This is a genomic window from Streptomyces sp. NPDC028991, from assembly GCF_055564775.1.
The window spans coordinates 56,932-114,477 of sequence record NZ_JBVHVP010000018.1 but is presented as its reverse complement, the minus strand read 5'-3'; the positions used below and the strand labels follow the sequence as shown (position 1 = coordinate 114,477).

Genomic DNA, 57,546 nt, shown 5'->3' with positions numbered 1-57,546 from the left:
GCGTCGTCTCGCCCTTCTTGACGTCGATGCCGTACGGGCGTGACTGGCCCATCGCGACGATCTTGCCGGTGCCGGGTTCCACGATGGTGGCCGCGGTCGCCACCTCGTCGCTCGTGTAGACGTGGTCCTTGATCGACTGCTGCGCCGACTTCTGGGCCTGCGGGTCGAGCGTCGTACGGATCGTCAGGCCGCCCTGGTTCCAGACCTTGGCCCGTTCCTCCTTGGTCTTGCCGAAGACCGGGTCGCTGAGGAACACCTCGCGTACGTAGTCACAGAAGAAGCCCGCGCCCTTGACGGCCGTGATGCAGCCGTTCTTGGGCCGGCTGACCTCCAGCCCGAGCGGCGCCTTCTTCGCCTTGTCGGCCTCCGCCTGGGAGATGTCACCGACCTGCGCCATGCGCGTCAGGACCACATTGCGGCGCTTGGTGGCCTCCGCCTCGTCGTTGACCGGGTCGTACCGGCTGGGTGACTGGACGATGCCGGCCAGGAGGGCGGACTCCTGGAGGTTGAGGTCCTTGGCGCTCTTGGAGAAGTAGCGCTGGGAGGCGGCCTCGACGCCGTAGGCCTGCTGGCCGAAGAAGGTGATGTTCAGGTAGTTCTCGAGGATCTTCTTCTTGCCCAGCTCCTCCTCGACCTGGATGGCGAGCTTCAGCTCGCGGATCTTGCGGCCGATGGTCTGCTGGGTGGCCTGGGCGACCTTCGTCGGGTCGTCGCCGGCCTCCTCCACGAAGACGTTCTTGACGTACTGCTGCGTGAGGGTGGACGCGCCCTCGGAGACCTCTCCGCTGCGGGCGTTCTTGTTGAGCGCGCGCAGTACGCCCTTCAGGTCGACCGCGCCGTGCTCGTAGAAGCGCGAGTCCTCGATCGCGACGATCGCCTTCTGCATGTACGGCGAGATGTTCTTGAGGTCCACCACCGTGCGGTCGCGCGAGTAGACCGTGGCGATGGTGCCGCCCTCGGCGTCGAGGATGGCGGTGCGCTGGCTCAGCGGGGGAGTCTTCAGGTTGGCCGGGAGAGCGTCGAAGCTCTCCACCGACCCCTTTGCGGCCAGCCCCAGCGCGCCCACGGCGGGCAACGCGATGCCGGCCAGCACTGCTCCCGCGAGCACACTGACACCGAGGAACTTGGCGGCCTGCTGCGTTGGCGACAGACCACCGCCCGAGCGCTTGTTTGGCATGGAGGCAGCCTACGTTCTCATTTGCCGGACACGCGTATATGCCTTGGCCTAAGCTGCACTCAACTGTCACAGCAGTGAGGCCACGTATCAATACGTCCAGCGACCCCGAATCGTTCCGGATCCGCTCGTCTTTTTTCTGAGGGGCCTCGCTGGGGGGCGCGTTGGTGTGTACGGGCGCGTGCCACGGCGTGTGGGATGCGTGTCCGAATCCGCCTCGTGTGTCAATTGGTGTCCGTTGTGGCGCAACAGAGATGACCTGAATGCCGGGATCGTCACGCATGTCGCCAGCTCACTCCCCCGGGTGATCTGCCGCTTACCCATAGTCCGTTCGGGCCATTCAAGATTGGGCCCGAAGGGGGTGTTGCGCTGTGCCCACCTTCCGTAACGTCCTCAACTGGCGGCGGTGAATATGCCGCTGCCGCCGTGGGGGAGCCTCGATTCGGGAGAGGACGGCGCCGGTATGGGCTGGGTAACCGACTGGAGTGCGCAGGCCGCCTGCCGCACTACCGATCCGGACGAACTGTTCGTTCAGGGAGCAGCGCAGAACAGGGCCAAGGCGGTGTGCACCGGATGTCCGGTGCGGACCGAGTGCCTGGCCGACGCGCTCGACAATCGCGTCGAGTTCGGCGTATGGGGAGGCATGACGGAGCGGGAACGCCGCGCACTGCTGCGCCGGCGACCCACCGTGACCTCCTGGCGCCGACTGCTGGAGACTGCGCGGACGGAATACGAACGAGGGGTCGGCATCGTGCCCCTCGATGACGAGGAGATCTACGAAAACTACGCGGCCGTGGGCTGAGCCCGGTCGGGGAGCGTTTCCCGGACACGGAGCCCTCGGGCGTGGACGTCCGCGGACGTGGAGCCCTCGGGCGCGGAGCCCACGGGCGTGGACCTCCCCGGCGCGAAACCCACGGACGCGGAGCCCGTGGCCACGAATGCCCAAGGCCACGGAAGATCAAGGCCACGGACCTCCGAGGTCACGGACGCCTCGGCGGGTCAGGCGCCCGTCTCGGGCAGCTCGGGCCGGTCCGTCGCGAGACGGTCGCCGATGTCCCGCAGTCCCGCGAGGTCGTGCACGTCACCGGGCAGGGCGGCCACTTCGGTGACCGCCACCTCGGGATGACGCGCGGTGAAGCGGTCACGCGTGCGCTGCTCGCGGGCGAGCAGATGCATCCGGTCGGCGTGCAGCCGCAGCAGGCCCGCGGTGAGCTGATCGACGGATCGCTCCGGTGTGTCGTCCGGTGCGCCGCCCGGTGTGTCGTCCGGTGAGCCGCCCGGTGCGCCGTCCGGTGATGGCCTAGCCCCGGGAGAGGGTTCGGAAGGGCGATCGGGCGAGGACTCGGGAGAGAGCCCGTCGGTGTCTGAACTGCCGTGCGTTTCGGGGGAGTTACGAACTCCAGCTTTCCCGTCGTCCTGATCGACAATGCGGGGATCCTCAAGATTTTCCGCGGCGGCGAGCGCCCGCTCGGCCGACAGCCGGTCGGCGCCGCTGCCGTGGACCCGGTTGAGTACCAGACCGGCGAGCGGCATGTCCTCGGCCGCCAGCCGCTCCACGAAGTACGCGGCCTCACGCAGTGCGTCCCGCTCCGGCGCCGCGACCACCAGGAACGCGGTCCCTGGCGCCTGGAGCAGCTTGTACGTCGCGTCCGCGCGCGTACGGAACCCGCCGAACATCGAGTCCATCGCGGCCACGAAGGTCTGCACGTCCTTCAGGAACTGTCCGCCCAGCACCTTCCCCAGGACGCCCGTCATCATCGACATGCCGACGTTCAGGAACTTCATGCCGGCCCGGCCGCCCACCTTGGCCGGGGCCAGCAGGACGCGGATCAGCTTGCCGTCCAGGAAGGAACCGAGGCGCTTGGGCGCGTCCAGGAAGTCCAGCGCCGAGCGGGACGGCGGCGTGTCGACGACGATGAGGTCCCACTCGTCCCGCGCCCGCAGCTGCCCCAGCTTTTCCATCGCCATGTACTCCTGCGTGCCCGCGAAGCCCGCCGAGAGTGACTGGTAGAAGGGGTTGCCCAGGATGGTCGCCGCCCGCTCGGGATCCGCGTGCGCCTCGACGATCTCGTCGAAGGTGCGCTTCATGTCGAGCATCATGGCGTGCAGTTCACCGCCCGCCGAGTCGTCGACACCCTTCACCCGGCGCGGGGTGTTGTCGAGCGAGTCGATGCCCATGGACTGGGCGAGCCGCCGGGCCGGGTCGATGGTGAGGACGACCACCTTGCGGCCGCGCTCTGCCGCGCGCAGGCCCAGCGCCGCCGCGGTGGTCGTCTTGCCGACCCCGCCCGAGCCGCAGCACACCACGATGCGTGTCTTCGGGTCCTCCAGCAGCGGGTCGACGGCGAGCACCCGTGCGGGGGCCAGCCGCCGTGCGCCCTCCTGGTGCCGGGCGGCCGGGTCCGGACTCATGCGATCCCCTGCTTCCGCAGCTCGGTGGCGAGTTCGTACAGGCCCGCCAGGTCCATTCCCTCGGCGAGCAACGGCAGTTCGTGCAGCGGCAGGCCCAGGTCGGTCAGGACCGCCCGCTGCTCATGCTCCAGCGCGTACCGCTCGGCGTACTCGCCGGCCTGTGCCAGCAGCGGGTCCACCAGCCGCTCGGCGTGCCCGCCACGCCGGGCCCCACCGAGCCCGGCGTCCGACAGGGACCTGGCGAGTGCCGTACGCGGTGTGCTCCGTACGAGTTCCAGGTCGGCGGCGTCCAGTACCTCGGGCCGGACCATGTTGACCACGACCCGTCCCACCGGGAGCCGAGCCGCGCGCAGCTCGGCGATGCCGTCCGCGGTCTCCTGGACCGGCATCTCCTCCAGGAGGGTCACCAGGTGCACGGCGGTCTCCCGGGACTTCAGCACCCGCATCACGGCCTGCGCCTGATTGTGTATCGGGCCGACCTTCGCGAGACCGGCCACCTCGTCGTTGACATTGAGGAAGCGCGTGATGCGGCCGGTCGGCGGGGCGTCCATGACGACGTAGTCGTACGCGAACCGCCCGCTCTTGTCCTTGCGCCGCACCGCCTCGCACGCCTTGCCGGTGAGCAGGACGTCCCTGACACCCGGCGCGATGGTGGTCGCGAAGTCGATCGCCCCGAGCTTCTTCAGCGCCCGTCCGGCGCTGCCCAGTTTGTAGAACATCTGGAGGTAGTCCAGAAGCGCCAGTTCGGGGTCGATGGCCAGGGCGTACACCTCCCCGCCCCCGGGAGCGACGGCGATCTTCCGCTCCTCATAAGGCAGCGCCTCCGTTTCGAAGAGCTGCGCGATGCCCTGGCGACCCTCGACCTCGACGAGAAGCGCGCGCTTCCCCTCGGTGGCCAGGGCCAGCGCGAGGGCCGCGGCCACCGTGGTCTTGCCGGTTCCGCCCTTGCCGCTGACGACCTGGAGCCTGCTCACGTATTCGAGCGTAACCAGTCCGCGCGCCGAGTACGCCGGAGGCTGTGGACAACGTGTGGAGAACGCCTCCGCGGGCGGCCGTCCGAGGGGGCCGGGGCAACGGCTAGAGTCGGCCACATGACCAAGTGGGAATACGCAACCGTGCCGCTGCTCGTCCACGCCACGAAGCAGATTCTGGACACCTGGGGCGAGGACGGCTGGGAGCTCGTCCAGGTCGTGCCCGGGCCGAACAACCCCGAACAGCTCGTGGCCTACCTGAAGCGGGAGAAGCAGGCATGAGCGCCGTCGAGTCGAAACTGGCCGAGCTCGGCCTGACCCTCCCCGAGGTCGTCCCGCCGCTGGCCGCGTACCAGCCGGCCGTGCAGTCCGGCCCGTACGTCTACACCTCCGGCCAGCTGCCCATGGTGGAGGGCAAGCTCCCGGTCACCGGCAAGGTGGGCGCCGAGGTCACGCCTGAGGAGGCCAAGGAACTCGCGCGCACCTGCGCGCTGAACGCCCTGGCCGCGGTGAAGTCCGTCGCCGGTGACCTCGACCGCATCGCGCGCGTGGTGAAGGTCGTCGGCTTCGTCGCGTCCGCGTCCGACTTCACCGGCCAGCCGGCCGTGATCAACGGCGCCAGCGAACTCCTCGGCGAGGTCCTGGGCGACAAGGGCGTCCACGCCCGCAGTGCGGTCGGCGTCGCGGTACTGCCGCTGGACGCGCCGGTGGAGGTCGAGGTCCAGGTGGAGCTCGCTCAGGCATAGGCAGGCCTGGGGAGACGTGGGGAGACGTGGGGGGCGCAGGCAGGCGCGGACAGACCTGGGCAGGCGTGGACGGCCTGGGCAGGCGCAGGCAGGCGCGGACAGACCTGGGCAGGCGTGGACGGCCTGGGCAGGCGCAGGCAGGCGTAGCACGGCTCCGAGTCCCGAGCGAGCGGGTGCGGTGCGAGGACGCGCGTTGCCGGGCCGGCAAAAAAGCTCGCCCTCGTCGCTCCACGCCCGCAGGATCGGACTCGGTGCCTCGCACGGGCGGGGCGGGGCCGGTGGTGGCCACCGTCTCCGGGTCCGTGCGGGCACCGGACCGACCGTGTACGCCAGGAGGAACCATGCCGCAGCAGTCCGTGACCGGCCAGCAGTCCGCGTCCGACCAGCAGTTCGCGTCCGATCGGCGGTCCGCGTCCGACCAGCGGTCCGTGACCGATCGGGAGTCCGCGTCCGATCGGCGGTCCGTGACCGATCGGCGGTCCGTGCACCGTCTGGTGCCCTCGCCGGCCGGCCGGATCCATCTGGTCGAGCAGGGCAGCGGGCCGCTTGTCCTGCTCGTCCACGGCTTCCCCGAGTCCTGGTACTCCTGGCGCCGCCAGCTCCCCGCGCTGGCCGACGCGGGCTTCCGCGCCGTCGCGATCGACGTACGCGGATACGGGCGCTCCTCGCGGCCCGACGCGGTGGAGGCGTACGGGATGCTCGACCTGGTGGCGGACAACGTCGCCGTGGTGGAGGCCCTGGGTGAGCGCTCCGCCGTGATCGTCGGCCACGACTGGGGCGCGAACATCGCCGCGCACTCCGCGCTGCTGCGGCCCGACGTGTTCCGTGCGGTGGGCCTGCTGAGCGTGCCGTACACCCCGCCCGGCGGTCCGAAGCCCAGCGATGTCTTCGCCGGCATGAGTGACCCCGCCGGGCCGTTCGCCGGGCAGGAGTTCTACGTCTCCTACTTCCAGGAGCCCGGCCGGGCCGAGGCGGAGATCGAGCCGGACGTCCGCGGCTGGCTCGCAGGCCTCTACGCCGCCCTGTCCGCCGACACCATGCCCGCCTCGGATGCTCCCGACCCGCACTTCGTCGCCCCCGGCGGCAGGCTGCGCGACCGGTTCCCGGCCGCCGGCCGGCGGCCCTCCTGGCTCACCGAGGAGGAGCTGGACGTCTACGCCGGGGAGTTCGAGCGCACCGGTCTGACCGGCGCCCTCAACCGCTACCGCAACATGGACCGTGACTGGGCCGACCTGGCCGCCCACCGGGGCGCCCCCGTCACCCAGCCCTCCCTGTTCCTCGGCGGCGGCCGGGACGCCTCCACCACCTGGCTGTCCGACGCGATCGAGGCGTACCCGACCACCCTGCCCGGTCTGACCGCCTCGCACGTCCTCGACGACTGCGGCCACTGGCTCCAGCAGGAGCGCCCCGAGGAGACGAACCGGCTGCTCACCGAGTGGCTGACCGCCTTGCCCTCCTGACGGCCGTCCGGCCCCGAGAGCCACTCGAACATCCGCCCGTCACCGGATAGCCTCCGGCCATGGCGAACGATCAGACGAGTGGTCGGGCGAACGGTCGGACGAGTGGTCGGTCGAGTGATCAGACGAGTGGCCGGTCGAACGGTCAGTGGTATCCACCGGAGTGGCCGGACCGCATCCGCGCGCTGGCGGCCGGCACCCTCACGCCCGTCGCCCCCAAGCGCGCCGCCACCGTCATGCTCCTGAGGGACACCGGTACCGGCCCCGCCGTCCACATGCTGCGTCGCCGCACCTCCATGGCGTTCGCCGGGGGCGCGTACGCCTATCCGGGCGGCGGGGTCGACCCGCGCGACGACGACCGCGACATCGGCTGGGCGGGTCCCACGCGCGCGTGGTGGGCGGATCGGCTCGGCGTCGACGAGGCGGGTGCCCAGGCGATCGTATGTGCGGCCGTACGGGAGACGTACGAGGAGGCGGGCGTCCTGCTCGCCGGCCCGACCGGCGACTCCGTGGTCGGCGACACGACGGGCGCGGACTGGGAGGCGGACCGCGCCGCCCTGGTCGACCGCGAGCTGTCCTTCGCGGAGCTCCTGGACCGCCGGGGCCTGGTCCTGCGTTCCGACCTGCTGGGCGCCTGGGCGCGCTGGATCACCCCGGAGTTCGAGTCCCGGCGCTACGACACGTGGTTCTTCGTGGCCGCCCTCCCCGAGGGGCAGCGCACCCGCAACGCCTCCACGGAGGCCGACCGCACGGTGTGGATCACTCCTGCCGAGGCCGCGGCCGGGTACGACAGGGGCGAGCTGCTGATGATGCCGCCGACCATCGCGACCCTGCGCGGTCTCGCGGAGTGCGCCACGGCGGCCGAGGCGCTCGCGTCGGCGCCGGGCCGCGACATGACACCCGTGCTGGCGCGGGCACGGCTCGTCGGCGGCGAGATCGTGCTCTCCTGGCCGGGGCACGACGAGTTCACCAAGCACGTCCCGAGCACGGCGACGGACCCGCCTCCCGGTCCGACGCCGGCGACACCTTCCGACCCGACCGGGGGAGCCCCCGCATGACGGACGCGACAGCACTGCCCGGACAGCCGCGGGGCGGCGTCCTCTCGGGTCCGGCCACCGCGCGCGCGGTGAACGTCCTGGCGCCCAACGCCTCCGCGATGACGCTGGACGGCACGAACACCTGGATCCTCGCCGAACCCGACTCCGACCTGGCCGTCGTCGTCGACCCGGGGCCCTTGGACGACACCCACCTGCGGCATGTCGTCGACACCGCCGAGCGGGCGGGCAAGCGTGTCGCGCTGACGCTTCTGACGCACGGACACCCGGACCACGCGGAGGGCGCCGCGCGCTTCGCCGAGCTGACGCGGACGAACGTACGGGCGCTGGATCCGGCGCTGCGGCTCGGCGACGAGGGGCTGGCCGCCGGCGACGTGATCCGGGTCGGCGGACTGGAGCTGAGGGTCGTACCGACCCCCGGGCACACGGCCGACTCCCTGTGCTTCCACCTGCCGGCCGACCGGGCGGTCCTGACGGGCGACACCATCCTGGGCCGCGGTACGACGGTGGTGGCGCATCCCGAGGGCCGACTCGGCGACTACCTGGACTCGCTGCGCAGGCTCAGGTCGCTCACGGCCGACGACGGGGTGCACACGGTGCTTCCGGGCCACGGCCCCGTCCTGGAGGACGCGCAGGGCGCCGTGGAGTACTACCTCGCGCACCGTGCCCACCGCCTCGCCCAGGTCGAGACGGCCGTGGAGGACGGCTACCGGACTCCGGGCGAGGTCGTCGCCCACGTGTACGCGGACGTCGACCGCTCGCTGTGGCCGGCGGCGGAACTGTCGGTGCGGGCGCAGCTGGAGTACCTGGACGAGCACGGGATCATTCAGCTGCCCGACTGAGGGGCTGCGCGCAGGCCGGCCCGAAGGCTGCCGGAAGGCTGCCCTGCCGAGGTCTGTCAGCGGGAGCGCTTGGCCAGCCGCTCCACGTCCAGCAGGATCACCGCGCGGGCCTCCAGGCGGAGCCAGCCGCGCTGGGCGAAGTCCGCCAGCGCCTTGTTGACCGTCTCGCGGGACGCGCCGACCAGCTGGGCCAGCTCCTCCTGCGTGAGGTCGTGCACGACGTGGATGCCCTCCTCGGACTGCACGCCGAAGCGGCGGGACAGGTCCAGCAGGGCGCGGGCGACACGGCCGGGGACGTCCGAGAAGACGAGGTCCGACATGGCGTCGTTGGTCTTGCGCAGGCGGCGTGCGACGGCGCGCAGCAGTGCGGTGGCGACCTCGGGGCGGACGTTCAGCCAGGGCTGGAGGTCGCCGTGGCCGAGGGCGAGCAGCTTGACCTCGGTCAGCGCGGTGCCGGTCGCCGTGCGGGGGCCCGGGTCGAAGAGCGACAGCTCACCGATCAGCTCGCTGGGGCCGACGACGGCCAGCATGTTCTCGCGCCCGTCAGGGGAGGTGCGGTGGAGCTTTACCTTGCCCTCGGTGACCACATACAGGCGGTCTCCGGGGTCCCCCTCGTGGAACAGCGTGTCGCCGCGGGCGAGGGTCACCTCACTCATGGAGGCGCGGAGTTCCGCGGATTGCTCGTCGTCGAGCGCCGCGAAGAGCGGGTTGCGCCGCAGAACGTCGTCCACGAGTTCTCTCCTTGTCGACCGGCTCAGAGGATCTTGTTCCCCCGGTGTACCAGGGGTCCGTGGTGCCCATTTTGCCGGACAGTCCAAACAGTGTGATCTGTCACAAGGATGCCGCACTGGTGTCCTGGGGTACGCGGCAGGGGTCCAATTGGGCGCCGATCTTCGGGGCCCGGGGCGGATGTCGGTGCCGGGCCGTAGGCTGGCCGGGTGTCCAAATCGCCGGTGAGAGCACAGGCCGAGGGGGCTGCGCGGGTGGGTGTACGTCGCGATTCCGCTGTGGGCGAACAGGGCCCCGATGGCGGTAGGAAAACGGCGAAAGCGACAAAGAAGGCGACCCCTGCCAAGAGGGTGACTGCGGAGGAGCGCGCCGTGAAGAGGAACGCCGAGACGGACCCGGCGTCCGCCGAGGTCCCGAAGAAGGCCGTGTCCGGGAAGGGCACCGCATCCCCGGCGAAGTCCGGGCCCGGCAAGAAGGCGAAGTCCGCTCCCGTCAGGAAGCAGGCGCCCGCCAGGAAGCCCGTCGTCGCCCCGAAGAAGGCCGCAGCCGCCGTCAAGGGCGTCGCCCCGGCGAAGACCGTCGCCCCGAGTGCGCCGCGCGGCGAGTCGCGCACCGCGCTGGTCCGCCGCGCCCGCCGCATCGACCGCGAACTCGCGGAGGTCTACCCCTACGCACACCCGGAGCTGGACTTCGAGAACCCGTTCCAGCTGGTCGTGGCCACGGTGCTGTCCGCCCAGACCACCGACCTGCGCGTCAACCAGACGACGCCCGGCCTCTTCGCCAAGTACCCCACCCCGGAGGACCTGGCCGCCGCCAATCCCGAAGAGGTCGAGGAGATCCTGCGCCCGACCGGTTTCTTCCGGGCCAAGACCAAGTCGGTCATAGGGTTGTCCAAGGCCCTGGTGGAGAACTTCGGCGGCGAGGTCCCCGGGCGTCTCGAAGACCTCGTGAAGCTGCCCGGTGTCGGCCGCAAGACCGCCTTCGTCGTGCTCGGCAACGCGTTCGGCCGGCCCGGCATCACCGTGGACACACACTTCCAGCGCCTGGTGCGCCGCTGGCAGTGGACCGCCGAGACCGACCCGGACAAGATCGAGGCCGCCGTCGGCGCGCTCTTCCCCAAGGGCGACTGGACGGACCTCTCCCATCACGTGATCTGGCACGGCCGCCGGATCTGCCACGCCCGCAAGCCCGCCTGCGGCGCCTGCCCCATCGCTCCGCTCTGCCCGGCGTACGGCGAGGGCGAGACGGATCCGGAGAAGGCGAAGAAGCTGCTCAAGTACGAGAAGGGCGGCTTCCCCGGCCAGCGTCTGAACCCTCCGCGGGCCTACCTGGACGCGGGCGGGAAACCGGCACCGCCGCTGGGGGCGGCCGGGTGACGGAACGATCTCGGTGGCGTCGGGCGTTGGAATCGGCAGAACGGGGGTGGCTATGACTCGGGCGGGCGGCACACAGGGGCACATCCGGGGCGGGATCCTCAGCAAGGAGGGCCTGCCGGGCTGGCTGGATCCGGTGGTGCGGGCTGCCGAGACGGTGCGCCCCGACCAGCTGAGCCGCTTTCTGCCGCCGGAGGACGGAGCCGGGCGCCAGTCCGCCGTCCTGGTCCTCTTCGGTGAGGGCGCGGCCGGTGGGGGCCCCGAGCTGCTGCTCATGGAGCGGGCCGGCTCCCTGCGCTCGCACGCCGGCCAGCCGGCCTTCCCGGGCGGCGCCCTCGACCCGGACGACGGCGATCCGCAGGGCGACGGGCCGTTGCGGGCCGCCCTGCGCGAGGCCGAGGAGGAGACCGGCCTCGATCCGGCCGGTGTGCAGCCCTTCGGTGTCCTGCCCAAGCTCTACATCCCGGTCAGCGGCTTCGTCGTCTCACCGGTCCTGGCCTGGTGGCGCGAGCCCACCCCGGTGGGCGTCGTCGATCCGAACGAGACGGCGCGGGTCTTCACCGTCCCCGTGGCGGATCTCACGAACCCCGCCAACAGGGTGACCGCCGTCCACCCCGGCGGTCACCGAGGTCCGGCATTCCTGGTCGAATCGGCGCTCGTGTGGGGCTTCACCGCCGGCATCATCGACCGGTTGCTGCACTTCGCGGGCTGGGAGCGGCCCTGGGACAGGGAGAAGCAGGTCCCGCTGGACTGGCGGTCATGACAGGGTGACCGGTGTGAGCGTAGGACGACAAGGCGGGGCTTGAATCAGTGAACGTGCTGGACATCCTGTTGCTGCTGGCCGCCGTCTGGTTCGCGATCGTCGGCTACCGCCAGGGCTTCGTCGTCGGCATCCTGTCGGTGACCGGTTTCCTCGGTGGCGGTCTCGTCGCCGTCTATCTGCTGCCGGTGCTCTGGGACGCCCTGACGGACAACGCGGAGGTGAGCACGACCGCCGCCGTCGTCGCGATCGTCATCGTCATCGTCTGCGCCTCCGTCGGCCAGGCGCTGACCACCCACCTCGGCAACAAGCTCCGCCGGTACATCACCTGGTCCCCGGCCCGCGCCCTGGACGCCACCGGCGGCGCCCTGGTCAACGTCGTGGCGATGCTCCTGGTCGCCTGGCTGATCGGCTCCGCGCTGGCCGGCACCACGCTGCCGACGCTCGGCAAGGAGGTCCGCAGCTCCACCGTGCTGCAGGGCGTCTCCCGGGCGCTGCCCGCACGCGCGGACACCTGGTTCGCGGACTTCTCCTCCGTCCTCGCTCAGAACGGCTTCCCGCAGGTCTTCAGCCCGTTCTCCAACGAGCAGATCCCCGAGGTCCAGCCACCCGACCCGGCGCTGGCCAACAGCCCGGTGGCAGCCCGTGCCAAGCGCTCCATCGTCAAGGTCATGGGCACCGCCCCCGACTGCGGCAAGGTCCTGGAGGGTACCGGCTTCGTCTTCGACGACCGCCGCGTGATGACCAACGCCCACGTCGTGGGCGGCGTCGACGAGCCCACGGTGCAGATAGGCGGCGAGGGCAGGAAGTACGACGCGACGGTCGTCCTCTACGACTGGCGGCGCGACGTCGCCGTACTGGACGTGCCCGAGCTGGACGCACCCGCCCTGCGGTTCGCGGACGAGGACGCCGCCCGCACCGACGACGCGATCGTCGCGGGCTTCCCGGAGAACGGGGCGTACGACGTCCGCGCCGCGCGCGTGCGCGGGCGCATCACGGCCAACGGCCCGGACATCTATCACCGCGACACCGTCCGCCGCGACGTCTACTCGCTGTTCGCGACCGTCCGTCAGGGCAACTCCGGTGGCCCGCTGCTGACGCCCGAGGGCGAGGTCTACGGCGTGGTCTTCGCCAAGTCGCTGGACGACGCCGAGACCGGGTACGCGCTCACCGTGGACGAGATCCGCGAGGACATCACCCGGGGCCGCACCGCGAACCAGCAGGTGGACAGCGACAGCTGCGCCCTCTAGGAGCCTTGCGGCGGTCGGGTCGTGCGGCTGCCGCGTGTGCCGCGCACGGCACACGGGCGTCGCGAGGGTGTTGTCAGTTCACGCCGCGTGGATGGCGCAGGCGCACGGAGACCCAGCGGGCCCGGCGGCGCAGAATGCGCGGAATGCCCACCCGTGGGTCCGCACCCGCCAGTTGCGGGGTGCCCCCTCGCCGGTGGGTGCTGCTCACGCCGCTCGTGGAGCGGCCGTCGCGTGCTACGTCACTGTAGTCGTGCGTCCAGCCCATACCCGGACGTGTGCCCCCGCCCCAAGGTCGATAACCGTTCTCAGCGCCCCCAATTGGCCTATGCGTCGGGCAAGTGGCCGTTCATAGGACAAGCGTTCCGATTCGGGTACCGGGTGCGTTCGTTCGGTCACCGATCGGGCTCGGGGTCCTTCAGCCAATTGATCAGTTCGGTGGAGAAGGCGACCGGATCCTCTTCGTGTGGGAAGTGCCCGAGACCGTCGAACAGCCGCCAGCGGTAGGGCGCTTCGACGTACTGCCCGGACCCGGCCGCGCTCCGCGTCCGCATCACGGGGTCCAGCGAACCGTGCAGATGCAGGGTCGGCACGCGCACCGGCCGCTTCATACGGCGGTAGAACTGGATGCCGTCCGGACGGGCCAGGGAGCGCACCATCCAGCGGTACGGCTCGACGGAGCAGTGCGCCGTGGAGGGGATGCACATGGCGCGGCGGTACGCGTCCACCGCCTCGTCCTCCAGCGGGCGCGGCCCCGACCAGTCGTGGATCAGCCGGCCGACCAGCGCGCCGTCGTCCGCGGTCAGTTGGCGCTCCGGGATCCAGGGGCGCTGGAAGCCCCAGATGTAGGATCCCGCCCGGGTCTGGCGGACGTCCCCGAGCATGGCCGAGCGCCAGCGCCTCGGGTGCGGCATCGACGAGACCGCGAGCCGCCGTACGAGTTTGGGCCGCATCGCGGCGGCCGTCCAGGCCAGGTAGCCGCCCAGGTCGTGGCCGACCAGCGCGGCGTCCGGCTCGCCGAGCGAGCGGACCACGCCGGTGATGTCGAGGGCGAGGCCGGCGGGATCGTAGCCGCGCGGGGTGCGGTCGCTGCCGCCGACGCCGCGCAGGTCCATCGCGACGGCGCGGAAACCGGCGTCCGCGAGCGCCACCAGTTGGTGCCGCCAGGTCCACCAGAACTGGGGGAAGCCGTGCAGCAGGAGCACCAGCGGCCCGTCACCCAGTTCGGCGATGTGGAAGCGGGCGCCGTTGGCGGCGACGTCCCGGTGGGTCACCTCGTGCCCGCCCGGGACGCCGAGCCGTACGACCGAGGTGGGTAGTGGCGACGATGGGGGTTGCCCCGGGGGGGACTGCCCCGAGGGAGATCGCCCCGAAGGGAGGGAGGAGCCCGTCATGAGGACGAGCGTGCCACAGCCTCGATGGCTTCGGGGGACCGGTCCGCGGGCAGTTCCGGGCGCGGGTGCGGCTTGGCGTTCTGCAGGACGCCCGCCGACTGCTTCACGGACGCGGCGACCTTCTGCGGCCCGCGGCCCTTCTTGGCCTTCTTCGCGAAGACGATGCCGATGAGGGCGAGGAGGGCGGCGACGAGGACGTTCGCCGCGAAGGACAGCAGGAAGCAGACCGCCAGGTTCCAGCCGCTCCAGGTCCGGATGCCGTACGCCAGCGCGAAGCTCAGCATCGGCAGCGAGAAGACGAGAACGGCCCCGGCCAGCGAGAAGGCGCCGCCGCTCGTCGCCCCCCGTTTGACGTCCTGCCTCAGCTGCGCCTTGGCCAGCGCGATCTCGTCGTGTACGAGCGCCGACAATTCGGTGGTCGCCGAGGCGAACAGCTGACCGATGCTGCGTTCGGTGCCGACCGGGCTGCCGTCGGGTGCGCTCATCGCGGTCTCCCTCTTCTCCTGGCTCGTCTGCGTACGGTTCCGTGGCTGTCGTGTGCTGCCCGACCACTGCTGCCCGACGGCGTACGGTTCCGTCTTTTGTACCGTCTCGTCAGATCATGCCGGACGGTCGCCCTCATCGCCTGCCCCGCCCGGCACTTCGGCAAGCCGCGCCGACTCCATCTCCTCGGCGATCCGGCGGTGCTCGGCGGCCTTCTTCTCGTAGACGGCGGCCACACGCCGGTGGTAGGCGGGGTCGTCCTCCTCGTAGATGTCCGGGACGCCGCTGAGGTCGTCGTCGCGCTCCTCGTCCGCGATCATCTTGCGGTACTTGGCGTTCCGTACCTTCAGCAGGACGGTGGCCAGGAGCGCCGCCATGAGGGAGCCGATCAGGACCGCGGCCTTGACCTGGCCCGTCATCGTCGCGTCCCCCTCGAAGGCCAGCTCACCGATGAGCAGCGACACGGTGAATCCGATACCGGCCAGGGTCGCCACCGCGAACACGTCGGCCCATTCGAGGTCGTCGCTGAGCGAGGCCCGGGTGAAGCGCGCAGTCAGCCAGGTGCCGCCGAAGATGCCGAGCGTCTTGCCGATCACGAGCCCGAGCACGACGCCGAGGGTCTCCGGCTTGGTGAACACGTCGGCGAGCGCGCCGCCCGAAAGCGTGACACCCGCGCTGAACAGCGCGAACAGCGGCACGGCCAGGCCCGCCGACAGCGGACGCACGAGGTGCTCGATGTGCTGGCCCGGGGAGTGCTGCTCGCCTTCGCGGGTGTGGCAGCGCAGCATCAGGCCCATCGCGACGCCGGCGATCGTGGCGTGGACGCCGCTGTTGTACATCAGCCCCCAGATCACGAGGCCGAGCGGGACGTACACGTACCAGCCGCGCACCCCCTTGCGGAGCAGCAGCCAGAAGACGGCGAGGCCGACGACCGCGCCGCCGAGCGCGGCGAAGTTGAGCGACTCGGTGAAGAAGACGGCGATGATCAGGATCGCGAACAGGTCGTCCACGACGGCGAGCGTCAGCAGGAAGGCGCGCAGGGCGCTCGGCAGGGACGTGCCGATGACGGCGAGTACGGCGAGTGCGAAGGCGATGTCGGTGGCGGTGGGCACCGCCCAGCCGACCAGGGAGCCGCCGCCTGCGGAGCTGGTGATCGTGTAGACGACCGCGGGCACGGCCATGCCGCACAGCGCCGCCACCACCGGGAGCGCGGCGGCCTTCGGGTCCTTCAGGTCACCGGCGACGAGTTCGCGCTTGAGCTCGATGCCGGCGACGAAGAAGAAGATGGCGAGCAGTCCGTCGGCGGCCCAGTGCGCGACCGACAGGTCCAGGCCGAGGGTCTCGGGGCCGAAGTGGAAGTGACTGACGCTCTCGTAGCTGTCCTGTAGCGCCGGTATGTTCGCCCACACCAGCGCGGTGACCGCGGCGATCAGCAGCAGGACGCCGCCGACCGTCTCGGTGCGCAGTGCCTCCGCGACGTAGTTCCGTTCCGGGAGGGACAGGCGTCCGAAGGCCTTGCGGGGGGTGTGGGGGGCGGTCACAGGAAGAACCTCCGGTCGGTGGGCAGCACGGAACACTCGCCGACCAGACTTCCCGGCACACCATGAGGATCTTTGCGGATCTTGTTGAGTCTCTTACGCGTTCATTAGCCTACCTAAACTGCGGCGAGGGTGCCGGGTGATCTCCGTGACGGTGCAAAGGCGGGCATTCCACGCGAAAGGGCACCCGGCGTGGTTCTCGCCGGGTGCCCTGGGAGCAGGCGGTTCAGTCTTCGCTGGACGCCGTCGGGAGCTGGGTCTGGATGAGATCCATGACGGTGGAGTCGGTCAGGGTCGTGACGTCTCCGAGCTGCCGGTTCTCCGCCACGTCGCGCAGCAGGCGCCGCATGATCTTGCCGGAGCGGGTCTTCGGCAGCTCGGCCACCGGCAGGATCCGCTTGGGCTTGGCGATCGGGCCGAGGGTGACGCCGACGTGGTTCCGCAGATCGGCGACCAGGGTGTCGGTCTCCGCGGCCGAGCCGCGCAGGATCACGAAGGCCACGATGGCCTGCCCGGTCGTCTCGTCCGCCGCGCCGACCACGGCCGCCTCGGCGACCGACGGGTGGGAGACGAGGGCCGACTCGACCTCGGTGGTGGAGATGTTGTGGCCGGAGACGAGCATCACGTCGTCGACGCGGCCCAGCAGCCAGATGTCGCCGTCCTCGTCCTTCTTGGCACCGTCGCCGGCGAAGTACTTGCCCTCGAAACGCGACCAGTAGGTGTCGATGAACCGCTGGTCGTCGCCCCAGATGGTGCGCAGCATCGACGGCCACGGCTCGGTGAGGACCAGGTAGCCGCCCCCGCCGTTCGGCACCTCGACCGCCTCGTCGTCGACGACGGTGGCGGAGATACCGGGCAGCGCGCGCTGGGCGGAGCCCGGCTTGGCGTCGGTGACGCCGGGCAGCGGCGTGATCATCATCGCGCCGGTCTCGGTCTGCCACCAGGTGTCGACGACCGGGGTGGCGTCGGCGCCGATGTTCTTGCGGTACCAGATCCAGGCCTCGGGGTTGATCGGCTCGCCGACCGAGCCGAGGACGCGCAGCGAGGACAGGTCGAACTTCGCGGGGATGTCGTCGCCCCACTTCATGAACGTCCGGATCGCGGTGGGCGCGGTGTAGAGGATGGAGACCTTGTACTTCTGCACGATCTCCCAGAAGCGCCCCTGGTGCGGGGTGTCCGGGGTGCCCTCGTACATGACCTGCGTCGCGCCGTTGGCGAGCGGGCCGTAGACGATGTACGAGTGGCCGGTGACCCAGCCGACGTCGGCGGTGCACCAGTAGACGTCGGTCTCCGGCTTGAGGTCGAAGACCGCCCAGTGCGTGTACGCCGTCTGGGTGAGGTAGCCGCCGGAGGTGTGCAGGATGCCCTTGGGCTTACCCGTCGTACCGGACGTGTACAGGATGAACAGCGGGTGCTCCGCGTCGAACGCCTCCGGCGTGTGCTCGGCGGACTGCCGGTCGACGGTCTCGTGCCACCACTTGTCGCGGGAGTCGTCCCAGGCGACCTCCTGGCCGGTGCGGCGGACGACGAGCACGTGCTCGACGGTGCCGGCGCGCTCGACGGCCTCGTCGACGGCCGGCTTGAGCGCGGAGGGCTTGCCGCGCCGGTAGCCGCCGTCGGAGGTGATGACGACCCGGGCGTCGGCGTCCTGGATGCGGGTCGCGAGGGCGTCCGAGGAGAAGCCTCCGAAGACCACCGAGTGGGCGGCGCCGATCCGGGCGCAGGCCAGCATCGCGATGGCCGTTTCGGGGATCATCGGCATGTAGACGGCGACCCGGTCGCCCTTGTGCACACCCAGCTCCAGCAGGGCGTTGGCGGCCTTGGAGACCTCGTCCTTGAGTTGGGCGTAGGTCAGGGAGCGGCTGTCGCCGGGCTCGCCCTCGAAGTGGATGGCGACCCGGTCGCCGTTTCCGGCCTCCACATGCCGGTCCACGCAGTTGTAGGCGACGTTGAGCTTGCCGTCCTTGAACCACTTGGCGAACGGCGGGTTCGACCAGTCGAGGGTCTCGGTCGGCTCCTCGGCCCAGGTCAGCCGGCGAGCCTGCTCCGCCCAGAAGCCGAGCCGGTCGGCCTTGGCCTGTTCGTACGCCTCCGCCGTGACGTTGGCGTTCGCGGCCAGGTCGGCGGGGGGCGCGAACCTGCGCTCTTCCTTGAGCAGGTTGGCCAAGGATTCGTTGCTCACGACATCTCCCATTCTCAGGGTTGTCCGTTGTGTCCCAGGCCACAGCTCATCAGACCCGGGGGGCCGATGACAAGGGTCGACGGGCAACTGGTTTAGACCTGTGCGGCGGCCGTCCGTCCTCGTGGCCAGTGGTCATCAGTACCCACGGATGCCGACGGCGCGGGGTTCAGTGTCTGTAACGCCGCTCACAGCACCTGCCCCCGCGTCACGGCCCGCCATATCGCTCAGGCGGTCAGGTCGGTCTCCAGCACCAGCTCGAACACTCCGTCCCCGGCGTCCTCGGAGAGCAGGTACGCCTGGGCCTCGCCCACGTGGAAGTACATACCGTGCAGCTCCAGGTCGCCCGAGCCCAGGGCCCGGGACACCGCGTCGTGCGCGCGCAGGTGCTCCAACTGCTGGACCACGTTGGCCAGACAGAGCTGCTCGGCCGCGTCGGCGGGCCGGCGTCCGGCCAACAGGGGCCACGCGCCCTCGTCCTCGGGCATGCGCTCCAGGCTCGGCAGCCCGTGCCGCAGCCACCGCTTGAGCGGGGTCTGCGCACCCCCGGGCTCTGCGCTGAGCAGCGCCTGCATGGCCCCGCACCCGGAGTGCCCGCACACCGTGATGGACCGCACCTTCAGGATGTCCACCGCGTACTCGATCGCGGCGGCCACCGAGTCGTCGCCGCTCTTCTCGCCGGGCAGCGGCACCAGATTGCCCACATTGCGTACGACGAAGAGGTCACCGGGGCCGCTGGAGGTGATCATCGACGTGACCACCCGAGAGTCGGCGCAGGTCAGGAAGAGCTGGGAGGGCTGCTGTCCCTCGCGGGCCAGCCGCGCCAGCTCTCCGCGCACCAGCGGAGCGGTGTTGCGCTGGAACGCGCTGATGCCACGCGCCAGTTCCCGTCCGCTGGGTCCGTTGTGGCCGTACGGTCTGCCGGGTGCGTCGGTCCGGCCGGCCTTGCCGGTACTGCCGGACGCGTCGGGCCGTCCGGCGGGAGCGTCGGATCCGCTCGGGCCGGTCGCCGCGTCGGCGCTCTGGCCGGCGTCGTCCTGCCGGTCGGCGCCGGGCGCGGGTGCCGGATGCGAGGGTTCGCACTGGTGGTTGCGCCAGGGTGTCCAGGGGCGGCAGCGGCAGCCGTCCACGTCGGCCGGCTCGGAGATACGGGTGCCGGGCCGACGGCCGGTGATGTCGACGGAGCCACCATGCGCGGTGTGCGTCTTCTGCCAGTCCTGGAGCGTCTCGTACGCCGCGTGGTCCATGAACGACCCGTCCAGCTCCACGACGGCGTCCGCGCCTTGGGGCACGTGGTGCAGGACGCGGCTGAGTCTCGGCACCGCGAGGAACGTCAACTGACCTCGTACATGTACGTGATGGACTCCTCCCGTCTCGGCGTGCGTGATCCGGGTGCGGGTCAGGCGGTGCAGGGCGACGCCGACGGCCACGGCGATGCCCAGCGCGACGCCCTCCAGGACACCGAAGAACACCACGCCGCAGGTGGTGACCGTGTAGACCAGAACCTCACGGTGGCGGGTCACCGTGCGGATGTGGTTGAGGGACACCATCTTGAGGCCGACGAACATGACCAGGGAGGCGAGCGCGGCGAGGGGGATGAGCTCCAGGGCCGGGACCATCAGCAGTGCGGCGATCACTACGAGAACGCCGTGCAGCATCGTGGAGTTCCGGCTGACGGCACCCGCGGCCACATTCGCGGAACTGCGCACGGCCACACCGGCGATGGGCAGGCCGCCGAGCGACCCGGAGACGATGTTGGCGGCGCCCTGCCCGAGCAGCTCGCGGTCGAGGTCGGAGCGTTTGACGCGGCCGGTCAGGCCCGGCCGGGCGGAGACCAGCTTGTCCACGGCGACCGCGCCGAGCAGGGACTGCACACTGCACACCAGCGTGGTGGTCAGGACGGCCGCGACGATTCCGAGTACCGGACCCTCCGGGAGGGTGGCCAATGCGTGGCTGCTCCAGGACGGCAGGTCGACCTTGGGCAGGCGGAGCCCGGCGAGGGCCGCGACCGCGGTGGCGCCGGCCACGGCGATCAGGGCGGCGGGAAGCTTGCCCAGAAGCCGTCCGGCCCGGCCGGGGACGCGTGGCCAGAGCAGCAGCAGGCTCAGGGTCAGCACGCTCACCGCGAGGTCGGCCGGTCTGGGGTTCGCCAGCTGGGCGGGCAGGGCGCGCAGGTTGTCGGGCACGGAGCTCTGCGGGGTGCCGCCGAGGACGATGTGCAGCTGGGCGACGGCGATGGTGACGCCGATGCCGGCCAGCATGCCGTGCACGATGGCGGGGCTGACGGCGAGCGCGGAGCGCGCCACGCGCAGACAGCCGAGGCCCAACTGGGCGAGCCCGGCGAGCACGGTGATGGCACAGGTCGTACGCCATCCGTAGCGCACGATGAGGTCGGCGGTGACCACGGTGAGTCCGGCGGCGGGGCCGCTGACCTGGAGCGGGCAGCCGCCGAGCCATCCGGCGACGATCCCGCCCACCGCGGCCGCGACGAGGCCGGCCTGGAGGGGGGCGCCGGTGGCGAGGGCGATACCCAGGGAGAGGGGCAGGGCGATCAGGAAGACGGCGATCGAGGCCGACAGGTCGGCGCCGGCGACGCGGAAGCGCCGGGGGCCACCGGGTGGCGGGCTGTGAGGTGGATGGACGTGCTCGGTACGGGCCGAATCGGCACGGGCGGGGACGCAGGCAGACATGTTTCCCGTCTCCTCCGGGGCTGCGCGGTCGCGGTCATGGTCGGTCCCCCGCTGAACGGGGGCAGTTCGCGGCCGTGGGTCACGGCGTACAGCGGCGGGATGCCCGAGCGCTCGATGGTTGTGGTCGCGCTCTGTAAATAGATCGTAATTCAGAGTAAAGAAGAGGCATAGACTTTTCGCGCAAATGGAGTAATGGGCAGCTCACAGGAGTGAATCAGGCATTTCATCGGCTTGTCGTACTAATTCCTTCTCGCATTCGTGCCACCTTGACGGCGCTGACGGCACGTCCCGGCTCAGCACCCGACATCGCCCTCGTCGGCGTTGGCCCGAGAGAAGGAAGAAGGTGGGCGGAACATGGCCGCCACCCGCAGGATCGCCGTGCGCACCGCGATCGCCGCCGCGGTCTGTGCCGCGTCGCTCGCCGGTTGCGCGATCGGCAGCAATACCGGTTCCGGCGAAGGGACGCACGGTCCGCAGAAGGAGAAGGGGGAGAAGGGTGAGAAGGAAGGGAAGGAGAAGGGGAAAGCGGCACCGGCGCCCAAGAACGCGGTCCGCCTCATCGGCGACGGTTCCACCGCGTACACCGGGGCCCAGCCGCACCTGCCCCGCCCGGAACGCCTCAAGCCCGGTCGGAAGCCCCCGCAGTTCGTGGTGTTCTCCTGGGACGGCGCGGGCGAGGACAGCCAGAAGCTGTTCTCCCACTTCCGTGAAGTGGCCAAGGAGAACAACGCGACGATGACGTACTTCCTGAGCGGCGTGTACATGCTGCCGAAGGAGAAGCGGGAGCTGTACCGGCCGCCGCAGCACTCCCCGGGCCGCTCCGACATCGGCTTCAACGACGAGCAGGGCATCGCCGACACCGTCAAGCAGCTGCGGCTCGCGTGGTTGGAGGGCAACGAGATCGGCACCCACTTCAACGGCCACTTCTGCGGCCCCGGCGGCGGGGTCGGCGAGTGGTCCGTCGAGGAGTGGAAGGACGAGATCCGCCAGGCCAAGCAGTTCGTCAAGACCTGGAAGACCAACACCGGGACGAAGAACGCCGCGCCCCTCCCCTTCGACTACGACAAAGAGCTGATCGGCGCCCGCACCCCGTGCCTGGAGGGCCAGGAGAACTTCATGCGGGCCGCCGGTGAGATGGGCTTCCGCTACGACAGCAGCGGTGTGAACAACCAGGTCTGGCCCAAGAAGAAGCAGGAGCTGTGGGACCTGTCGATGCAGCTCGTGCCGTTCCCCGGACACACCTTCGAGCAGCTCACCATGGACTACAACTTCATGGTCAACCAGTCGGGCACCACCACCCAGGGCGACCCCGCCAAGCACGAGTTCTGGGGCGACCAGATGCGCGACGGGCTGCTCCAGGGCTTCCAGCGGGCCTACGACGGCAACCGCGCACCCCTGATCATCGGCAACCACTTCGAGTCCTGGAACGGCGGCACCTACATGCGTGCCATCGAGGAGGTCATCGAGGAGGTGTGCACCAAGGACCAGGTGCGCTGCGTCTCCTTCCGGCAGCTCGTGGACTGGCTGGACGCCCAGGACCCGAAGGTCCTGAAGAAGCTGCGCACCCTGGACGTCGGTGAGGCCCCGAAGAAGGGCTGGGCGTCCTTCCTCTCGGCCGCCCCCGCACCGGCGCCGAAGGGTGTGCCGGGAGCGCCGGCCGCCAAGCAGTAGCCGGCCCCGCCGCAACGGCGAGGGCGTCGTCACGCCGGGGCGACGACTCCTTCGCCGAGGACGAAGCCGGGGTCGACCTGCGCCGCCAGGTCGGCTCCCGTGCGCTCGTTACCCCAGCTGTGGGCGTTCTTCAGGTGGAAGTGGACCATCTGGCGCGTGTAGCGCTCCCGGTCCCGCAGCTCGTACGTCGCGTCGACGGCCGAGTGCAGGGTGCTCAGCGCACGGCGGTTGGCGTCCTCCAGGAGCTCGAACCGGGGTGGCCGGCCCTTCTCCATGGCGCGCACCCAGTCCGAGTGCCCGACGGTCGTCAGGAGGTCGCCGCCGACCTGTTCACGGAGGAAGTCGAGGTCGTCCGGCCCCTGCACCTTGTTGCCGACGACCTTCAGGACGATGCCGAAGTCGCGGGCGTACTCCTTGTACTGGCGGTAGACGGAGACCCCCTTCCGGGTCGGCTCGGCGACGAGGAACGTGATGTCGAAGCGGGTGAACATGCCGGAGGCGAACGAGTCCGAGCCCGCGGTCATGTCGACCACGACGTACTCCTCGGGGCCGTCGACCAGGTGGTTCAGGCACAGCTCCACCGCTCCCGTCTTCGAGTGGTAGCAGGCGACCCCCAGGTCGGCGTCCGTGAAGGGCCCGGTGACCATCAAACGGACGGCCCCGCCGTCCAGTTCCACCGGTCGGGCGCAGGCGTCGTAGACCGGGTTGTCCTCGCGTACCCGCAGCAGGCGCGAGCCCTCGCCGGGCGGAGTGGTCTTGATCATCTTCTCGGCGGAGGTGATGCGCGGGTTGGTGCCGCGCAGATGGTCCTTGATCAGCGGCAGGTGCTCGCCCATCGCGGGCAGTCCGGCCGCCTCCGCCTCGTCGAGCCCCAGTGCGGCCCCCAGGTGCTGGTTGATGTCGGCGTCGATCGCGACGACGGGCGCACCGGTGGCGGCGAGTTGGCGGATGAACAGGGAGGACAGGGTGGTCTTGCCGCTGCCGCCCTTCCCGACGAAAGCAATTTTCATGTTCACCAAGCGTAGTGGCGCAGTAGCTGTAGGTGGCACGAGAGTCCGGAGGTACGTGAAGAAGACCACTCGTTCGTGGGAGGGGGCGCCGGGATGCGTAGTGTCGTACTCATGAGTACGACAGGCGCGACCGCCGATCCGCTCGCGGCCCTGGGCGCACTGCCCGGCGTGGCCGAGTCCGTGGAGTCCGTACGCAAGGCCGTGGACCGGGTCTACGGCCACCGGATCATGCGGCGCCGCAGCAACGAGATCACCTCCGAGGCGGCCCTGCGCGGCGCCCGGGGCTCGGCGGCGCTGTCCGGGGCGGACTGGGCCCTGGAGGAGGTGCGCAGGCGGACCGACTTCAGCGGCGACGACGAGGCGCGTGCGGTGGGTGCGGCCCTGCGGCTGACCGCAGAGGCGGGGCAGCTGCTGTCCATCTGGCGGCAGTCCCCGCTACGGGTCCTGGCCCGGCTGCACCTGGTGGCGGCCGCGGACAAGGCCGACCAGGTCGGACGGCCCCGCCAGAAGGGCGAGCCGGTGGACGAACCGCTCGTCGAGCTGCCGCTGCCCGGTGCCGAGGAGGCGCACGGCCGCCTGGACGGACTGGCCGCGCTGGTCATGGCGGGTGGTGCCGCGCCGGCGCTGGTGACGGCCGCCGTCGTGCACGGCGAGCTCCTGGCGCTGCGGCCCTTCACGACGCACAACGGCCTGGTCGCCCGCGCGGCCGAGCGCGTCGTGCTCATCAACAGCGGCCTGGACCCGAAATCGGTCTGCCCGGCCGAGGTCGGGCATGCCGAGCTGGGGCGCGCGGCCTATGTGGCGGCGCTCGACGGCTACGTCTCCGGGACCCCGGAGGGCATGGCCGCCTGGATCGCCCACTGCGGCAGGGCGGTCGAGCTGGGCGCGCGCGAGTCGACGGCGGTGTGCGAGGCGCTCCAGCGCGGGGCGGCGTAAGGGCGGGCAGGAGAGGCGCGAGAGGCCGTAGAGGCCGTAAGAGACCGAGAAATGCGGCGGTACGAGCACTCGTACCGCCGCTGGCATGAGCACCGGGTTACCAAGCGTCCTCGAAATTTGCCCATCAGGTCGGGAACTTTGCCCGTCACCTGGTGCGGCTGGCCCGTAATCGACGGGTCGACGTCGCGTGGGTACCCGATGTCCATGCTCGGTCCGTGGGGCCAAATGCGTTCTTAAGGTGATCCTTTCGGATGTCCTTGGTCTCGCGGGCCGTTGACTCCTTTGTACTCCTGCCCCGAAGCAAGCGGAAGTGCCGACCGCACTTCTTTACTTTTGCGCTCATACGCGGGTGAAAGGGCGGATCCGGATCAGCGGTTCAGGCCGCCGCGGACCGCCGTCGGCTCGCGTACCAGACGAGGCCCGCGGTGGCTGCCGCGGCGCCTATCGCGGCGGCGGCCACGAGCGCCGGACGCGGGGGTACGGAAAGACCACGGACCCGCTGCTTGAGCCGTACCGGACGGTGGAAATCGAGAATCGGCCACTCGCGCGCGAGGGCTTCGCGGCGCAGTGCCCGGCCCGGGTTGACCGCATGGGGATGTCCGACCGACTCCAGCATCGGCAGGTCGGTCGCCGAATCGCTGTAGGCGTAGCAGCGGGTCAGGTCATACCCCTCGGACTTGGCCAGCTCCCGGATCGCCTCGGCCTTGGTCGGGCCGTACGCGTAGTACTCCACCTCTCCCGTGAAGCAGCCGTCGTCGCCCACGATCATGCGGGTCGCCACCACCCGGTCCGCGCCGAGCAGCTCACCGATCGGCTCGACGACCTCGGCGCCCGACGTGGAGACGATCACGACGTCGCGGCCGGCGATGTGGTGCTCCTCGATCAGCGAGGCGGCCTCGTCGTAGATGATCGGGTCGATCAGGTCGTGGAGGGTCTCGGCGACGAGCTCCTTGACCAGTTGGACGTTCCAGCCGCGGCACAGCGCGGAGAGGTACTCGCGCATCCGCTCCATCTGGTCGTGGTCGGCGCCGCCCGCGAGGAACACGAACTGGGCATATGCGGTACGCAGGACGGCCCTGCGGTTGATCAGCCCGCCTTGGTAGAACGACTTGCTGAACGTGAGGGTGCTCGACTTCGCAATGACCGTCTTGTCCAGGTCAAAGAAGGCCGCCGTGCGGGGCATGGAGTGCGGCACGGAGTGGGGCGAGGAGTGGGGCAAGGAGTGGTTTTCCACGACCCCGAGCATAGGCGCAGCCCATTCGGCGTAAGGTGGGGCGCGTGGGTTTGCCTGAGATGGCTCTCGGGTACACCATGGAAGTCACGGATCGTTCGCGACCGTGCTAACCCGGTCCGACTCCTCCCCCCCCGAGTCGGCCGTGGAGACGACCCCCGCTCTCCCCCCCGGCGGGGGTCGTCGCATGTCCGGATGGGTTTTCCCTTCTTTTCCGGCCCGGATTCCGGGCTGTGGCCACAGAGCTTGAGCTGATATGTCATGCCCATGACTTACTACGTAGAGTAGTCATCGGGCTGCTCTGCGGAAGTCGTACACAGGGTGGAGCGGGGTGGGTCGGGGCTCACCGGTTTGAGTGACGCGATATTCACAATCGTTGAGTTGTCCACAGTTTTTGACCAAGATCCACACGATTTCCGGGATCGCTGCACCGTGATTCCCATGCGTCAGGGCCGCACCGAGTTCCACGACCGGTTCGGTTTGCCGGACGCGTATGGCCGGGGGCGACCGATGTCCAAGTCGACGCGTAAGTCGGTGTTCAAGTCGGGCGTTCACCTCGGCCGTTCAGGTGGGGACCATTTGCCGGTTCTTCACACGGTTTGCAATCGCGGGGCCGCAAGGGCCGCGCGAGGCCACGGATGAGGTCACAGATGAGGTCACAGATGAGGCCACGGACGAGGCCACGGACGAGGCCATAGGTGTCGGGCGCGACCGCGGGGTCGCAGCGAAGGGGGACGCGAGTCATGACCGGAACCATCACCCACGATCCGCCGCCGGCCGCCGGGGGGCGGCAGAGCGGACCGTTGATCGTCACCGAGGACACGGAACTCCTCGACGACCTGTTGCGCCTGTGCGCGGCGGCCGGCGCCACGCCGGAGGTGCACCACTCGGTGCCCGCGACGCCCACTGCCTCCGGACAGCGGGGCGGATGGGACGCCGCGCCGCTCGTCCTCGTCGGCGACGACGCCGCGCGACGGGTGCGCGGGGCCGTGCGGAGACGGGGAGTGGTGCTCGTGGGCCGTGACCAGGACGACCCGGGGGTCTGGCAGCGGGCCGTCGAGATCGGCGCCGACCACGTCCTGATGCTGCCCGACGGCGAACAGTGGCTGGTCGACCGCATCGCCGACGTCGTCGAGGGCGTCGGACGGCCCGCTCTCACCGTCGGCGTCATCGGCGGCCGAGGCGGCGCCGGAGCGTCCACGCTGGCCTGCGCACTCGCCGTCAGCTCCGCACGGGAGGGACTGCGCAGCCTCCTCGTGGACGCCGATCCCCTGGGCGGCGGCCTCGACGTGCTCCTCGGCGGGGAGTCGGCCGAGGGGCTCAGGTGGCCCGCGTTCGCCGCGTCGCGGGGGCGGGTCGGCGGCGGCGCCCTGGAGGAGTCGCTGCCCGAGCTGCACTCGCTGCGGGTGCTCAGCTGGGACCGGGGCGACTGCGTCACGGTGCCGCCCCAGGCCGTTCGGGCGGTGCTCGCGGCAGCCCGGCGCAGGGGCGGCACGGTCGTCGTCGACCTGCCGCGCCGGATCGACGACGGCGTCGCCGAGGTCCTCGCCCAGCTCGACGTCGGACTGCTCGTCGTCCCGGCCGAACTACGGGCCGTCGCGGCGGCCGCCCGGGTGGCCGCCACGGTCGGCATGGTCCTGCGCGACCTCCGGGTCGCGGTACGCGGGCCGTACGCCTCCGGACTCGACGACCGTGAGGTGGCCCGGCTGCTCGGACTGCCCCTGGCAGGCGAGGTCCCCGTCGAATCCGGGCTCCTGCGCGCCACAGAGAGCAGGCAGCCCCCGGGCGCGTCCGCACGCGGGCCGCTGGCGCGCTTCTGCAGGGAGTTCTGGGGGCGGGCGCTGGTGGAGGCGGGTGGGGACGCGTGAGGACGCTGATGAGACCTGAGGGGCGAATGGGGGCGACGTGCTGACCGGGGCGCTCGTGAGCGGTGGGAGGCGGGTCGGGACGGACGCGGTGAGTGCGAGTGCCGGGAGGCGGGTCGAGGTGACTGCGGGGGTGGTGGAGGTGGCAGGGATTGCGGGAGTGGAGACGGCCGGGGAAGCCGGAGGCGGGCGTGCGGACCCGACTGCCCGGGAGTCCGGGGCGGCGATGGCTTCTCGAGTGCCGGTGGGGGCGGGATCCAGGGATTCAGGGGGGTCCACTGACGAGCTGTCGCCGGACGGGGATGATGCCGGGCTGCCTGCGGGAGGGCCGGCTGCGGGGCGACTGCCTGCGGGACGGCGAGCCGGGGCAGAAGCCTGGGGCGGCCGGACTTCCGAGGCGTCCGCGGGATCGGCTGCACGGAAGGTTCCTGGGTGGGCTTCCCGGACGTCACTGGGGTCGGGCCACGGGTGGGTCCCGGGGATGGCGATCGGGTGCTCCCCGAGGGCGGGCATGGGGTGGTCCTCGGGTGTGGCTTCCGCGGGGCTCCCGGGGGCGGGCACCGGGCGATCCCCAGGGCCGGCTTTCGGGCGGACTTCGGTGGAGGCCTCGGGAAGGGGGCCTGGCCCGGCGTCCGGGATGCTCGACGGCGTGCGGCGGTGGCTCGCCGAGAGCGGGGCCGAGCCGACGCCCGCGCGTGTGGCGCAAGCCTTGCGGGAACAGGGGCGGGTGCTCGGGGACGCCGAGATCCTGGGCGCCGCCGAGCAGCTGAGGTCGGAGCTGGTCGGCAGCGGACCGCTGGAACCGCTGCTCGCCGACCCGTCGGTGACCGACGTACTGGTGTCCGCCCCGGACCGGGTGTGGGTGGACCGGGGTGGCGGTCTGGAGCTCACGTCGGTTTCCTTCCCGGACGCCGGTGCGGTCCGGCGACTCGCGCAGCGGCTCGCCACCGTCGCCGGGCGCCGGCTCGACGACGCCCGGCCGTGGGTGGACGCACGGCTGCCCGACGGCACCCGGCTGCACGCGGTACTCCCTCCGGTCGCCGTCGGCTGCACCTGCCTGTCGCTACGGGTCGTACGGCCGCGTGCGTTCACACTCGACGAACTGGCGGCGGCCGGCACCGTGCCGCCCGGCGGCGACCGCGTGCTGCGCGCGCTGCTGGAAGCACGGCTGTCCTTCCTCGTCAGCGGCGGCACCGGCAGCGGCAAGACGACGCTGCTGAGCGCGCTGCTCGGGCTCGTCGGACCGGACGAGCGCATCGTGCTCGCGGAGGACTCGGCGGAGCTGCGGCCGGACCATCCGCACGTCGTCCGTCTGGAGACCAGACCCGCCAACCAGGAGGCCGCGGGCCTGGTGACTCTGGAGGACCTGGTGCGGCAGGCGCTGCGCATGCGACCGGACCGACTGGTCGTCGGCGAGGTACGCGGCCCCGAAGTGGTCCACCTGCTCGCGGCGTTGAACACCGGTCACGAGGGCGGCTGCGGGACGGTGCATGCCAACGCCGCCGCCGACGTACCGGCCCGGCTGGAGGCACTCGGCACGGCCGCGGGCCTCGACCGGGCGGCCCTGCACAGTCAGCTCGCGGCAGCCCTTTCGGTCGTCCTGCACTTGGCACGGGACCGGGCCGGACGGCGCCGGATCGCCGAAGTGCACGTGCTGGAGCGCGACTCGTCGGGGCTGGTGCGGACGGTGCCGGCGCTGCGGTGGGGAGCGGAGGCCTTCGTGGCCGAGCACGGCTGGGATCGGTTGCGGGCGTTGCTGCGCGGTGACGGGCTGGAAGCGCGCGCCGTCGGACGGGAGGTGCGCAGGTGACGGGGACGGTTGAGCTGTCGACGGGCGTGGCCCTGGCGTGTCTGGGAGCCGCGGCGTGGCTGTCCGGGAGCGGGTGGCACTCCGGCGTACGGCGGGCGCGCCTGGTGCTCGGCGACGGCGACGGCGACGGCGATGGCGACGGCGACGGCGTGGCGGTCGGCTCCGGGCCACCCGCGGTGCGCCGGGTGACGGACGGGCTGGGGCGTGTCCGTGGCCGGTTGCGGCCCGAGTGGTGGTCGTTGGCGGCCGGGCTGGTGCTGGCGGTGCTGGGCAGCTCGATACTGCCGGTCGTCGCGGGCGCGGTCGGGGTGCCGCTGCTGCGGCGGACTCGGCTGGCCGGGAGGGCGCGGCGGGTCCGGGAGCGCCGGCAGGACGCGGTGATCGCGCTGTGCGGGGCGCTCGCCGGGGAGGTGCGTGCGGGGCGGCAGCCGGGCGAAGCGCTGTTGTGTGCCGCCCATGACTCCGGCGGGCTCGATGACGCCCAGGCGGCGGTGCTGGCGGCGGCCAGGTTCGGTGGGGACGTCCCGGGCGCGCTCGCGGCGGCGGCGCGGCGGCCGGGCGCCGAGGGGCTGCGGGGGCTGGCGGCGTGCTGGCGGGTCGCCGTGGACCAGGGCGCCGGGCTGGCGGCCGGGCTCGACCGGCTGGAAGGCGCACTACGTGCCGAACGGGACCAGCGCTCCGATCTGCGAGCCCAGTTGGCGGGCGCCCGCGCCACGGCGGTGATGCTCGCCGGCCTGCCTGTTCTGGGTCTCCTGCTCGGCGTCGCCCTTGGTGCCGACCCGCTGCACGTGCTGCTGCACACCGGGGCCGGAATGGGCTGTCTGCTGGCCGGTGGGGTTCTGGAGGGCTTGGGCGTGTGGTGGGTGGCGCGGATCGTGCGGGCAGCGGAGGCGGCGTCGTGAACGGGGAAGTTGTCCACAGGCTGGGGGCGGTGGTGGGGACGGTGCTGGTCGCCGGGTGCCTGGCGCGCGCGGCCGGCGCCGCGCGGCGGGAGCGGACGGTACACAGGCGGCTCACCGGGCTGCTGGCCCCGCGCCCGGCACGCGCCGTCCCACGACACGTCGAGGTGCTGGGCGCCGTGCGCGGCTGGCTGCCGCTGGTGGGCACGGTGGGTGCCGGGTGGGCTCTGGTCGGGGGTGGGGCCGGAGTCGTGGTGGGGCTGGTGGGCGCGGCGGTGCTGTGGCGTCGGCGCTCCCGGCGGTCGGCCTCCGGTGCGGCCGCGGCGGAGACCGTTGCCGAGGAGGCCGCCCGTCAGATGCCGTTGGCGGCCGATCTGCTGGCCGCGTGCATCGCGGCCGGTGCGGGTCCGGTGGCCGCGGCCCAGGCGGTGGGTGACGCCCTCGGAGGGCCCGTCGGAGACGCACTGGGACGCGGCGCCGCCGAGGTCCGCCTCGGCAGTGAGCCGGGTGTTGCCTGGCGGGGCTTGGCCGCGATTCCGGGCGCCGGGCCGCTGGCACGGCTGCTGGAACGGGCCGATGTGTCCGGGCTGCCCGCGGCCGGCCCGGTTGCCCGGCTCGCCGCCCAGGCCCGGGCCGACTGGGCCCGCGCCATGACGGCCCGGGCCCGCCGAGCCGCCGTCATGGTCACCGCACCGGTGGGGCTGTGCTTCCTGCCCGCGTTCATCGCGGTGGGCGTACTGCCGGTGGTGATCGGGCTCGCGGGCGGGGTGCTGGGAGACGGAGGAGGTGGCGGCTGACGGAATGGAGCGGGCGGGCGCCGGGCCCGCGAGTGAGTGACCGGCGGACGAGCAGCTGAACAACGGGAACGGACCTTACGGGGGTTGTGATGTATCAGGCGGTACGGGCACGGCTGAGTGCCCTGGTGTGCGGAGCGGTACGAGCGGCGCGGCGGGACACGGGAATGGTCACTTCCGAGTACGCGATGGGGATCGTCGCGGCGGTGGCGTTCGCCGTGGTGCTCTACAAGGTGGTGACCAGTGGCGCGGTCAGCGCGGAGTTGCAGGGCATCGTGAAGCAGGCACTCGATGCGCGGATGTGAGCGGGCGGTGCGGGCGCAAACCCGCCGAGGCATCGCCGGCCACTCCGACAGGGGATTCGTGACGGCGGAGACGGCCGTGGTGCTGCCGGTGCTGGTGGTGTTCGCGATGTCGCTGGTGTACGCGCTGCTCGTGGTGGCCGCTCAGATCCAGTGCGTGGACGCGGCCCGGACGGGTGCCCGCGCGGCGGCCCGCCAGGATCCGGCCGAAGCGGTAGTCGAGATCACGAGAGAGGCGGCGCCGCGCGCGGCGCGGGTCACGGTCAGCCGGGAGGCGGACCAGGTCCGCGTGACCGTGGCGGCCGAGCCGGCGGCGTTGCCCGGGTTGCCCTTCGAGGTACGGGAGGAGGCCGTGGCTTCGGTGGAACAGACGGTGGGGGCGGGGCCATGAAGGGCGGCGTCCCGCTCCGGTCGGAGACGGGGCGGTGCTCGGGCTCCGGCTCGGGCTCCGGCTCCGGTCCGGGTCTTGGTTCCGGTCCGGGTCTTGGTTCCGGTTGGGGCCCTGGCTGCGGCTCGGGTCTTGTTCCCGGCCCCTGTTCCGACTCGGGTCCCGGCTGCGGCGCGGGCGCCGAAACCGGCCCCGGCCCCGGCCCCGGTTCGTGCCCTGGCTTCGGCTCCGGGTGCGGCCGCGGACGCGGCGCCGGATCCAGGCGAGGAAGCGCCTCCGACAGAGGGTCCGCCACGGTCTGGAGCCTAGGCGCGATCGCCGTTCTGTGCCTCGTGTTCGGCATCGTGTTGGCCCTGGGGCAGGCCGTCGTGGCCCGCCATCGCGCGGCCGGCGGAGCCGATCTGGCGGCGCTCGCGGCGGCGGACCACTGGGCACGGGGCGGCACGGCCGCGTGTGCCAGGGCGGACCGGGTCGCGCGGGCACAAGGGGCGAGGCTGGTGCGGTGCGTGCTCATCGGCCAGGTCTCGGACGTGACGGCTGCGTCGGGCCGGGGGCCGTTCGCGGCGGAGGTCCGGGCGAGAGCGGGCCCGGCGACGGATGTCCCGGCACCGGGCGACCAGTTGCCGGGCGTCCCGGCGCCGGAGGATCCGCTCACCGGCGCCCCGGCGCCGGTGCCCCGCTGACGGGTGCTCCGCCGACCGGCGTCCCGTCTGCGGGGCACCTCGCACCCCGGGGCGCCTGGGACCCGGGGCGCCTGGGACCCGAGGCGCCTCGCACCCCGGGGCGCCAGGAGCCCCGAGGGCAGGAGCCCGGCCGACCGTGTCCCGGGCGCAGGGTGTCGTGTCGGCCGGGGCCCATGACAGTTCTCCCGATGACCGATGACCGATGACCGATGACCGATGTCCGCTGACTGCTGACTCGGCCGATGCCCGATGCCCGATGCCCGCCGCACACGCTGGCTACTGACCGGTGCCCGCTGCACGTGCTGCCTACTGACCGGTGCCCGCTGCGCCCGCTGCCCGCTGTCTCGGCGGCGCGGGGGTCTCGTAGGCCGGGCTCGTGGTGGAGGCCCCGCCTATCCCGCTTCCGTTTCGGCGGCGGACCCTGCCTTCGTATCGGTGGCGGCCCCTGCTTCCGTTTCGGCGGCGGGCCCCGCCCCCGAAGCAGGCCGCGCACCCGCACGCGCGGTGGACTCCGTCCCCGCACCTGCACCCGCATTCACCCCCGCTTCCGCGCCCGCATCCACCCCCGCTCCCGCGCCTCGGCTGGTCTCTCCCGCCGGTGCCCCCCGCAGCAGCACCGTGAGCAGCCGTACGGCGCCCCGCTTGTGCAGCGGCTCGTTGCCGTTGCCGCACTTGGGGGACTGGATGCAGGACGGGCAGCCGGCGTCGCACTCGCAGGAGGCGATGGCCTCACGGGTGGCCGTGAGCCAGTCGCGGGCCGTGTGGAAGGCGCGCTCGGCGAAACCCGCACCGCCGGGGTGGCCGTCGTACACGAAGACCGTCGGCAGCAGCGTGTCCGGGTGCAGGGGGACCGACACGCCGCCGATGTCCCAGCGGTCGCAGGTCGCGAACAGGGGCAGCATGCCGATCGAGGCGTGCTCGGCGGCGTGCAGGGCCCCGCCGAGGAACTCCGGGTTGATCCGGGCCGCGTCCAGCTGGTCCTCGGTGACCGTCCACCACACCGCGCGGGTGCGCAGCGTCCGAGGAGGGAGGTCGAGCTTCGTCTCGCCCAGGACCTCGCCGGTGATGAGACGCCGGCGCAGGAAGGAGACCACCTGGTTGGTGACCTCGACGGAGCCGTAGCACAGACGCCCGTCACCCCAGGGCACCTCGGTGTCGGTCTCCAGGACGGAGATCGCCGTCGTGTCGCGGGCGACCGTGGAGTACGTCGGGGTGGCCTGCTCGACCAGCGCGACGGAGTCCTCCAGGTCGAGGGAGCGGACGAGGTACGTGCGGCCCTGGTGGAGGTGTACGGCGCCCTCGTGGACGGTCGTGTGGGCGGAGCCGGCGTCGACCGTGCCCAGCAGCCGGCCCGTCCCGGCCTCGACGACCTGGACCGGCCGTCCGCCCTCCCCGCGGATGTCGGTCAGGTCGGCGGCCCTCTCCCGGCGCGTCCAGTGCCAGGCCCGCGTTCGGCGGCGCAGCAGCCTGGCCGCCTCCAGTTGGGGGAGCAGCTCCTCGCAGGCGGGGCCGAACAGCGCCAGGTCCTCGTCCGTCAGGGGCAGCTCGGCCGCCGCCGCGCACAGGTGGGGGGCGAGGACGTACGGGTTGTCGGGGTCGAGGACCGTGGACTCCACGGGCTGGTCGAACAGGGCCTCGGGATGGTGGACGAGGAAGGTGTCCAGCGGATCGTCGCGGGCGACCAGCACCGCCAGCGCCCCCTGACCGGACCGCCCCGCCCGGCCCGCCTGCTGCCACAGCGAGGCCCGGGTGCCCGGGTATCCGGCGATCACCACGGCGTCCAGACCGGAGATGTCGAGGCCCAGTTCGAGGGCGTTCGTCGCCGCGAGGCCGAGGAGCTCGCCGGAGTGCAGGGCGCGTTCCAGGGCGCGGCGCTCCTCGGGGAGGTAGCCGCCGCGATACGCGGCCACGCGCCGGGGCAGCGAACGGTCGATCTCCGCCAGGCGTTCCTGGGCGATCACCGAGATCAGCTCGGCGCCGCGCCGGGAGCGTACGAAGGTGATGGAACGCATGCCCTGCACGGTGAGGTCGGTGAGCAGGTCGGCGGCCTCGGCGGTGGCCGTGCGGCGGACCGGCGCGCCCTTCTCGCCCTCCATCTCGGTCAACGGCGGTTCCCAGAGGGCGAACACCAGTTCACCGCGCGGTGAGGCGTCGTCGGCGACCTCGACCACCGGCAGCCCGGTGAGCCGGCGGGCTGCCACCGAGGGCTCGGCGGCGGTGGCGGAGGCGAGCAGGAAGACGGGCGACGCGCCGTAGCGCGCACACAGTCGGCGCAATCTTCGCAGCACCTGGGCGACATGGGAGCCGAAGACGCCGCGGTAGGTGTGGCACTCGTCGATGACAACGTATTTCAGGGACTTCAGGAAGGAGGACCAGCGGGGGTGGGACGGCAGGATGCCGCGGTGCAGCATGTCCGGGTTGGTCAGCACGTATGTGCCGTACTGGCGGATCCACTCGCGTTCCTCGAACGGCGTGTCGCCGTCGTACACCGCGGTCCGCACGGATGTGCCCAGAGGATGTGAAAGTTCCTTCACGGACCGGCACTGGTCGGCGGCCAGCGCCTTGGTCGGAGCCAGGTAGAGGGCGGTGGCGCCACGCCCGTTGGGGGCCTCGGATCCGTCCAGGAGCGTCGACAGCACCGGCACCAGGTACGCCAGGGACTTGCCGGAAGCGGTGCCCGTGGCGACGACCACCGAGTCGCCGTCCAGGGCGTGCTCGGCTACGCGTGCCTGGTGGGCCCAGGGGTGTTCGATGCCCGCGGCCCGCACCGCCGCGACGACCTCCGGCCGAATCCGGTCCGGCCAGACGGCATGACGGCCCGCACGCGGGGGCAAGTGCTCCGTATGAGTGATGCGCGTAGCCCGGTTCGGCCCCGCGGCGAGCCGGTCCAGGAGCATGCTCGGTTCCGGCCTGGAGCCGTGCTCCGCCAGGGGTCGATCGGATCGGTGATTCTTGGCCATCGGCACCGAGTCTGTCACCGGCGTGACGGACAATGGGACCAAGGCGTCGTGCACGCCTGCCGGTAAGTGATTGAATGCCATCGCGGCTGGCGAACCGTCCTGGGGGCTTCAAGCCGAGGTGTCCCGAGGGACGACCGCTCGATAGCAAGGTGCTGGAGGATCCGTGGACCTGTCCCTGTCGACCCGTACCGTCGGCGATCGTACGGTCGTCGAGGTCGGTGGCGAAATTGACGTATATACCGCGCCCAAGCTGCGTGAGCAGCTGGTCGAGCTCGTGAACGACGGGAGTTTCCACCTCGTCGTCGACATGGAGGGCGTGGACTTCCTCGACTCCACCGGGCTCGGCGTGCTGGTCGGCGGACTGAAGCGGGTGCGTGCCCATGAGGGCTCGCTGCGCCTGGTCTGCAACCAGGAGCGCATTCTCAAGATCTTCCGTATCACCGGCCTCACCAAGGTGTTCCCCATTCACACCTCGGTCGAGGAAGCGGTGGCGGCCACCGACTGACGACCGGTTCCGGGCCCTTGGGCCCGGAACGGCAGTAGAACAAGGGGGCCCGGGCTGTCGGCGGCCCGGGCCCCGAAAGCACGCCCGTAGTTCCGAGGGGGATGCATGGCCACCGTTGAACTCCGCTTCAGCGCGCTGCCCGAGCATGTCCGCACCGCCCGTCTGGTGGCGGCGGCGGTGGCACGCAGGGCCGGAGTGGACGAGGCCGTCCTCGACGAGGTCAGGCTCGCCGTCGGCGAGGCCTGCACCCGGGCTGTGGGTCTGCATCAGCACGTCGGCATCACGGCGCCGGTCAAGGTGTCGCTGATCGAGGAGGAGAAGCAGTTCTCCATCGAGGTCGGCGACGAGGCGCCGCACGCGGTACCCGGGGCCGGAAACCCGGGCACCGCCGCCGACGTGCTGGAGGCCGAGGAGGACGAGATGGGCCTCGCGGTCATCAGTGGTCTCGTCGACGACGTGGAGGTCACGGCCGGCGAGGACGGCGGACTGATCCGCATGACCTGGCCGACCGCGCCGACGGCGCTGCCGCCGGTCTGACACCCACTTCGACCACCCGAAGTCACCGTCTCACCGTCTCACCCAAAGGGCCCTACCTCGTAGGGCCCTTTCTCATGTGCGGAAGACGAGGGCCGCGCATACAGTGGGTGCCGTGCGGACGCCAAGTGAATTCATTCACGAGTGGACACGCCATCAACGCACGATCAACCGCGTGAAAAATGGATCACCGTATTAATGCCGGAAGGGCATTACTACTTCTGGTCCCCTTGCGGTTGACAGGTCCATTCCTTTTGTCGTGGACTGTTTTGATCAGGTTCCGGTACCTACAATCCCGTCCACATCTTGAGCTCAGCCCAAGCGTCAAGGAGGACGAATGGCGGAGCTTTCCACCCCTCATCAATTGGGCGAAACCTCGACCATCGCAGCCGCCGTGCTGACCGACTCGAACCGCGTCCTCGTCGCGGTCATCGCGGTCGTCGCACTGGCCGCGCTGGTGCTCGCGGGTGTCCTGGTGCGCCAGGTACTCGCGGCGGGCGAGGGAACCGACAGCATGAAGAAGATCGCGGCGGCCGTCCAGGAAGGCGCGAACGCCTACCTGGCCAGGCAGCTTCGCACGCTCGGCGTATTCGCCGTCGTCGTGTTCTTTCTGCTCATGCTGCTGCCCGCGGACGACTGGAATCAACGGGCCGGACGGTCGATCTTCTTCCTGATCGGCGCGGCGTTCTCGGCGGCCACCGGCTATATCGGCATGTGGCTCGCCGTACGCAGCAATGTGCGCGTCGCCGCGGCGGCGCGGGAAGCGACACCGGCCCCCGGCGAACCGGAAAAGGATCTCACCCTCGTCTCGCACAAAGCTACGAAGATCGCATTTCGCACGGGCGGCGTGGTCGGCATGTTCACGGTGGGGCTCGGCCTGCTGGGCGCCTGCTGCGTGGTGCTGGTGTACGCGGCCGACGCGCCGAAGGTGCTGGAGGGCTTCGGCCTCGGCGCCGCCCTGATCGCGATGTTCATGCGGGTCGGCGGCGGCATCTTCACCAAGGCCGCCGACGTCGGCGCCGACCTGGTCGGCAAGGTCGAGAAGGGCATTCCGGAGGACGACCCGCGCAATGCCGCGACCATCGCCGACAACGTGGGCGACAACGTCGGCGACTGCGCGGGCATGGCGGCCGACCTCTTCGAGTCGTACGCCGTGACCCTGGTGGCCGCGCTGATCCTCGGCAAGGTGGCCTTCGGCGACGCGGGACTCGCGTTCCCGCTGCTGGTGCCGGCGATCGGCGTGATCACGGCCATGGTCGGCATCTTCGCGGTGGCGCCCCGGCGGTCCGACCGCAGCGGCATGAGTGCGATCAACCGGGGCTTCTTCCTCTCCGCGGTGATCTCGCTGGTACTGGTGGCGGTGGCCGTCTTCGTCTACCTGCCCGGCAAGTACTCGGAGCTGGACGGCGTCACCGACGCGGCGATCGCCGGCCGGGACGGCGATCCGCGGGTCCTCGCGCTCGTCGCGGTGGCGATCGGCATCGTGCTCGCCGCGCTGATCCAGCAGCTCACCGGCTACTTCACCGAGACCACCCGACGTCCCGTCAAGGACATCGGCAAGTCTTCGCTCACGGGCCCCGCCACCGTCGTCCTCGCCGGCATCTCGCTCGGTCTCGAATCCGCCGTCTACACCGCCCTGTTGATCGGTCTCGGCGTCTACGGGGCCTTCCTGCTCGGCGGTACGTCGATCATGCTGGCGCTCTTCGCGGTGGCGCTGGCCGGGACCGGCCTGCTCACCACGGTCGGTGTGATCGTCGCCATGGACACCTTCGGCCCGGTCTCCGACAACGCGCAGGGCATCGCCGAGATGTCCGGCGACGTCGAGGGCGCCGGCGCCCAGGTGCTCACCGACCTGGACGCGGTCGGCAATACCACCAAGGCCATCACCAAGGGCATCGCCATCGCCACCGCCGTCCTCGCGGCGGCGGCCCTGTTCGGGTCGTACCGCGACGCCATCACCACCGGCGCCGCGGACGTGGGCGAGAAACTCAGCGGCGAGGGCGCGCCGATGAGCCTGATGATGGACATCTCGCAGCCCAACAACCTGGTCGGGCTCATCGCGGGCGCGGCGGTCGTCTTCCTCTTCTCGGGGCTGGCGATCAACGCGGTGTCGCGGTCGGCGGGCGCGGTGGTCTACGAGGTGCGGCGGCAGTTCCGGGAACGGCCCGGAATCATGGACTACAGCGAGAAACCGGAGTACGGCAAGGTCGTCGACATCTGCACCAGGGACGCCCTGCGCGAACTCGCCACGCCCGGGCTGCTCGCCGTGATGGCGCCCATCTTCATCGGGTTCACGCTCGGTGTGGGCGCGCTCGGCGCGTTCTTGGCGGGTGCGATCGGCGCGGGCACGCTGATGGCGGTGTTCCTCGCCAACTCCGGTGGCGCCTGGGACAACGCCAAGAAACTCGTCGAGGACGGCCACCACGGCGGCAAGGGCAGCGAGGCCCACGCCGCCACCGTCATCGGCGACACGGTCGGCGACCCGTTCAAGGACACCGCGGGCCCGGCGATCAACCCTCTGCTCAAGGTCATGAACCTGGTGGCGCTGCTCATCGCGCCGGCGGTCATCAAGTTCTCCTACGGTGCCGACGAGAACATCGGCGTACGGGTCGCGATCGCCGCCGTCGCGTTCCTCGTCGTCGCGGCGGCGGTCTACGTCTCCAAGCGGCGCGGAATCGCCATGGGCGGCGAGGACGACGGCGACCGGGAGCCCAAGTCGGCCGATCCGGCGGTGGTTTCGTAGAGCCGGCCCCCGAGCCTGGCATCAGGCACAGGCCAAGATGCGGGCGGACGGCGCGTGTTGACGCGTCGCCCGCCCGCTTCGTGCATGCGCGCGCCCCTCACCGTGAGCCTTCTCTCTCTTGGTGCAAATGGCTGCAATACGGTCTTAATGGATGTTCGTCCTGCGAGTGTCCCCCATCCGGCGTGTATGTTCCGGGGCCGAGAGCCATGGAAGGGACCAATCCGGTGAACAAGAAGCTCGCGGCCGCACTGTCCGGCGGTGCGGTACTGGTACTGGCGCTGACGGGATGCAGCAGCAGCGACGACAACGACAAGCTGGACTCCTGGGCGAAGGAGGTCTGCGATGCGGTGAAGCCGCAGGCCACGAAGATCGAGGCGGCCAACGCGGCGATCCAGAAGGAGACCTCGGACAACAGCACGCCGGTCGAGGTCCAGAAGACCGACGCCAAGGCGTTCCAGGACATGTCCGACGCCTACAAGGCGATGGGCACCGCCGTCCAGAAGGCCGGAGCCCCGGATGTCGAGAACGGCGAGAAGAAGCAGAAGGACGCGGTCACCGAGCTCAACGGCCTCTCCTCGTCGTACGCCTCCCTGAAGAAGCAGGTGGAGGACCTCGACACCAAGGACCAGGCGAAGTTCGCCGACGGCCTCAAGGACATCGCCACCGAGCTGAACAAGCTCAGCAAGAGCGGCAACGACGCGCTGAAGACCCTGGAAGAGGGCGAGGTCGGCCAGGCGATGGCCAAGCAGCAGAGCTGCAAGTCGGCCTCGGTGACGCCGTCGGCCGCGGCCGGCTGACCGCCGCCGCACAGGGGCGGGGCGGGGGCCGCAGGGCCACAATGGGGGTGTGAGTAACGCCAGCCTGTCCCCCCTGCCCTCCCCCGACCGCCCCGATGTCACCGCCCGGTTGCGGGACGCCCTGCTCGGGGCCTCCTTCACCGCCGACGGACTGCTGGAGCTGCTCGGTGCTCCCGCCTACGCGGCGCTGTCGCGCAGCGAGACCGTGCCCGCGCTGCGGGCCACCCGCGGCGACACGCCGCTCGAACTGCTCGTACGGCTGTTCCTGCTCCAGCAACCCGTGCTCCGCGCGCGCGTGGCCGACGTCCTGCCGCTGGACGCCTGCCTGGAGAGCGGGTGGCTCGTCCGCGCGGGCGACGACGAGGTCGCGGCCACCGTGGACGTACGGCCGTACGGCGGGCCCGGCGGCGAGGACTGGTTCATCGTCTCCGACCTGGGCTGCGCGGTAGGCGGCGCCGGCGGCATCGGCAACCGCGCCGAGGGCGTCGTCCTCGGCGTCGGCGGCGCCTCCATGACGCTGGCCGGCCTCACCGTCCGTACGCCCGTCTCCGCCGCCCTCGACCTTGGCACCGGCTCCGGCATCCAGGCACTGCACGCGGCCCGGCACACCACGCGCGTGACGGCGACCGACCTCAACCCGCGCGCGCTGCACGTCACCGCCCTCACGCTCGCCCTGTCCGGGGCCCCGGCCGCCGATTTGCGCGAGGGCTCGCTCTACGAACCGATCGAGGACGACGAGACGTACGACCTGATCGTCTCCAACCCGCCGTTCGTGATCTCGCCCGGCGCCCGCCTCACCTACCGCGACGGCGGGATGGGCGGGGACGATCTGTGCCGCTCGCTCGTTCAACAGACGGGGGAGCGCCTGAACGAGGGCGGGTTCGCGCACTTCCTGGCCAACTGGCAGCACGTGGAGGGGGAGGACTGGACGGACCGGCTGCGCTCCTGGGTGCCGCGCGGCTGCGACGCCTGGATCGTGCAGCGCGAGGTGCAGGACATCACGCAGTACGCCGAGCTGTGGCTCAGGGACGCGGGCGACCACCGCGCCGACGCGGCCGAGTACCAGGCACGCTACGACGCGTGGCTGGACGAGTTCGAGGCGCGCAAGGTCAGGGCCGTCGGCTTCGGCTGGATCACCCTGCGCCGGACCGCGTCCGCGGAGCCCTCGATCACCACCGAGGAATGGCCGCACCCGATCGAGCAGCCGCTCGGCGAGACGGTGCGCGCGCACTTCGACCGCGTCGACTACCTGCGCGCCCACGACGACGCGGCCCTGCTCGAGGCGCATTTCACACTGGCCGGCGAGGTCGTCCAGGAGCAGGTCGGGCTGCCCGGTGCCGAAGACCCGGAGCACGTCGTCCTGCGCCAGAACCGCGGCATGCGCCGGGCCACCCGGGTCGACACCGTCGGCGCCGGTTTCGCGGGCGTCTGCGACGGCACCATGAGCGCCGGCCGCATCCTGGACGCCATCGCGCAGCTCGTGGGCGAGGACCCGGTGGCGCTGCGCGACCGCACCCCCGCCCAGATCCGGCTGCTGGTGGAGCAGGGCTTCCTCGAACCGGCCTGAGGACGCGTCGGCGGCCCCGCCGCGCGCACCCCGTTCCGGACGGACTCGGAGCGTCGCCGTGCGGGAAGCGAGCCACGGAGCGTCGCCGTGCGGGAAGCGAGCCACGGAGCGTCGCCGTGCGGGAAGCGAGCCACGGAGCGTCGCCGTGCGGGAAACGAGCCACGGAGCGTCGCCGTGCGGGAAACGAGCCACGGAGCGTCGCCGTGCGGGAAACGAGCCACGAGTTCTCGCCGAACGGGAAGCGAGCCACGAGTTCTCGCCGTACGGGAAAACGAGCCACGGGGCAGGGGGCCGTCGGGTCCGTCGGCTCCCCGTTCACCTCGGGTTCGCCTGCCCGCCGCCCGCGCGTGACAGCCTCGCGGAGGCTGGACACTCGCGGGTGGGAGAAAAGGGGCACGGGGACCATGGAGAGCGGGCCGGCGATCTTCGCGGGAATGGTGTTCACCCTGTTCGGGGCCGGTCTGCTGGTGTGGACCGCGACACGGGTCCGGCATGGCCGGCCGGTCGCCCACGGTGTGAGCCCCGTCGCATCGGCGACCGTCGCGAGCGTCGCCGCAGTGGTCGCTCTGGCCCTCGGGGCATGGTGTCTGACGCACGTGTGAGAGGCCGGTTCCGGCCCCCGGCCGCACCCCCGCCCGAGTAATCGGGGGATCGCGCTCCGGATACACGCATCAGGGCCGGTAAACACTCCGGGCGGCAGGAACCGGGTTCGTCGGGTTACCGTTCGAGTGGCCGTTGCGGGCTTTTCCCGTTTGACACGGGGGCGGGAGGTACCGTCACACTCCGCAGCGTCACGACCGAAAAGCAGCACGACCCGACCCCGGGACCACGGCCTGGGGAGGCCCAGCGTCGACCGGAGAGAAGAGCGAAGTTGTCCCCGACCAGCGAGACCGCGAAGGGCGGCCGACGACTCGTCATCGTCGAGTCGCCTGCCAAGGCGAAGACGATCAAGGGCTATCTCGGCCCTGGCTACGTCGTCGAGGCGAGCGTCGGGCACATCCGCGACCTTCCCAGCGGCGCCGCGGAGGTGCCCGAGAAATACACCGGCGAGGTCCGCCGGCTCGGTGTGGACGTCGAACACGACTTCCAGCCGATCTATGTGGTCAACGCTGACAAGAAGGCACAGGTCAGGAAGCTCAAGGACCTGCTGAAGGACTCCGACGAGCTCTTCCTCGCCACCGATGAGGACCGCGAGGGCGAGGCCATCGCCTGGCACCTCCAGGAAGTCCTCAAGCCGAAGATCCCGGTCAAGCGCATGGTGTTCCACGAGATCACCAAGGACGCGATCCGCGCCGCCGTCGCCAACCCGCGCGAGCTGAACCAGAAGCTCGTCGACGCCCAGGAGACCCGCCGTATCCTCGACCGCCTCTACGGCTACGAGGTCTCGCCGGTCCTGTGGAAGAAGGTCATGCCGAAGCTGTCGGCGGGCCGCGTCCAGTCCGTCGCCACCCGCCTCGTCGTCGAGCGGGAGCGCGAGCGCATCGCGTTCCGTTCCGCCGAGTACTGGGACCTGACGGGCACCTTCGCGACCGGCCGCGCGGGGGACGCCTCCGACCCGGCGGCGCTGGTCGCCCGCCTCCAGACCGTCGACGGACGGCGTGTCGCGCAGGGCCGCGACTTCGACTCCCTGGGGCAGATCAAGAGCGCGAACACCCTCCACCTCGACGAGGCGAACGCCCGCGCGCTCGCCGCCGCCCTGGAGAACACGCGCTTCGCCGTCCGCTCCGTCGAGTCCAAGCCGTACCGCCGCTCGCCGTACGCCCCGTTCCGTACGACGACGCTCCAGCAGGAGGCCTCGCGCAAGCTCGGCTTCGGCGCCAAGGCGACGATGCAGATCGCGCAGAAGCTGTACGAGAACGGCTACATCACCTACATGCGTACGGACTCGACGACGCTGAGCGACACGGCGGTCTCCGCCGCCCGCGCCCAGGTCACGCAGCTGTACGGCGCCGACTACCTCCCCGCCCAGCCGCGGACGTACGCCGGCAAGGTCAAGAACGCGCAGGAGGCGCACGAGGCGATCCGCCCCTCGGGCGACCGCTTCCGCACGCCCGCCGAGACCGGGCTGACCGGCGACCAGTTCAAGCTGTACGAGCTGATCTGGAAGCGGACCGTCGCCTCCCAGATGAAGGACGCGACCGGCAACAGCGTCACCGTGAAGATCGGCGGCGCCACCTCCGACGGCCGGGACGTCGAGTTCAGCGCCTCCGGCAAGACGATCACCTTCCACGGCTTCCTGAAGGCCTACGTCGAGGGCGCCGACGACCCGAACGCCGAGCTGGACGACCGCGAGCGCCGGCTGCCGCAGGTCGCCCAGGGCGACGCGCTGACGGCCGAGGAGATCACGGTCGACGGCCACGCCACCAAGCCCCCGGCCCGCTACACCGAAGCGTCGCTGGTCAAGGAGCTGGAAGAGCGCGAGATCGGCCGCCCGTCGACGTACGCGTCGATCATCGGCACGATCCTGGACCGCGGCTACGTCTTCAAGAAGGGCACGGCCCTGGTCCCGTCCTTCCTGTCCTTCGCCGTGGTCAACCTCCTGGAGAAGCACTTCGGGCGGCTCGTCGACTACGACTTCACCGCCAAGATGGAGGACGACCTCGACGCCATCGCCCGCGGCGAGGCCCAGGCCGTGCCGTGGCTGCGGCGCTTCTACTTCGGCGAAGGCGCGGGCCACGGCGGCGCGGCCGACGCAGGCAACGGCGACGGGGACCACCTCGGCGGCCTCAAGGAACTGGTGACCGACCTCGGCGCGATCGACGCGCGCGAGGTGTCGTCCTTCCCCGTCGGCAACGACATCGTGCTGCGCGTCGGACGCTACGGCCCGTACGTCGAGCGCGGTGAGAAGGACGCCGAGAACCACCAGCGCGCCGACGTCCCCGAGGACATGGCGCCGGACGAGCTGTCCGTCGAGCTGGCGGAGGAACTGCTCGCCAAGCCGAGCGGCGACTTCGAGCTGGGCACCGACCCGGCCACCGGCCACGCCATCGTCGCCAAGGACGGCCGCTACGGCCCGTACGTCACCGAGGTGCTCCCCGAGGGCACCCCGAAGACCGGCAAGAACGCCGTGAAGCCGCGTACGGCCTCCCTGTTCAAGTCGATGTCGCTGGACACGGTGACGCTGGACGACGCACTGAAGCTCATGTCGCTGCCGCGTGTCGTCGGCACCGACGCCGAGGGCGTGGAGATCACCGCGCAGAACGGCCGCTACGGCCCGTACCTGAAGAAGGGCACGGACTCGCGGTCCCTCACCTCCGAGGAGCAGCTCTTCACGATCACGCTGGAGGAGGCGCTGGCGATCTACGCCCAGCCCAAGCAGCGTGGCCGGGCCGCGGCCAAACCGCCGCTGAAGGAGCTGGGCACCGACCCGGTCAGCGAGAAGCCGGTCGTGGTCAAGGACGGCCGCTTCGGTCCGTACGTCACCGATGGCGAGACCAACGCGACTCTGCGCTCCGGCGACAGTGTCGAGGAGATCACGCCGGAGCGCGGCTACGAGCTGCTCGCCGAGAAGCGTGCCAAGGGGCCCGCCAAGAAGACGGCGAAGAAGTCCGCCGCGAAGAAGGCCCCGGCGAAGAAGGCGACGGCGAAGAAGACCGCCGCCAAGAAGACGGCGGCGGCCAAGACGACGGCCGCGAAGAAGACGACGGCCAAGACCGCCGCCAAGAAGACGGCCACCAAGAAGGCGACCGCCACCAAGGGGCCGGAGGACTGAGACCGGCTCAGGAACCGCCCGGTTCCACGAGTTCTTCGTCTCATCCGCACTTCTTCTTCGTCTCACCCGCAGTTCGCGAAACGAACGCCCCGGCATCATTTCGGTGTCGGGGCGTGCGTGCGTTCGGCCGGGCACGCCGGACTGTCGGTGACGACCGATAGGCTGAACGCATGACGCGAGCCGAGCAGCCAACGGCCCCTCACTCCGCCCCGGACGACGCACTGGTCGCGGACTCCCGCGAGCGTGCCGTCCGCGCCCTGCTGCGCCGCCCGCAGCTGAGGCGGTTGTGGAGCGCACAGCTCGTGGGGGGTGTCGGCGACATCCTCGCCCTCCTGGTGCTGGTCCTCCTCGCCGTCCAGGCCGCGATCGGCGCGGGCTCGTTCGGCGGCGGTTACCGGGGCGTGGCGTTCGCAGTGGCGACCGTTTTCGGCGTGCGCATCCTGGCGACGCTGCTCTTCGGTGCCGTGCTTCTCGGGCCCCTCACCTCACTCACCTCGCAGGACGGCCCGCTCGACCGCCGCTGGACCATGGTCGGCGCCGACGGGCTGCGGGCCGCGCTGCTGATCGTCGCGCCGCTGTGGATCGACTGGACGCCGGACGACGCGCTGGCCTACCTCCTGGTGACCGCATTCGTCACCGGCGTCGCCGAGCGCTTCTGGACGGTGTGCCGGGAGAGCGCGGCCCCCGCACTGCTGCCCGCCCCGCCCCTGGAGGGCGCGACGGTGCGGCCGCTGCCGGACCACATGGGCACGCTGCGCCGCCTGTCACTGCGTACGAGCTTCGTGGCCGTCCCGCTGGCCGGCGTCGTGCTGGTCGTCGCGGGACTGCTGAACAACCTGCTGGGCGCCGGCGTCGGCTGGTTCGCCGAGCACCAGGCGGCGCTCGGTTCGTACGTCGCGGCCGGACTGTTCGCCGCCTCCCTGTCCGTGGTGACGTTCCTGGAGCTGCCCGGCGTCCGCACCCCGCGCGCGCGGTCGCCGCTGGAGGGCATGCGCCGCCCGAAGAGCGGCACGGGCGTCGACAGGGGCCGCACCGGAGTCCTTCCGCTGCTGGTACTCGCCTGCGCCGCGGTCGCCGCGGTGGTGGCCGCCGCGGTCGCCGTGGCGGTGCTGCACGCCAAGGACCTCGGCGGCGGACCCGTGCTGTACGGCCTGATGGTGGGCGCGCTGACCGGCGGCGTCGCCGTCGGCATCCGCACGGCCCCCGCCCTGCTGCCTTCCCTGTCCCGCCGACGGCTGCTGGCCCTGGCGATCGCCTTCGCCGGCGTCGCCCTGCTGGCCGCCGGCCTCGTCCCGGACGACACCACCGTGCTGCTGCTCCTCGCGCTGGCCGGCGTCGGCGCGGGCGTCGCGGCGAACACCGGGCACACACTGCTCGACCAGGAGACCGAGGACCACCGCCGGGCGCGCACGACCGAGCACCTGCACGCGGTCGTCCGGGTCTGCGTGGCGCTCGGCGCGGTCGTCGCACCCGTGGTGGCCGCGGCGATCGGGCCGCACCGCCTGGAGAACGGCAGGTTCGTCTTCGCGCACGGCGGCGCCGCGTTCGTCCTGATGCTGGTCGGCGCGCTGCTGCTGCCCGTGGCCGCGCTGGTGCTGGCCAAGGTCGACGACCGTTCCGGCGTCCCGCTGCGGCACGACCTGCGGGACGCGCTGCTCGGCGGCGACGACCCGGTGCCGGTGCCCGCGACCAACGGTTTCTTCATCGCCCTGGAGGGCGGTGACGGCGCCGGGAAGTCGACCCAGGCCGAGGCACTCGCCGAGTGGATCAGGGGCAAGGGACACGAGGTCGTGCTGACCCGCGAGCCGGGGGCGACCCCGGTGGGCAAGCGCCTGCGGTCCATCCTGCTGGACGTCTCGAGCGCCGGTCTGTCGCACCGCGCGGAGGCGCTGCTGTACGCCGCCGACCGCGCGGAGCACGTCGACACCGTGGTCCGGCCCGCGCTGGAGCGCGGCGCCGTGGTCATCTCCGACCGGTACATCGACTCCTCGGTGGCCTACCAGGGCGCCGGCCGCGACCTGTCGCCGACGGAGATCGCCCGCATCAACCGCTGGGCCACCGACGGGCTCGTTCCGCACCTGACCGTCCTGCTGGACGTCGCGCCGGAGGCCGCCCGCGAGCGGTTCACCGAGGCACCGGACCGGCTGGAGTCGGAGCCCGCCGAGTTCCACGCGCGGGTGCGCTCCGGTTTCCTGACCCTGGCCGCGGCCGACCCCGGGCGTTACCTCGTCGTGGACGCGGGCCAGGAGCCCGAGGCCGTCACCACTGTCGTACGCCACCGGCTCGACCAGGTGCTGCCGCTCTCCGAGGCCGAGATCAAGGCCCAGGAGGAGGCCCGCCGCAAGGCCGAGGAGGAAGCGCGCCGCAAGGCCGAGGAAGAGGCCGCGCGCAAGGCCGAGGAGGAGCGCCTGGAGCGCGAACGCCTCGAACAGCTGGAGCGGCTGCGCGCCGAGGAGGAGGAGCGCAAGCGGCGCGAGCTGGAAGAGGCGCAGCGGCGCGAGGCCGAGCGGCAGGCCGAGGAGGCCCGGCAGCGGGCCGAGGAAGCGCGCCGGAAGGCGGAGGAGGAGCGGGCACGGCTCCTCGCGGAGGAGAAGGTCCGGGCCGAGGAGGAGGCACGGCGCCGGGCCGAGGAGGAGCGGCGCCGCAAGCAGGCCGAGGAGGAGCGGCTGCGCGCCGAGGCCGAGGCCCGGCGCCTGGAGAAGCAGCGCAAGGCCGAGGAGGCCCTGATGCGGGCCGAGGAGGCACGCCGGGCGGCGGAGCAGGCGGCGGCAGCGGCAGCGGCGGGCCCGAAGTCGACGGCACCTCCCGCGGCGGACGCACCCCGGCCGAAGCCGGCCGCCGACGCCCACTCCGACGCGGTGACCGTGCCGACGCCGGTCGTGACCCCGACGAACGCCTCCGGCGGGCCGGTGGAGGACACGGCGGTCCTGCGGCCGGTGCGGGACGCGCGGGACTCCGCCGATGGCCGGGACGACGACTCGGCCGATTCGCGGGACGGCCGGAGCGGTGCCGGGGACGACGCCCGGACCGGGTGCGGCGATGACGGCCGGGCGCCCCGGCCGTCCAAGGCGCCCGAACCCGAGTCCGAGCCCGCACCCGCGCCCGAGCCCGAGTCGGAGTCCGAGGCGGAGTCCGAGGTGACGACCGAGCTGCCCAAGCCGCCGGTTCCGACGGGTGCGGCGGACGAGACGGCGGTGCTGCCGGCGGTGGAGCCGCGGGCCGAGGACGAGACGGCGGTGCTGCCGGCGGTGGAGCCGCGGGCCGAGGAGGAGACGGCGGTGCTGCCCCCCGTGACGCCGGGAGCTGCCGACGAGACGGCGGTGCTGCCGCCCGTACGCGAGGGCGACCCCGCCGACCGGGTCCCGCCGGGCTACTTCCGGGAGGACGGCCCGGCCGCTGGTTCCGACCGTTCGGGGGAGCCCCAGGACCGCACGCGCGAGCTGCCCCGGATCGACCCCGACCAGGCACCGCCCCGCAGGCGCCGCTCGGACTGGGCCGAGGAGACACCGCTGGACGATCTGCCGACCCTGGCGGACGAGCTGCTCGGCCCGCGCGACGGCGAGGGCGACGGCCGGAGTGACAGCCGGGGTGACAGCCGGAGTGACGGCGGTCGCGAGGACGACGGCGGCCGCCGGGGCAAGGGCCGAGGGCACCGCTGAGCGGCCGGATCCTGACGCTGGACCTGGACCTGGACCTGGACCTGGACCTGGACCTGGACCTGGACCTGGACCTGGACCTGGACCTGGACCCGGACCTCGGGTCTCGGTGCCGGACGACGGTCCCGGGTCTCGGTGCCGGACCATGGTCTCGGGTCTCGGGTCTCGGTTTCGGACGTTGGCCCCGGGTCTCGCGCCGGACCGCAGGGCCGGTCTTCCGCCCGCTTCCCGGGCGGTCCGCCCTCGTTGTCAGTGCCGCCCCGCACAATGGAGGGCGCGACGCGGATCAGCGCGGCGCGGTGCGATGGCGGAGTGTGACGGAAGGGCGGCGTGACCCGTGACCGTGTGGGACGACCTCGTCGGGCAGGAGAAGGTGAGCGAGCAGCTCGCCGCCGCTGCCCGGGACGCCGACGCCTTCGTCACCGCCGCCGCGGCCGACGGCCCGCTCCCCGAGTCGTCGAGCATGACGCACGCCTGGCTTTTCACCGGCCCGCCCGGCGCGGGGGTGACGCAGACCGCGCGGGCCTTCGCCGCCGCACTGCAGTGCGTGAGCCCCGACCGCGCGCTCGGCGGCGTCCCCGGCTGCGGATTCTGCGACGGATGCCACACGGCACTCCTCGGCACCCACGCGGACGTCAGCACGGTGGCCGCCGTGGGCGCGGAGATCCTGGTGCGGGACATGCGGGACACCGTGCGCAAGTCGTTCACCTCGCCGGCGACCGGCCGCTGGCAGATCATCCTCGTCGAGGACGCCGAGCGGCTGAACGAGAAGTCCGCCAACGCCGTCCTCAAGGCCGTCGAGGAGCCCGCCCCGCGGACCGTCTGGCTGCTGTGCGCCCCCTCCGTCGAGGACGTCCTGCCCACCATCCGCTCCCGCTGCCGCCACCTGAACCTGCGCACGCCGTCCGTCGAGGCGGTCGCCGACATGCTCGTACGGCGAGAAGGCATCGAGCCGGACGTGGCCGCCGCGGCGGCCCGCGCCACCCAGGGCCACGTCGACCGGGCACGCCGCCTGGCCACCGACCCGGCCGCCCGGGCGCGTCGGGATGCCGTGCTGAAGCTCCCGACGCGCGTCGACGACGTCGGCAGTGCGCTCAGGGCGGCCCAGGAACTGGTCGACGCGGCGGCGGAGGACGCCAAGCAACTCGCCGAGGGCATGGACACCAAGGAGACCGACGAGCTGAAGGCGGCGCTGGGCGCGGCCCAGGGCGGTCGGCTGCCGCGCGGCACGGCGGGCGTCATGAAGGAGCTGGAGGAGAAGCAGAAGCGGCGCAAAACGCGTACGCAGCGTGACAGCCTCGACCTCGCCCTGAGTGACCTCACCGCCTTCTACCGCGACGTCCTGGCCCTCCAGCTCGGCTCCCGCGTGGCGATCGCCAACGCCGACGCCGAGGAAGCCCTGGAGCGGCTCGCCCGCGGCAGCTCCCCCGAGTCCACCCTCCGCCGCATCGAGGCGATCGCAGCCTGTGGGGAGGCCCTCGACCGCAATGTGCCGCCGCTGCTCGCGGTGGAGGCGATGACGATGGCGCTGAGAGCGGGCTGACCGCTCCCGGGGCGGCGCACGGCCGTGCGGGTGGCCGTGCGGGTGGCCGGATTCGCCGGGAAGCGCGGTTGACGACGTAACTCGTACGAGGCATGTCGCACACGCAGTGCATCGGAATAGTCGCGGAGAGTTACGCTCCCTGAATGCACACAAGGCGCACTCACCGCAGGACCCGCACCGGCAGGACACGTACCGGAGCCACACTTCTCGCCGCCGCGCTGCTCGCCAGCGCCTGCTCGGCCGGGGGCGCGTCGACCTCCGCGGGTCCGGCGGCGGCGGAGGCGGCCGGATCGACGGAGGCGGCGAAGGCGTCGCTGGCCGCGCTGCCGCAGGCCACACCCTCCGCGCTCTCGCCGTACTACGAGCAGAAGCTGAGCTGGCGGGACTGCGGCGTCCCCGGCTTCCAGTGCGCCACCATGAAGGCCCCGCTCGACTACGCGAAGCCGGCCGAGGGGGACGTCCGGCTCGCCGTGGCCCGCAAGAAGGCCACCGGCCCGGGCAAGCGGCTCGGCTCCCTTCTGGTGAACCCGGGCGGGCCCGGCGGTTCGGCGGTCGGCTATCTCCAGCAGTACGCGGGCATCGGCTACCCGGAGGAGGTCCGCGCCCAGTACGACATGGTGGCGGTCGACCCCCGGGGCGTGGCCCGCAGCGAGCCCGTGGAGTGCCTCGACGGCCGGGAGATGGACGCGTACACGCGGACGGACGTCACTCCGGACGACGGGGGCGAGGTGGACGAGCTGGTCGACGCGTACAAGGAGTTCGCCGAGGGCTGCGGAGCGGACGCGCCGAAGCTGCTGCGGCACGTGTCGACCGTCGAGGCGGCCCGTGACATGGACATCCTGCGCGCGGTGCTGGGCGACGAGAAGCTGACCTATGTGGGCGCGTCGTACGGCACCTTCCTGGGGGCGACGTACGCGGGCCTGTTCCCGGACCGGGCGGGCCGCCTCGTCCTGGACGGCGCGATGGACCCGTCACTGCCCGCACGCCGGTTGAACCTGGAGCAGACGGCCGGCTTCGAGACGGCGTTCCAGTCCTTCGCGAAAGACTGCGTGAAGCAGCCCGACTGCCCCCTCGGCAGCCAGGGCACCACCCCCGACCAGGTCGGCAAGAACCTCAAGGCCTTCTTCGACGACCTGGACGCCGAGCCCCTCCCCGCGGGGGACGCCGACGGCCGCAAGCTCACCGAGTCCCTGGCCACCACCGGCGTGATCGCGGCGATGTACGACGAGGGCGCCTGGCAGCAGCTGCGCGAGTCGCTGACCTCGGCGATGAAGGAGAAGGACGGCGCCGGCCTCCTCGTCCTCTCGGACAGCTACTACGAGCGTGAGGCCGACGGCGGCTACAGCAATCTGATGTTCGCCAACGCCGCCGTGAACTGCCTCGACCTCCCCGCCGCCTTCTCCTCCCCGGACGAGGTGCGCGACGCGCTCCCCGACTTCGAGAAGGCGTCCCCGGTCTTCGGCGAAGGCCTCGCCTGGTCCGCCCTGAACTGCGCGTACTGGCCGGTGCGGCCCACGGGTGAGCCCCACCGCATCGAGGCAGCCGGCGCCACCCCGATCGTCGTGGTCGGCACCACCCGGGACCCGGCCACCCCGTACCGCTGGGCCGAGGCCCTGGCAGCCCAGCTCTCCTCCGGCCGCCTCCTCACCTACGAGGGCGACGGCCACACCGCCTACGGCCGCGGCAGCACCTGCATCGACTCCGCGATCAACACCTATCTGCTGCGCGGTAGGGCCCCGGAGGACGGCAAACGCTGCTCGTAGCCGTCCGGTGACCGTCCCGTCCGCCCCGGAGCGCCGGCCTCCGGGGCGGGTACGAAGCACCCCGGGAAACTGTGTAGACTTACCGACGTTGCTGATCGCACCATGGTGCTCAGCGCAAGCCGCCTTAGCTCAGATGGCCAGAGCAACGCACTCGTAATGCGTAGGTCTCGGGTTCGAATCCCGAAGGCGGCTCCGAAAGGGTCCAGTTCAGATCGCCTCTGAACTGGGCCTTTGTGCTTTCCGTGATCGATCCATGAGGGCGGTGCGACCCGCTCGGGGCACCATGGTCGCCGCCGGTGGACAACCGGTGGACAGGCGTGCAGCAAGCGTGCGGACCGGTGGACAAGCGGGTGGACGCCGACGAGCGGTGTGAGGGCGATTCTTGCGTTCTGCGCATCGCAGTCATCCGTCGAGGCCGGCCGCCCGGACCGACGGCTTCGGCGGATGAACGAGCTCCGCAGCGGTGTCGCGGACAGTTTCTCAAAGGACGCGGACCGTCGGGGTGTAGAGGATCCACTTGCCGCCGCCCGCGCGGAACTCCTGCTCCTTGGACATGACCTCCTCCGCGTGGTTCCAGGCGAAGAGCAGTGCGTAGTCCGGGTAGGGCTCTCTGAAGGCTTCCGTGGGGTGTACCGGAATGTGGGAACCGGGGGTGAGACGACCCTGTTTGGCGGGGGTCGTGTCGTAGACGGAGGAGACCAGCTCCGGGCCGATGCCGCAGTAGTTGGCGATGGTGGCGCTCTTGGCGGTGGCACCGTAGGCGACGACCCTGCGGCCCTCCGCGCGCAGCCCCGTGAGAAGGGCGACCAGCTCGTCTCGAGTGCGCCGGACATCGGCCGCGAAGCGCTCCAGCGTCGCTGGATCGGCGAGGGCGCGGCTCTCCTCCTCGGCCAGCAGCTCGGCCACGGCCGGCCTCGGCACCCGGGTGCCGAGGCGTGCGAGGGTGTAGCGGACCTCCCCGCCGTGCACCGGCAGCCGCAGGACGTCCACCAGCTCGAAGCCGTGGTGCCGGGCCATGTTCCGCACCGAGCGGGCCGTGAAGAAGTAGAAGTGCTCGTCGTAGATCTGGTCGAACGAGGTGCGCTCGACGATCTCGCCCAGGTAAGGGTCCTCGAAGACGAACACCCCGTCCGGCTTCAGCAGGGCGTCCAGCCCGCGGAAGACCGAGTCCAGGTACGGGATGTGGCACAGGGTGTTGGCGGCGTAGACGACGTCCGCCCGGCCCTCGGCAGTGGCGATGTCGAGTGCCGTCGACTCCTCGAAGAACGCGGTACGGACCCGTACGCCCTTGGCCCGCGCCTCGTCGGCGACGCCTTGCGAGGGGTCGACTCCCAGATGGCGCACCCCGGCCTCGCCGACCGTCGCCAGCATCACGCCGTCGTTGCAGCCGATCTCGACGACGAACGGGTCGGGCCCCGTCGCCTCGGTGGCCAGCAGCCGGCGCGCCGTGTTCTCGAAGTGCTCCCGCATCACCGAGGACCCCGAGGAGTGGTACGGGTAGTCCCGGTGGAACATCCGCTCGCGCGGGACCTCCTCCATCAGCTGCACCATCGTGCAGGAGCCGCACCTGCCCACCGCGAGCCGGAAGAAGAACTCGCCGTCGGTCTCGTCCGGGCGCGGGAAGGCGTCGGAGTTGGGCTGCGTTCCCAGGTCGAGGAACTCGGTCAGGGGGCCCGCGCAGACGCGGCAGTTGCTCATCGGTTCTCCTCGGAGTGGGTGAAGCGCGGCAGCATGCCCCGGTCGGCGGCTTCCGCGAGGGTGACGGCCAGCCGGTCCCGCTCGGACAGGACCGGGGTGACGTCGTGGGGGAGGGGCAGGCCCAGCTCGGGGTCCAGCACGGACACGGCGAGTTCGTGCGCGGCGACGTAACCGGCGGACAGCAGATATGACATGACCGTGTCGTCCTCCAGGGCCACGAAGGCGTGCCCCAGGCCGGCGGGGAGGTACACGGCGCGGAAGTCCCGCGCGTCCAGTACCACTGAGTCCCAGGTCCCGAAGGTCGGTGAGCCGACGCGCAGGTCCACCACGAAGTCGAGGGCCGTGCCGCGCGGGCAGTGGACGTACTTCTCCGTGCCCGGCGACTCGGCGGTGAAGTGCACGCCCCGTACGACGCCGCGGCGGGAGACGCTCACAGACGCCTGCCGCACCGGGAAGAGCGGCCTGCCGACCGCTTCGGCGAAGTCGTCCTCCGTAAAGGTGGACACGAACAGGCCCCGGTCGTCGGGGTACGACGCGGGGCTGAACTCCACCGCGCCGAGCACGGCGAGCGGCCGGGCCTTCACGACAATTCCTCCAGTACGTCGCGTAGGGCGGCGATCACCGTCTCCTGCGTCTCGGGCGGCAGCGTGGGGTACATCGGCAGCGAGAAGACCTCGTCCGCGAGGGCCTCGGTGACCGGAAGCGCTCCGCGTGAGAGGCCGAGGTGGGCGAAGCCGGACATGGTGTGCACGGGCCACGGATAGCTGATGTTGAGGAAGATGCCGCGGGACTTCAGCGCGTCGAGGACGGCGTCCCGCCGGGGGTGGCGGACCACGTAGAGGTAGTACACGTGGTCGTTGCCCGGCGCGACGCGGGGAAGGACCAGACCGGTGTCGGCGAGACCCTCGGCATAGCGCCGGGCGACGGCGCGGCGGGCCTCGGCGTAGGAGTCGAGGCGGCCGAGCTTGCGGCGCAGGATCTCGGCCTGCACCTCGTCGAGCCGGCTGTTGTGGCCAGGGGTCTCGACGACGTAGTACCGCTCCTCCATGCCGTAGTACCGCAGCCGGCGCAGTCGGCGGGCCACCTCGTCGTCGGACGTGATCGTCGCGCCGCCGTCACCGTAGGCACCGAGCACCTTCGTCGGGTAGAAGGAGAACGCGGCAGCGTCGCCGAAGGTGCCCGCGCGCCGGCCGTTCCGGCGGGCACCGTGTGCCTGGGCGCAGTCCTCGAGGACGGCCAGGCCGTGCCGCGCGGCGATGTTCCCGAGCATGTCCATGTCGGCGCACTGTCCGTAGAGGTGGACCGGGAGCAGGCAGCGCGTCCGGTCGGTGATCGCCGCGGCGACCTGGCCGGTGTCCATGAGGAAGTCCTCCTCGCGCACGTCGACGAAGACCGGGGTGGCACCGACCGCGTCGATCGCCACGACGGTGGGTGCGGCCGTGTTCGAGACGGTGATCACCTCGTCCCCCGGTCCGACGCCGAGGGCCTGGAGGGCGAGCCTGACCGCGTTGGTGCCGTTGTCCAGGCCCACGCAGTGCCCGACGCCGTGGTAGTCGGCGAACTCCCGCTCGAAGCCGGCCACGCTCTCGCCGAGCACGAGTCGGCCGGAGCCGAAGACGGTCTCGACCGCGTCGAGGATGTCCGCGCGTTCGGTCTCGTACTCCCGGAGGTAGTCCCAGACGTAGGTGGTCACAGAGGGTCCTTTCCATGGGTGTCGGCAAGCGCGGCGACGGTTCGGTCCACGGCCTCGTGCAGGGGGACCCGCGGGGCCCAGCCCGTCACGGAGCGGAACGGCGCGTGGTCGACACGGACGTCCCGGAAGTCGGCGGCCGAGGCGAACGCGGGTGGTTCGACCTGGCGCACCGGGACGGGCGGTCTTCCAGTGCGGCTCGCCACGGTGGCTGCGAGGGTGCGGAAGACGTCGCCCAGCGGTGTGCCGCGGCCGCTGCCGACGGACCAGTGGCGTCCGGCGAGCGCCGGGGCGTGGTCGAGGGCGGCGGTGAACGCCGTGACGGCGTCCCGGACGTACAGCAGGTCGCGCCGCACCGTGCCGTCGTGCCACATCGTGATCGGCGCGCCGTCCAGCGCCCGCCTGGCCATGGCCGAGATGACGCCGCGGTCCACCGCGGGCGCCGGTGCGGGGCCGAACACGGTGGGCAGCCGCAGGGACACGCCGCACAGTGCATCCGCGGCGGTGGCCTCGGCGAGCACCCGCTCGGCGGCGAGCTTGTGCCGCTCGTAGGCGGTGGCGGGCCCCGCGCCCGCGGACCCGGGCACGCCGTCCGTGGCGGCGGCCGCGGTGCTTGCGAACACCACCACGGTCGGCGGCCGGCCCGTGGCCGGCGCCGGCCGCAGGGCGTCGGCGAGCTCCTGGACCAGGCCGGTGTTGAGCCGTTCGGCCGCGGTGTCGCCGTCGGCCGCCCGCCACGTTCCCGCACCGTCGAGGTGCGCGACGAGGTGCACCACCGCGTCGGAGCCGGCCACTGCCTCCGCGAGACCGCCCGGCCGGGAGAGGTCGACCGCGCGGGTCTCGACGTCCGCCACCGAGCGCCCGAGCCCGGCCGGGACGGTGGGCCGACGGGCCACGGCACGCAGCCGGACGGGGCGCCCGGCGAGTTCCGCGACGACGTGGGAGCCGATGAAACCGGAGGCTCCCAGCACGGTGATCAGGGGGCGGCTCACCATGCCGTGGTGTCCGTGGGCGGGGTCAGGGCGGACAGGCAGGCGAGCAGACTGCGCGTCTGCATGTTCACGCGGCCTCCGTGGCGCAGCAGTTCGTGGAGCTGGCCCAGGGCGAGCCAGCGGTAGCCGGGCCGTTCCGGCCGCTCGGTCCGCTCGTCGAGTTCGACGACGAGGTGACGACTGCGGGAGTGGTGGAAGCGGCCCCCCTCGTCGGAGAGGACCGTGTCGAACCTGATGGACGAGGGGTCGGCACCCAGCACGTCGTCGAGGAACGGCGGGCGGGCGGCCGAGGGCAGCACGTCGTAGTTGGCGGGCGTGCACTGCACGGTGGGCGCCAGTTCGGCCGTGTCCGCGCAGCCGGGCTCCGTCCGCAACTGCGTCAGCACGTGCGGCACGCCGTCGACACGGGTCGTCAGGAACGCCACGATGCCCACCCCGTGGGGGGCGATCATCGGCTGGTCCCAGCGGCCGACCTCGCGGCCGACGGCCTCCACCCGTACCCCGATGACGTCGAAGAACCGGCCGGACTCGTGCGAGATGCGCCCGGCGTCGCGCCGCCAGCCCGCCAGACGGCCGAGCGGCCGCCGCTCGACGGCCATCCCGGAGCGGGCCCGTCCCCGGGCGATCCAGGCGAGGACGTCGGCGGTCGGGTGCGCGGACGTGCCGCCCCTCGCCACCCGTGGCAGGCAGGAGAGCACGGAGCGGGTGTCCATGTTCACCAGGTCGTCCACGCGGAGCAGTTGCCGC

The 57,546-nt window shown here is 71.7% G+C and carries 46 protein-coding genes and 1 tRNA gene (2 of these 47 cut by a window edge); 29 read left to right on the top strand and 18 right to left on the bottom strand.

The window, feature by feature from the left end:
* Nucleotides 1-1,177: the 5' portion of a transglycosylase domain-containing protein gene (locus ACZ4V1_RS28230; RefSeq protein ID WP_468341295.1), read on the bottom strand. 1,112 nt of this gene lie to the left of the window's left edge; only the first 1,177 of its 2,289 coding nucleotides appear in the window; it begins with the start codon at nt 1,175-1,177; its stop codon lies beyond the left edge, outside the window.
* Between the two features lie 460 nt (nt 1,178-1,637).
* Between ACZ4V1_RS28230 and wblA the strand changes: the two genes are divergently transcribed.
* On the top strand, nt 1,638-1,976 hold the full coding sequence (gene wblA / locus ACZ4V1_RS28225) for a transcriptional regulator WblA (protein WP_055418683.1): 339 nt from the start codon (nt 1,638-1,640) through the stop codon (nt 1,974-1,976).
* A gap of 197 nt (nt 1,977-2,173) precedes the next feature.
* Here the strand turns inward: wblA and bagB are convergent, their stop codons facing one another.
* On the bottom strand, nt 2,174-3,586 hold the full coding sequence (bagB, locus tag ACZ4V1_RS28220; RefSeq protein WP_468341292.1) for an ATPase BagB: 1,413 nt from the start codon (nt 3,584-3,586) through the stop codon (nt 2,174-2,176).
* Entirely contained in the window at nt 3,583-4,560 is a 978-nt protein-coding gene (gene bagA / locus ACZ4V1_RS28215) for an ATPase BagA (RefSeq protein WP_468341289.1), read from the bottom strand. Before bagA ends, bagB begins: the two co-directional genes overlap by 4 nt.
* Nucleotides 4,561-4,677: 117 nt before the next feature.
* Between bagA and ACZ4V1_RS28210 the strand changes: the two genes are divergently transcribed.
* From ACZ4V1_RS28210 to ACZ4V1_RS28190, 5 genes are all read left to right on the top strand, one after another.
* Nucleotides 4,678-4,839 carry a DUF4177 domain-containing protein gene (locus ACZ4V1_RS28210; protein ID WP_003975360.1) on the top strand — a complete coding sequence of 54 codons (162 nt, stop codon included), beginning with the start codon at nt 4,678-4,680 and terminating at the stop codon, nt 4,837-4,839.
* Nucleotides 4,836-5,303: a RidA family protein gene (locus ACZ4V1_RS28205; protein ID WP_468341286.1), complete on the top strand. Its 468-nt coding sequence runs from the start codon at nt 4,836-4,838 to the stop codon at nt 5,301-5,303. Before ACZ4V1_RS28210 ends, ACZ4V1_RS28205 begins: the two co-directional genes overlap by 4 nt.
* Before the next feature lie 341 nt (nt 5,304-5,644).
* Nucleotides 5,645-6,763 (top strand): alpha/beta fold hydrolase, encoded by a 1,119-nt coding sequence (locus ACZ4V1_RS28200; RefSeq protein WP_468341283.1) that lies wholly within the window; start codon nt 5,645-5,647, stop codon nt 6,761-6,763.
* 59 nt (nt 6,764-6,822) lie between these two features.
* Entirely contained in the window at nt 6,823-7,818 is a 996-nt protein-coding gene (locus ACZ4V1_RS28195) for an NUDIX hydrolase (RefSeq protein ID WP_468341280.1), read from the top strand.
* A complete protein-coding gene (locus ACZ4V1_RS28190) occupies nt 7,815-8,657 on the top strand; it encodes an MBL fold metallo-hydrolase (RefSeq protein ID WP_468341277.1) in 843 nt (280 codons plus the stop codon). The genes ACZ4V1_RS28195 and ACZ4V1_RS28190 overlap by 4 nt, the downstream gene beginning before the upstream one ends.
* A 56-nt stretch (nt 8,658-8,713) precedes the next feature.
* Here ACZ4V1_RS28190 and ACZ4V1_RS28185 read toward each other — a convergent pair whose 3' ends face one another.
* Nucleotides 8,714-9,388, bottom strand: a complete 675-nt coding sequence (locus ACZ4V1_RS28185) for a Crp/Fnr family transcriptional regulator (protein ID WP_003975365.1) — start codon at nt 9,386-9,388, stop codon at nt 8,714-8,716.
* Between the two features lie 276 nt (nt 9,389-9,664).
* Here ACZ4V1_RS28185 and nth point away from each other — a divergent pair, with 276 nt between their 5' ends.
* From nth to ACZ4V1_RS28170, 3 genes are read left to right on the top strand one after another with little or no spacing between them, the layout of a single operon-like run.
* Nucleotides 9,665-10,762, top strand: coding sequence for an endonuclease III (gene nth / locus ACZ4V1_RS28180; RefSeq protein ID WP_468341273.1), 1,098 nt, complete (start codon nt 9,665-9,667; stop codon nt 10,760-10,762).
* A 52-nt stretch (nt 10,763-10,814) separates the two neighbouring features.
* Complete coding sequence (locus tag ACZ4V1_RS28175) at nt 10,815-11,522, top strand: NUDIX hydrolase (protein WP_468341270.1); 708 nt, start codon at nt 10,815-10,817, stop codon at nt 11,520-11,522.
* Between the two features lie 47 nt (nt 11,523-11,569).
* Nucleotides 11,570-12,769 (top strand): MarP family serine protease, encoded by a 1,200-nt coding sequence (locus ACZ4V1_RS28170; RefSeq protein WP_468341267.1) that lies wholly within the window; start codon nt 11,570-11,572, stop codon nt 12,767-12,769.
* A 73-nt stretch (nt 12,770-12,842) separates the two neighbouring features.
* On the opposite strand, the gene ACZ4V1_RS28165 is transcribed toward ACZ4V1_RS28170, so the two are convergent.
* The 6 genes from ACZ4V1_RS28165 to ACZ4V1_RS28140 form a co-directional block, all read right to left on the bottom strand.
* Nucleotides 12,843-13,034 (bottom strand): hypothetical protein, encoded by a 192-nt coding sequence (locus ACZ4V1_RS28165; RefSeq protein WP_468341264.1) that lies wholly within the window; start codon nt 13,032-13,034, stop codon nt 12,843-12,845.
* Between the two features lie 127 nt (nt 13,035-13,161).
* The gene (locus ACZ4V1_RS28160) at nt 13,162-14,160 is read right to left on the bottom strand and encodes an alpha/beta fold hydrolase (protein ID WP_468341261.1); all 999 of its coding nucleotides are present in this window, start codon (nt 14,158-14,160) and stop codon (nt 13,162-13,164) included.
* Nucleotides 14,157-14,645 (bottom strand): phage holin family protein, encoded by a 489-nt coding sequence (locus tag ACZ4V1_RS28155; RefSeq protein WP_426523935.1) that lies wholly within the window; start codon nt 14,643-14,645, stop codon nt 14,157-14,159. Before ACZ4V1_RS28155 ends, ACZ4V1_RS28160 begins: the two co-directional genes overlap by 4 nt.
* 114 nt (nt 14,646-14,759) lie before the next feature.
* A complete protein-coding gene (gene nhaA, locus ACZ4V1_RS28150) occupies nt 14,760-16,184 on the bottom strand; it encodes a Na+/H+ antiporter NhaA (RefSeq protein WP_468341256.1) in 1,425 nt (474 codons plus the stop codon).
* A gap of 223 nt (nt 16,185-16,407) precedes the next feature.
* Nucleotides 16,408-18,363 carry an acetate--CoA ligase gene (gene acs / locus ACZ4V1_RS28145; protein WP_468341253.1) on the bottom strand — a complete coding sequence of 652 codons (1,956 nt, stop codon included), beginning with the start codon at nt 18,361-18,363 and terminating at the stop codon, nt 16,408-16,410.
* Nucleotides 18,364-18,587: 224 nt separating this feature from the next.
* Nucleotides 18,588-21,050 (bottom strand): SulP family inorganic anion transporter, encoded by a 2,463-nt coding sequence (locus ACZ4V1_RS28140; RefSeq protein ID WP_468341250.1) that lies wholly within the window; start codon nt 21,048-21,050, stop codon nt 18,588-18,590.
* Nucleotides 21,051-21,404: 354 nt separating this feature from the next.
* Here ACZ4V1_RS28140 and ACZ4V1_RS28135 point away from each other — a divergent pair, with 354 nt between their 5' ends.
* Nucleotides 21,405-22,721: a polysaccharide deacetylase family protein gene (locus tag ACZ4V1_RS28135; RefSeq protein ID WP_468341247.1), complete on the top strand. Its 1,317-nt coding sequence runs from the start codon at nt 21,405-21,407 to the stop codon at nt 22,719-22,721.
* Between the two features lie 29 nt (nt 22,722-22,750).
* Here the strand turns inward: ACZ4V1_RS28135 and ACZ4V1_RS28130 are convergent, their stop codons facing one another.
* On the bottom strand, nt 22,751-23,731 hold the full coding sequence (locus tag ACZ4V1_RS28130; RefSeq protein WP_468341244.1) for an ATP-binding protein: 981 nt from the start codon (nt 23,729-23,731) through the stop codon (nt 22,751-22,753).
* A gap of 111 nt (nt 23,732-23,842) precedes the next feature.
* On the opposite strand from ACZ4V1_RS28130, the gene ACZ4V1_RS28125 reads away from it, so the two are divergent.
* Complete coding sequence (locus tag ACZ4V1_RS28125; protein WP_468341241.1) at nt 23,843-24,667, top strand: Fic family protein; 825 nt, start codon at nt 23,843-23,845, stop codon at nt 24,665-24,667.
* A 376-nt stretch (nt 24,668-25,043) separates the two neighbouring features.
* Here the strand turns inward: ACZ4V1_RS28125 and ACZ4V1_RS28120 are convergent, their stop codons facing one another.
* Nucleotides 25,044-25,913 (bottom strand): HAD family hydrolase, encoded by an 870-nt coding sequence (locus ACZ4V1_RS28120; protein WP_468341238.1) that lies wholly within the window; start codon nt 25,911-25,913, stop codon nt 25,044-25,046.
* Between the two features lie 728 nt (nt 25,914-26,641).
* On the opposite strand from ACZ4V1_RS28120, the gene ssd reads away from it, so the two are divergent.
* From ssd to ACZ4V1_RS28085, 7 genes are all read left to right on the top strand, one after another.
* Nucleotides 26,642-27,766 carry a septum site-determining protein Ssd gene (gene ssd / locus ACZ4V1_RS28115; protein WP_468341235.1) on the top strand — a complete coding sequence of 375 codons (1,125 nt, stop codon included), beginning with the start codon at nt 26,642-26,644 and terminating at the stop codon, nt 27,764-27,766.
* 634 nt (nt 27,767-28,400) lie between these two features.
* Entirely contained in the window at nt 28,401-29,573 is a 1,173-nt protein-coding gene (locus ACZ4V1_RS28110) for a TadA family conjugal transfer-associated ATPase (RefSeq protein WP_468341233.1), read from the top strand.
* Entirely contained in the window at nt 29,570-30,475 is a 906-nt protein-coding gene (locus ACZ4V1_RS28105) for a type II secretion system F family protein (RefSeq protein ID WP_468341230.1), read from the top strand. The genes ACZ4V1_RS28110 and ACZ4V1_RS28105 overlap by 4 nt, the downstream gene beginning before the upstream one ends.
* On the top strand, nt 30,472-31,269 hold the full coding sequence (locus tag ACZ4V1_RS28100) for a type II secretion system F family protein (RefSeq protein ID WP_468341227.1): 798 nt from the start codon (nt 30,472-30,474) through the stop codon (nt 31,267-31,269). Before ACZ4V1_RS28105 ends, ACZ4V1_RS28100 begins: the two co-directional genes overlap by 4 nt.
* Nucleotides 31,270-31,358: 89 nt before the next feature.
* The gene (locus ACZ4V1_RS28095; protein WP_468341224.1) at nt 31,359-31,571 is read left to right on the top strand and encodes a DUF4244 domain-containing protein; all 213 of its coding nucleotides are present in this window, start codon (nt 31,359-31,361) and stop codon (nt 31,569-31,571) included.
* On the top strand, nt 31,558-31,959 hold the full coding sequence (locus tag ACZ4V1_RS28090) for a TadE family type IV pilus minor pilin (protein ID WP_468341222.1): 402 nt from the start codon (nt 31,558-31,560) through the stop codon (nt 31,957-31,959). The genes ACZ4V1_RS28095 and ACZ4V1_RS28090 overlap by 14 nt, the downstream gene beginning before the upstream one ends.
* 311 nt (nt 31,960-32,270) lie before the next feature.
* Complete coding sequence (locus ACZ4V1_RS28085; protein ID WP_468341364.1) at nt 32,271-32,639, top strand: Rv3654c family TadE-like protein; 369 nt, start codon at nt 32,271-32,273, stop codon at nt 32,637-32,639.
* Between the two features lie 392 nt (nt 32,640-33,031).
* Here the strand turns inward: ACZ4V1_RS28085 and ACZ4V1_RS28080 are convergent, their stop codons facing one another.
* A complete protein-coding gene (locus ACZ4V1_RS28080) occupies nt 33,032-35,680 on the bottom strand; it encodes a DEAD/DEAH box helicase (protein ID WP_468341219.1) in 2,649 nt (882 codons plus the stop codon).
* 82 nt (nt 35,681-35,762) lie between these two features.
* On the opposite strand from ACZ4V1_RS28080, the gene bldG reads away from it, so the two are divergent.
* The 11 genes from bldG (at nt 35,763) to ACZ4V1_RS28025 (ending at nt 52,611) form a co-directional block, all read left to right on the top strand.
* On the top strand, nt 35,763-36,104 hold the full coding sequence (gene bldG / locus ACZ4V1_RS28075) for an anti-sigma factor antagonist BldG (protein ID WP_003975386.1): 342 nt from the start codon (nt 35,763-35,765) through the stop codon (nt 36,102-36,104).
* A 105-nt stretch (nt 36,105-36,209) separates the two neighbouring features.
* Entirely contained in the window at nt 36,210-36,641 is a 432-nt protein-coding gene (locus ACZ4V1_RS28070; RefSeq protein WP_468341216.1) for an ATP-binding protein, read from the top strand.
* Nucleotides 36,642-36,975: 334 nt separating this feature from the next.
* The gene (locus ACZ4V1_RS28065) at nt 36,976-39,381 is read left to right on the top strand and encodes a sodium-translocating pyrophosphatase (RefSeq protein ID WP_468341213.1); all 2,406 of its coding nucleotides are present in this window, start codon (nt 36,976-36,978) and stop codon (nt 39,379-39,381) included.
* A 206-nt stretch (nt 39,382-39,587) separates the two neighbouring features.
* Complete coding sequence (locus tag ACZ4V1_RS28060) at nt 39,588-40,178, top strand: nucleoside/nucleotide kinase family protein (RefSeq protein ID WP_468341210.1); 591 nt, start codon at nt 39,588-39,590, stop codon at nt 40,176-40,178.
* 49 nt (nt 40,179-40,227) lie between these two features.
* Complete coding sequence (locus tag ACZ4V1_RS28055) at nt 40,228-41,745, top strand: DUF7059 domain-containing protein (RefSeq protein ID WP_468341207.1); 1,518 nt, start codon at nt 40,228-40,230, stop codon at nt 41,743-41,745.
* Nucleotides 41,746-42,149: 404 nt separating this feature from the next.
* Nucleotides 42,150-42,347 (top strand): hypothetical protein, encoded by a 198-nt coding sequence (locus tag ACZ4V1_RS28050; RefSeq protein WP_468341204.1) that lies wholly within the window; start codon nt 42,150-42,152, stop codon nt 42,345-42,347.
* A gap of 269 nt (nt 42,348-42,616) precedes the next feature.
* Nucleotides 42,617-45,457 carry a type I DNA topoisomerase gene (topA, locus tag ACZ4V1_RS28045; protein ID WP_468341201.1) on the top strand — a complete coding sequence of 947 codons (2,841 nt, stop codon included), beginning with the start codon at nt 42,617-42,619 and terminating at the stop codon, nt 45,455-45,457.
* Nucleotides 45,458-45,627: 170 nt separating this feature from the next.
* Entirely contained in the window at nt 45,628-49,116 is a 3,489-nt protein-coding gene (gene tmk / locus ACZ4V1_RS28040; RefSeq protein ID WP_468341198.1) for a dTMP kinase, read from the top strand.
* A gap of 334 nt (nt 49,117-49,450) precedes the next feature.
* Nucleotides 49,451-50,656, top strand: a complete 1,206-nt coding sequence (locus tag ACZ4V1_RS28035) for a DNA polymerase III subunit delta' (RefSeq protein ID WP_468341195.1) — start codon at nt 49,451-49,453, stop codon at nt 50,654-50,656.
* A 143-nt stretch (nt 50,657-50,799) separates the two neighbouring features.
* Nucleotides 50,800-52,419, top strand: coding sequence for an alpha/beta hydrolase (locus ACZ4V1_RS28030; protein ID WP_468341192.1), 1,620 nt, complete (start codon nt 50,800-50,802; stop codon nt 52,417-52,419).
* Between the two features lie 118 nt (nt 52,420-52,537).
* Nucleotides 52,538-52,611, top strand: a tRNA-Thr gene (locus ACZ4V1_RS28025).
* 288 nt (nt 52,612-52,899) lie between these two features.
* Here ACZ4V1_RS28025 and ACZ4V1_RS28020 read toward each other — a convergent pair.
* The 5 genes in view from ACZ4V1_RS28020 to ACZ4V1_RS28000 are tightly spaced (each overlapping or abutting the next) and all read right to left on the bottom strand, a layout consistent with a single transcriptional unit that may run on beyond the window.
* On the bottom strand, nt 52,900-54,117 hold the full coding sequence (locus ACZ4V1_RS28020) for a methyltransferase domain-containing protein (RefSeq protein WP_468341189.1): 1,218 nt from the start codon (nt 54,115-54,117) through the stop codon (nt 52,900-52,902).
* A complete protein-coding gene (locus tag ACZ4V1_RS28015) occupies nt 54,114-54,701 on the bottom strand; it encodes a dTDP-4-dehydrorhamnose 3,5-epimerase family protein (RefSeq protein WP_468341187.1) in 588 nt (195 codons plus the stop codon). Before ACZ4V1_RS28015 ends, ACZ4V1_RS28020 begins: the two co-directional genes overlap by 4 nt.
* Complete coding sequence (locus ACZ4V1_RS28010) at nt 54,698-55,810, bottom strand: DegT/DnrJ/EryC1/StrS family aminotransferase (protein WP_468341185.1); 1,113 nt, start codon at nt 55,808-55,810, stop codon at nt 54,698-54,700. Before ACZ4V1_RS28010 ends, ACZ4V1_RS28015 begins: the two co-directional genes overlap by 4 nt.
* Nucleotides 55,807-56,802: an NAD-dependent epimerase/dehydratase family protein gene (locus tag ACZ4V1_RS28005; protein ID WP_468341183.1), complete on the bottom strand. Its 996-nt coding sequence runs from the start codon at nt 56,800-56,802 to the stop codon at nt 55,807-55,809. Before ACZ4V1_RS28005 ends, ACZ4V1_RS28010 begins: the two co-directional genes overlap by 4 nt.
* A protein-coding gene (locus ACZ4V1_RS28000; RefSeq protein WP_468341181.1) for an NDP-hexose 2,3-dehydratase family protein crosses the window boundary here: on the bottom strand, nt 56,796-57,546 show its 3' portion. The gene runs 575 nt beyond the window's last position; only the last 751 of its 1,326 coding nucleotides appear in the window; its start codon lies off the right edge, out of view; the stop codon is at nt 56,796-56,798. Before ACZ4V1_RS28000 ends, ACZ4V1_RS28005 begins: the two co-directional genes overlap by 7 nt.

Bases quoted from the DNA above. Each gene is read 5' to 3' on its own strand.
- wblA (WP_055418683.1), top strand. From the start codon at position 1,638: ATGGGCTGGGTAACCGACTGGAGTGCGCAGGCCGCCTGCCGCACTACC.
- bagB (WP_468341292.1), bottom strand. From the start codon at position 3,586: ATGAGTCCGGACCCGGCCGCCCGGCACCAGGAGGGCGCACGGCGGCTG.
- ACZ4V1_RS28210 (WP_003975360.1), top strand. From the start codon at position 4,678: ATGACCAAGTGGGAATACGCAACCGTGCCGCTGCTCGTCCACGCCACG.
- ACZ4V1_RS28205 (WP_468341286.1), top strand. From the start codon at position 4,836: ATGAGCGCCGTCGAGTCGAAACTGGCCGAGCTCGGCCTGACCCTCCCC.
- ACZ4V1_RS28200 (WP_468341283.1), top strand. From the start codon at position 5,645: ATGCCGCAGCAGTCCGTGACCGGCCAGCAGTCCGCGTCCGACCAGCAG.
- ACZ4V1_RS28195 (WP_468341280.1), top strand. From the start codon at position 6,823: ATGGCGAACGATCAGACGAGTGGTCGGGCGAACGGTCGGACGAGTGGT.
- ACZ4V1_RS28190 (WP_468341277.1), top strand. From the start codon at position 7,815: ATGACGGACGCGACAGCACTGCCCGGACAGCCGCGGGGCGGCGTCCTC.
- ACZ4V1_RS28175 (WP_468341270.1), top strand. From the start codon at position 10,815: ATGACTCGGGCGGGCGGCACACAGGGGCACATCCGGGGCGGGATCCTC.
- ACZ4V1_RS28165 (WP_468341264.1), bottom strand. From the start codon at position 13,034: ATGGGCTGGACGCACGACTACAGTGACGTAGCACGCGACGGCCGCTCC.
- ACZ4V1_RS28160 (WP_468341261.1), bottom strand. From the start codon at position 14,160: ATGACGGGCTCCTCCCTCCCTTCGGGGCGATCTCCCTCGGGGCAGTCC.
- ACZ4V1_RS28155 (WP_426523935.1), bottom strand. From the start codon at position 14,645: ATGAGCGCACCCGACGGCAGCCCGGTCGGCACCGAACGCAGCATCGGT.
- ACZ4V1_RS28140 (WP_468341250.1), bottom strand. From the start codon at position 21,050: ATGTCTGCCTGCGTCCCCGCCCGTGCCGATTCGGCCCGTACCGAGCAC.
- ACZ4V1_RS28135 (WP_468341247.1), top strand. From the start codon at position 21,405: ATGGCCGCCACCCGCAGGATCGCCGTGCGCACCGCGATCGCCGCCGCG.
- ACZ4V1_RS28130 (WP_468341244.1), bottom strand. From the start codon at position 23,731: ATGAAAATTGCTTTCGTCGGGAAGGGCGGCAGCGGCAAGACCACCCTG.
- ACZ4V1_RS28125 (WP_468341241.1), top strand. From the start codon at position 23,843: ATGAGTACGACAGGCGCGACCGCCGATCCGCTCGCGGCCCTGGGCGCA.
- ACZ4V1_RS28120 (WP_468341238.1), bottom strand. From the start codon at position 25,913: ATGCTCGGGGTCGTGGAAAACCACTCCTTGCCCCACTCCTCGCCCCAC.
- ssd (WP_468341235.1), top strand. From the start codon at position 26,642: ATGACCGGAACCATCACCCACGATCCGCCGCCGGCCGCCGGGGGGCGG.
- ACZ4V1_RS28110 (WP_468341233.1), top strand. From the start codon at position 28,401: ATGCTCGACGGCGTGCGGCGGTGGCTCGCCGAGAGCGGGGCCGAGCCG.
- ACZ4V1_RS28095 (WP_468341224.1), top strand. From the start codon at position 31,359: ATGTATCAGGCGGTACGGGCACGGCTGAGTGCCCTGGTGTGCGGAGCG.
- ACZ4V1_RS28090 (WP_468341222.1), top strand. From the start codon at position 31,558: ATGCGCGGATGTGAGCGGGCGGTGCGGGCGCAAACCCGCCGAGGCATC.
- ACZ4V1_RS28080 (WP_468341219.1), bottom strand. From the start codon at position 35,680: ATGGCATTCAATCACTTACCGGCAGGCGTGCACGACGCCTTGGTCCCA.
- ACZ4V1_RS28070 (WP_468341216.1), top strand. From the start codon at position 36,210: ATGGCCACCGTTGAACTCCGCTTCAGCGCGCTGCCCGAGCATGTCCGC.
- ACZ4V1_RS28065 (WP_468341213.1), top strand. From the start codon at position 36,976: ATGGCGGAGCTTTCCACCCCTCATCAATTGGGCGAAACCTCGACCATC.
- ACZ4V1_RS28060 (WP_468341210.1), top strand. From the start codon at position 39,588: ATGGAAGGGACCAATCCGGTGAACAAGAAGCTCGCGGCCGCACTGTCC.
- ACZ4V1_RS28050 (WP_468341204.1), top strand. From the start codon at position 42,150: ATGGAGAGCGGGCCGGCGATCTTCGCGGGAATGGTGTTCACCCTGTTC.
- tmk (WP_468341198.1), top strand. From the start codon at position 45,628: ATGACGCGAGCCGAGCAGCCAACGGCCCCTCACTCCGCCCCGGACGAC.
- ACZ4V1_RS28030 (WP_468341192.1), top strand. From the start codon at position 50,800: ATGCACACAAGGCGCACTCACCGCAGGACCCGCACCGGCAGGACACGT.
- ACZ4V1_RS28020 (WP_468341189.1), bottom strand. From the start codon at position 54,117: ATGAGCAACTGCCGCGTCTGCGCGGGCCCCCTGACCGAGTTCCTCGAC.
- ACZ4V1_RS28005 (WP_468341183.1), bottom strand. From the start codon at position 56,802: ATGGTGAGCCGCCCCCTGATCACCGTGCTGGGAGCCTCCGGTTTCATC.